The organism is Enterococcus diestrammenae, from assembly GCF_049384045.1.
GTDB lineage: Bacteria > Bacillota > Bacilli > Lactobacillales > Enterococcaceae > Enterococcus_C > Enterococcus_C diestrammenae.
The window spans coordinates 1-41187 of record NZ_JBMRGR010000018.1; the positions used below are offsets into that span (position 1 = coordinate 1).

The 41187-nt window shown below is 43.7% G+C and carries 31 protein-coding genes and 1 other annotated feature; of the genes, 19 read left to right on the top strand and 12 right to left on the bottom strand.

The features are described from left to right. Positions 1 to 121 precede the first annotated feature (121 nt). The 6 genes from gyrA to dnaA form a co-directional block, all read right to left on the bottom strand. A complete protein-coding gene (gene gyrA / locus ACO03U_RS11340; protein ID WP_204687608.1) occupies positions 122 to 2641 on the bottom strand; it encodes a DNA gyrase subunit A in 2520 nt (839 codons plus the stop codon). A gap of 16 nt (positions 2642 to 2657) precedes the next feature. Beyond that, the gene (gene gyrB, locus ACO03U_RS11345; RefSeq protein ID WP_204687606.1) at positions 2658 to 4607 is read right to left on the bottom strand and encodes a DNA topoisomerase (ATP-hydrolyzing) subunit B; all 1950 of its coding nucleotides are present in this window, start codon (positions 4605 to 4607) and stop codon (positions 2658 to 2660) included. Positions 4608 to 4737: 130 nt separating this feature from the next. Further along, positions 4738 to 5892 carry a DNA replication/repair protein RecF gene (gene recF, locus ACO03U_RS11350; protein ID WP_204687604.1) on the bottom strand — a complete coding sequence of 385 codons (1155 nt, stop codon included), beginning with the start codon at positions 5890 to 5892 and terminating at the stop codon, positions 4738 to 4740. After that, the gene (yaaA, locus tag ACO03U_RS11355) at positions 5879 to 6124 is read right to left on the bottom strand and encodes a S4 domain-containing protein YaaA (protein ID WP_161869420.1); all 246 of its coding nucleotides are present in this window, start codon (positions 6122 to 6124) and stop codon (positions 5879 to 5881) included. Before yaaA ends, recF begins: the two co-directional genes overlap by 14 nt. Before the next feature lie 615 nt (positions 6125 to 6739). Then, complete coding sequence (dnaN, locus tag ACO03U_RS11360) at positions 6740 to 7870, bottom strand: DNA polymerase III subunit beta (protein WP_204687602.1); 1131 nt, start codon at positions 7868 to 7870, stop codon at positions 6740 to 6742. A 376-nt stretch (positions 7871 to 8246) separates the two neighbouring features. Beyond that, positions 8247 to 9584, bottom strand: a complete 1338-nt coding sequence (gene dnaA / locus ACO03U_RS11365; protein ID WP_161869422.1) for a chromosomal replication initiator protein DnaA — start codon at positions 9582 to 9584, stop codon at positions 8247 to 8249. Between the two features lie 951 nt (positions 9585 to 10535). On the opposite strand from dnaA, the gene rpmH reads away from it, so the two are divergent. From rpmH to jag, 4 genes are all read left to right on the top strand, one after another. After that, positions 10536 to 10670 (top strand): 50S ribosomal protein L34, encoded by a 135-nt coding sequence (gene rpmH, locus ACO03U_RS11370; RefSeq protein WP_010766794.1) that lies wholly within the window; start codon positions 10536 to 10538, stop codon positions 10668 to 10670. A gap of 301 nt (positions 10671 to 10971) precedes the next feature. Beyond that, on the top strand, positions 10972 to 11310 hold the full coding sequence (gene rnpA / locus ACO03U_RS11375) for a ribonuclease P protein component (RefSeq protein WP_204687600.1): 339 nt from the start codon (positions 10972 to 10974) through the stop codon (positions 11308 to 11310). 28 nt (positions 11311 to 11338) lie between these two features. Then, positions 11339 to 12166, top strand: a complete 828-nt coding sequence (locus ACO03U_RS11380; protein WP_204687598.1) for a YidC/Oxa1 family membrane protein insertase — start codon at positions 11339 to 11341, stop codon at positions 12164 to 12166. A 201-nt stretch (positions 12167 to 12367) separates the two neighbouring features. Further along, a complete protein-coding gene (gene jag / locus ACO03U_RS11385; RefSeq protein WP_161869425.1) occupies positions 12368 to 13162 on the top strand; it encodes an RNA-binding cell elongation regulator Jag/EloR in 795 nt (264 codons plus the stop codon). Positions 13163 to 13748: 586 nt separating this feature from the next. Here the strand turns inward: jag and ACO03U_RS11390 are convergent. Further along, positions 13749 to 14093 (bottom strand): heavy metal-binding domain-containing protein, encoded by a 345-nt coding sequence (locus ACO03U_RS11390; protein WP_204687596.1) that lies wholly within the window; start codon positions 14091 to 14093, stop codon positions 13749 to 13751. 438 nt (positions 14094 to 14531) lie between these two features. Here ACO03U_RS11390 and mnmE point away from each other — a divergent pair, with 438 nt between their 5' ends. Then, the gene (gene mnmE, locus ACO03U_RS11395; protein WP_161869427.1) at positions 14532 to 15929 is read left to right on the top strand and encodes a tRNA uridine-5-carboxymethylaminomethyl(34) synthesis GTPase MnmE; all 1398 of its coding nucleotides are present in this window, start codon (positions 14532 to 14534) and stop codon (positions 15927 to 15929) included. Positions 15930 to 16061: 132 nt separating this feature from the next. Further along, on the top strand, positions 16062 to 17954 hold the full coding sequence (gene mnmG / locus ACO03U_RS11400; RefSeq protein ID WP_204687593.1) for a tRNA uridine-5-carboxymethylaminomethyl(34) synthesis enzyme MnmG: 1893 nt from the start codon (positions 16062 to 16064) through the stop codon (positions 17952 to 17954). A gap of 170 nt (positions 17955 to 18124) precedes the next feature. Here mnmG and ACO03U_RS11405 read toward each other — a convergent pair whose 3' ends face one another. Continuing rightward, positions 18125 to 19276: an MFS transporter gene (locus ACO03U_RS11405; protein WP_204687591.1), complete on the bottom strand. Its 1152-nt coding sequence runs from the start codon at positions 19274 to 19276 to the stop codon at positions 18125 to 18127. Between the two features lie 828 nt (positions 19277 to 20104). On the opposite strand from ACO03U_RS11405, the gene ACO03U_RS11410 reads away from it, so the two are divergent. The 13 genes from ACO03U_RS11410 to guaB all read left to right on the top strand — a co-directional run bounded on the left by ACO03U_RS11410 (position 20105) and on the right by guaB (position 34693). Continuing rightward, a complete protein-coding gene (locus ACO03U_RS11410) occupies positions 20105 to 21517 on the top strand; it encodes a CHAP domain-containing protein (protein WP_204687589.1) in 1413 nt (470 codons plus the stop codon). Between the two features lie 233 nt (positions 21518 to 21750). After that, positions 21751 to 22734, top strand: a complete 984-nt coding sequence (locus ACO03U_RS11415; RefSeq protein WP_204687587.1) for a DUF4003 family protein — start codon at positions 21751 to 21753, stop codon at positions 22732 to 22734. Between the two features lie 20 nt (positions 22735 to 22754). Next, positions 22755 to 23390: a GyrI-like domain-containing protein gene (locus ACO03U_RS11420; RefSeq protein WP_161869432.1), complete on the top strand. Its 636-nt coding sequence runs from the start codon at positions 22755 to 22757 to the stop codon at positions 23388 to 23390. A gap of 33 nt (positions 23391 to 23423) precedes the next feature. Continuing rightward, the gene (locus ACO03U_RS11425) at positions 23424 to 23888 is read left to right on the top strand and encodes a hypothetical protein (protein ID WP_204687585.1); all 465 of its coding nucleotides are present in this window, start codon (positions 23424 to 23426) and stop codon (positions 23886 to 23888) included. 506 nt (positions 23889 to 24394) lie between these two features. Beyond that, the gene (locus ACO03U_RS11430; RefSeq protein ID WP_204687583.1) at positions 24395 to 25915 is read left to right on the top strand and encodes a glycoside hydrolase family 43 protein; all 1521 of its coding nucleotides are present in this window, start codon (positions 24395 to 24397) and stop codon (positions 25913 to 25915) included. 43 nt (positions 25916 to 25958) lie between these two features. Next, on the top strand, positions 25959 to 27431 hold the full coding sequence (locus ACO03U_RS11435; protein ID WP_423104805.1) for a glycoside hydrolase family 1 protein: 1473 nt from the start codon (positions 25959 to 25961) through the stop codon (positions 27429 to 27431). A 244-nt stretch (positions 27432 to 27675) separates the two neighbouring features. Further along, complete coding sequence (gene rsmG, locus ACO03U_RS11440; RefSeq protein WP_204687579.1) at positions 27676 to 28392, top strand: 16S rRNA (guanine(527)-N(7))-methyltransferase RsmG; 717 nt, start codon at positions 27676 to 27678, stop codon at positions 28390 to 28392. Between the two features lie 292 nt (positions 28393 to 28684). Then, positions 28685 to 29449 carry a ParA family protein gene (locus tag ACO03U_RS11445; RefSeq protein WP_204687577.1) on the top strand — a complete coding sequence of 255 codons (765 nt, stop codon included), beginning with the start codon at positions 28685 to 28687 and terminating at the stop codon, positions 29447 to 29449. Continuing rightward, the gene (locus tag ACO03U_RS11450; protein WP_204687575.1) at positions 29439 to 30326 is read left to right on the top strand and encodes a ParB/RepB/Spo0J family partition protein; all 888 of its coding nucleotides are present in this window, start codon (positions 29439 to 29441) and stop codon (positions 30324 to 30326) included. Before ACO03U_RS11445 ends, ACO03U_RS11450 begins: the two co-directional genes overlap by 11 nt. A gap of 18 nt (positions 30327 to 30344) precedes the next feature. After that, the gene (locus ACO03U_RS11455; RefSeq protein WP_204687573.1) at positions 30345 to 30536 is read left to right on the top strand and encodes a DUF951 domain-containing protein; all 192 of its coding nucleotides are present in this window, start codon (positions 30345 to 30347) and stop codon (positions 30534 to 30536) included. Positions 30537 to 30598: 62 nt separating this feature from the next. Then, entirely contained in the window at positions 30599 to 31699 is a 1101-nt protein-coding gene (ychF, locus tag ACO03U_RS11460; RefSeq protein WP_161869440.1) for a redox-regulated ATPase YchF, read from the top strand. A 312-nt stretch (positions 31700 to 32011) separates the two neighbouring features. Further along, positions 32012 to 32719: a DUF1129 domain-containing protein gene (locus ACO03U_RS11465; RefSeq protein WP_161869441.1), complete on the top strand. Its 708-nt coding sequence runs from the start codon at positions 32012 to 32014 to the stop codon at positions 32717 to 32719. Positions 32720 to 33208: 489 nt separating this feature from the next. After that, positions 33209 to 34693, top strand: a complete 1485-nt coding sequence (gene guaB, locus ACO03U_RS11470) for an IMP dehydrogenase (RefSeq protein ID WP_204687571.1) — start codon at positions 33209 to 33211, stop codon at positions 34691 to 34693. 246 nt (positions 34694 to 34939) lie between these two features. Here guaB and ACO03U_RS11475 read toward each other — a convergent pair whose 3' ends face one another. From ACO03U_RS11475 to croR, 4 genes are all read right to left on the bottom strand, one after another. Beyond that, positions 34940 to 36817, bottom strand: coding sequence for a polysaccharide deacetylase family protein (locus ACO03U_RS11475; protein ID WP_423104810.1), 1878 nt, complete (start codon positions 36815 to 36817; stop codon positions 34940 to 34942). Positions 36818 to 36934: 117 nt separating this feature from the next. Beyond that, positions 36935 to 38212, bottom strand: a complete 1278-nt coding sequence (gene serS / locus ACO03U_RS11480; RefSeq protein ID WP_204687569.1) for a serine--tRNA ligase — start codon at positions 38210 to 38212, stop codon at positions 36935 to 36937. A gap of 102 nt (positions 38213 to 38314) precedes the next feature. Then, positions 38315 to 38521, bottom strand: a binding site (T-box leader). An 18-nt stretch (positions 38522 to 38539) separates the two neighbouring features. Next, positions 38540 to 39760, bottom strand: coding sequence for a sensor histidine kinase (locus ACO03U_RS11485; protein ID WP_204687567.1), 1221 nt, complete (start codon positions 39758 to 39760; stop codon positions 38540 to 38542). After that, positions 39750 to 40439 carry a response regulator transcription factor CroR gene (gene croR / locus ACO03U_RS11490; protein ID WP_161869445.1) on the bottom strand — a complete coding sequence of 230 codons (690 nt, stop codon included), beginning with the start codon at positions 40437 to 40439 and terminating at the stop codon, positions 39750 to 39752. Before croR ends, ACO03U_RS11485 begins: the two co-directional genes overlap by 11 nt. Between the last annotated feature and the right edge of the window lie 748 nt (positions 40440 to 41187).

Genomic DNA, 41187 nt, shown 5'->3' on the forward strand with positions numbered 1-41187 from the left:
AGCTATACGTTTTCCGTTACTGGGACACGTTAGGGACTTTAACCCTTAAGAGTTTGCCCATGCTGGGCAAACAAAAAGCCTGCACTAGTTTCCCAGTGCAGGTGAGTGAGCTTGCTTTCAATTATTCTTCAGTTGTTTCTGGTGCTTCAGTCGCATCTGTTGGTTCCAGAGTACTAGTCGCTTCCGTTATTTCAGTCGCTTCCGCTTCTTCAGTTTCTGGTTCAATGACTGCCATGGTCACGACTTTGGCCTCGTCTTCCATTCGCATCAAGCGAACCCCAAGAGTTGCTCGACCCGTCTGAGATACACCATCCACGTTGAAGCGGATGATAACCCCTTTATCAGTGATGACCATGATATCTTCTGTCCCATCCACGGTGGTCAAGCCAGCCAATGGACCATTTTTCGGTGTGATATTGGCGGTCTTAATCCCTTTACCGCCACGACCTTTGATTGGATATTCTGTACCTGCAGTGCGTTTCCCATAGCCGTTTTCGGTGATGACCAAGACTTCTTTATCATCAGTCAGTGGTGCCACCCCGACGACATAATCTTCGTCACGTAAGCGAATCCCGCGGACCCCTGCGGCAGTACGCCCCATGTCCCGCACAGCTGCTTCTTTAAAGGTGACGGAATAACCACCATGAGTCCCGATGATAATCGTAGAATCACCAGCTGTTTCAAGAACACTGACCAATTCATCCCCGTCCTTCAAACCGATTGCAATCAAACCGTTGCTACGGATGTTAGAGAAGGCCTCCACTGAAGTCCGTTTGACGATTCCTAAGCGAGTGGTGAAGAAGAGGTAACGACCAGATTCTGGACCCCCATTAACGGCGATAATCGTTTGGATACTTTCAGCTGAATCAATCCCTAACAAGTTAATGACAGGAATTCCCTTAGCAGCCCGACCGTATTCCGGAATTTCGTAGCCTTTCGCTTTGTATACTTTCCCCATATTGGTAAAGAAGAGGAGCGTATCGTGGGTAGAACAAGACACTAGCGTCTTCACGAAGTCTTCATCGTGAACCCCCATTCCTTGGACCCCACGACCACCACGGCGTTGAGCTCGGAACTCAGAGTTTGAGACCCGTTTGATGTAGCCATTGTTGGTCAATGTGATGACGACTTCATCTTCTTCAATCAAGTCTTCATCTTCCAAACTCAAGACTTCACCGACCAACAGCTCTGTCCGACGATCGTCGCCAAATCGATTGGCTACGTCTTTTAGTTCCGTAATGATGATTTCTCGTACTCGTTCTGGACGAGCCAGGATATCTTTCAAGTCTTCAATCAGTTTCAAGAGTTCTTGGTATTCATTTTCGATCTTATCCCGTTCCAAACCGGTTAGACGACGCAAACGCATGTCCAAAATAGCTTGAGCTTGGCGATCAGAAAGCTTGAAACGCTCCATCATGGTGTTCTTGGCTTCATCGTCCGTCTTAGAACCTCGAATGATGGCGATGATTTCGTCAATATGATCTAAAGCAATCCGTAAGCCTTCCAAAATATGAGCCCGTGCTTCGGCTTTATCTTTATCAAATTGAGTACGACGGGTGACGACTTCTTCTTGGTGTTCCACATAGTTAACCAAGATTTCCTTCAAGCTGAGAATCTTCGGCACACCTTTTTCGATGGCCAACATATTAAAGCCAAAAGAGGATTGCAAAGCAGTCATTTTATATAAGTTATTTAAAATAACAGAGGCGCTAACATCGCGGCGCACATCGATGACAATCCGCATACCTTCCCGGCTAGATTCATCTCGTAAATCGGTGATACCTTCGATTCGTTTGTCCCGGTGAAGCTCCGAAATCCGTTCAATCAGTTTGGCTTTGTTCACCATATAAGGCAATTCCGTAACCAAAATCCGTTCTTTACCGTTAGGCATTTCCGTGATTTCCACTTTTGCCCGAACTGTAATCGAACCTTTCCCAGTTTCATAAGCACGACGGATACCAGATTTCCCCATCACCAAACCACCAGTAGGGAAGTCAGGACCAGGCAAAACTTCCATCAATTCATTGGTAGTGACATCAGGATTTTCCATCAACAATTCGATGGCAGCAGTAACTTCTCGCAAGTTATGAGGAGGGATATTGGTAGCCATCCCCACGGCAATCCCAGTCGTCCCATTCACTAGGAGGTTGGGAAAGCGGGCTGGTAAAACTTCTGGTTCTTTTTCGGTATCGTCATAGTTACTGATAAAATCAACGGTATTTTTATTGATATCCCGTAGCATTTCCATCGCCAGCTTGCTCATCCGGGCTTCGGTATACCGCATCGCTGCGGCCCCGTCACCATCCACAGAACCAAAGTTTCCGTGGCCGTCGACTAGCATGTAACGATAGCTAAAGGTTTGCGCCATCCGAACCATTGATTCGTAAATAGCACTGTCACCATGGGGGTGGTATTTCCCCATGACATCCCCGACGATTCTGGCAGATTTTTTATGGGGTTTATCCGGGGTTACCCCCAATTCGTTCATCCCGTATAAAATACGGCGATGTACAGGTTTCAACCCATCTCGGACATCCGGCAAAGCCCGTGCCACGATAACACTCATGGCATAGTCGATGAAGGAGGTCTTCATTTCACTGGTTAGGTTGACATTTTGGATATTCTCTTGATGATCTTCCACAGTTTATTCTTCCTCCTTAAATGTCCAAATTCTTAACGTAGTGGGCGTTTTCTTCGATAAAGTTACGGCGTGGTTCCACCCGATCCCCCATCAGCATCTCAAAGATTTGATCGGCTTCGATGGCATCATCCACAGAAACCCGCAACATTAGGCGATTTTCCGGATCCATGGTGGTTTCCCATAGTTGATGATCATCCATTTCCCCGAGCCCTTTGTAGCGCTGAATCGTCGCTTTAGGGGTTGCTGGCAAACTAGCAATTGTCGCTGCAAGGCGTTCTTCCGCATCTTTTCCAGGTTGCACATAGGTAATATTTTTCCCTTGTTTGACCCCATACAACGGCGGCTGTGCAATATAAACATAGCCAGCTTCCACGATTGGACGCATGTAACGATAAAACAAGGTCAACAACAAGGTCCGAATATGGGCGCCATCGACATCGGCATCTGTCATGATAACCAATTTGTGATAACGAGCTTTGGACACATCAAAATCAGAACCAAAACCAGTCCCCATAGCGGTAAACAAGGAACGAATTTCTTCGTTAGCCAAAATTTTATCCATGCTGGCTTTTTCTACGTTTAAAATCTTCCCACGGATTGGCAAGATTGCCTGGAATTCTCGGTTTCGGCCTTGTTTAGCTGAACCACCGGCGGAATCTCCTTCGACGATAAAGAGTTCACATTTCTCGGGAACGTTAGAAGAGCAGTCTGCCAATTTCCCTGGCAAGTTACTGATTTCCAGCGCACCTTTACGTCGTGTCATTTCCCGCGCACGTTTAGCAGCCATCCGTGCTTTTGAAGCCACGATACCTTTTTCAATAATTTGACGACCAACTGTCGGATTTTCCATCAAGAACTTCATGAAATGCTCGGAAAACAGGCGATCAACAACCGTCCGGACCTCAGAATTTCCCAGTTTGGTTTTCGTTTGTCCTTCAAACTGCGGATCTGGGTGTTTGATGGAAATGACGGCGGTCAAACCTTCACGAGCATCTTCACCAGAGAGGTTTTCATCGTTTTCTTTCATCAATTTTTGACGGCGGGCATAGTCGTTAATCACCCGTGTCAAAGCCGTTTTAAAGCCTGATTCGTGGGTCCCACCTTCATAAGTATGGATATTATTCGCAAAACTCATAATGTTCGTATGGTAGCTATTGGTGTACTGCATGGAAACTTCTACGGCGATATCTTGCTGTTCATCTTCCAGATAAATCGGTTCCGGAAAAAGAACTTCTTTGCCCTTGTTTAAGTGTTCCACATAGCTCTTAATCCCACCTTCAAAGTGAAATTCTTTGACTACAGGCGTTTCTGGCCGTTTGTCTTCAATGGATATCCGTAAGCCACGATTTAAGAAAGCCAATTCCCGTACCCGCGTAGCCAATTTGTTAAAGTCAAATTCCACCGTCTCCGTAAAGATTTCCGGATCGGGAACAAAGTGAACCGTCGTCCCGTGTTTTTCGGTTTCACCAATGACTTTCAAGTCATCTACGACAGCACCACGACGATATTCTTGATAATAGATTTTTCCTTCTTTGTAAACTTTAACATCTAGACTGGTCGAAAGGGCGTTGACTACCGAAGAACCTACCCCGTGGAGACCACCGGAGACCTTGTATCCGCCACCGCCAAATTTTCCCCCGGCATGGAGCACCGTAAAGACGGTTTCTACTGCAGGCCGGCCAGTTTTGGCTTGAATCCCTATTGGAATCCCTCGACCATCATCCACGACGGTAATACTATTGTCTTTTTCTACAATCACTTCGATCTTCGTCGCAAAACCAGCCAACGCTTCATCGATGGAATTATCCACGATTTCCCAGACTAAGTGATGGAGTCCTTCGCCACTGGTGGAACCGATATACATCCCAGGACGCTTCCGCACCGCTTCCAAGCCTTCTAGCACTTGGATTTGACTGGCATCATATTCTCTGGCTAGCTCCTGTTTATTCCTTTGTTCTTCTGTCATTTAACGAAAAACTCCTTTCAATCCAAGGTTTAATAGTCAACGTCTCTCGCGACTCTAAACCATCTATACATTGCAAACGAGTAGTGGCCCTAAGCGTTGACCACCCTCCTATTTCACGTTTTTATCCGACTCACTGTAAAGGTTCCTTGCCGTCGGGATTGGTAGTCACGGGCTCTCTGCTAATCCTTCCTTGTGAGACATAATAAATCGCCGGTTCAACGGTCATTTTATTTTTGACATGTTCCAAGGTGGTAGTCGTGAGAAAAGTCTGGACCTTATCTTCAATGGTCTCCAACAGGTGTAGTTGTCGTGAATCATCCAGTTCACTCATCACATCATCCAGCAGCAAAATCGGATATTCGCCGGTCTCAGCTTTCATCAGATCGATTTCCGCTAGCTTCACACTAAGGGCCGTGGTTCGCTGTTGTCCTTGAGAGCCATAAGTTTGAACTTCTTTGCCATTGATAGCAAAACTCAAGTCATCACGATGGGGTCCCACCTGGGTACTCATACGGAAGCGCTCCTTATCTCGGGATTGCTTCAACTTTTCCAAAAAGGCCGCTTGAATCGTCGCTACCTCAGCGGTTTCCTCAAAAGGCACCGACGAAACATAGTGTAACGTCAAAGTTTCTTTGTTTTGGCTGATTTTTTGATGGAGGGCATTAGCCCAGTGTTCCAGACGATTGACAAAGCGTTGGCGAGCAAACAAGACTTTCGCCCCAAAGCTCACCAGCTGTTCATCAAGAATCTCTAAGTACACCGGATCGACTTTTTTTTCACCAGCTGTCTGTTTGAGATACTGGTTACGCTGCTTCAACACCCCTTGGTACTGCACCAAATCATAAAGATATATCGGGTCAATCTGGCCAATTTCCATATCCAGAAACTTCCGCCGCACTTGGGGACTACCTTTCACCAAAGATAAATCCTCTGGTGCAAATAAAATCACATTCATCTGCCCCACGTAGCTAGAAAGTTTCTTTTGTTCGATATGATTGACCTTGGTTTTGCGCCCTTTTTTGGTCAAGGTAATCTCCAAAGGTACTTGGTTATTACGCTTTTGCAGGGTGCCTTTTAGATAGGCTTGGTCACTATCAAAGGCGATCAGCTCTTGTTCGTTATTGGTACGATGACTACGAGTCATGGCTAATACGTAGATACTTTCCAAAACATTGGTTTTCCCTTGAGCGTTTTCACCGAGAAAGATGGTGATATTTTTGTCAAAGGTTAAAGACAAATCTTGGTAATTGCGAAAATTTCGCAATTGCAGATCATTCAGCTGCATGATCGCCATCCTTTTTCGCCATAAAAAAAGTACCTTCGTCAGGTAACTCGATCATCATCCCGGGATAGAGCTTACGACCTCGGCGATTTTCCGGTTCGCCATCCACTAACACCGTATTTTCTGCCAAATACCACTTGGCTTGGCCACCACTGGAAATCACACTGACCTCTTTTAGGACTTGCCCGAGAGTCATGTATTCACTGGCATCATCCAAATAAATTTTTTCTTTCATTTTCAGGCCTCGTTTCCAAATATGCTGAAGGAACATAAATGCCTCGGCAAGCAAGAAAGGCTGAACGAACTCATCTTAGTTCGTGAAGCCAAGCAAAGTTAGACTTGATATTACAAAGTTTTATCATATCTTCGTCTATCAAAGAAATAGCCAAGGCGACGCAGGTTTGTCTCCTTGGTTATATAAGCGTATTTCTACCATTGCTAGTCACCAAAGTCCTGCTTTCACCATAAAACAGATACTATGATTATACCTTTTTTTGCAGGGAAAAACAAATTTATCAAGGTATTTTTCCCTCTCAGCAGACTTATGCCATTTCGATAAAATATATCCTTCAAGAAAAAAAGCGCTGAAAAACGATTTTAGGGGCATTTTCGTTAATATTTCTGATTTTCTGCTACTTTCGCTAGTCATTTTCATCTTTCATGAAAATTGTCAGGACAAGAAAAAGAACAACAGTTTTAGTGACTGTGCTAATTACGCCAAAAACAGCCGAAAAACCTGCTGTTTTTCTGATAAATACAAAAACACCAACAGCCAGCTCACCTTCTTCTCCAACCGAAGCTGAGAAGTTTGGGAAAAAAGACTGTTGGTGTTTTTTGCGTTACCTGTTTTTTAGTTGGTCCGGACGGGAGTAATCAACTGAATGAACTCTCCTTGGCCTTCTGTTGGTTCCAAAGTAAATGGCCGGATTGGCGCGATAAACTTGATGGTGATGCTCATATCGCCAAATGCATGCAAAGCGGCCTTCATGTAGTCAGGGTTGAAGGAAATTTCGATGGGTTCACCCGCGACTTTTTCGTAATTCAAGGCTTCTTCAACTTTCCCGATTTCTGGTGAATTCCCATAGAGCATTACTTGTTCTTCTGAAATTGAAAGTCGGACGATATTGTTGCGGCCTTCGTGGCTCAACAAGGAAGCCCGTTCGATAGCTGCCAAAAAGGCTGGAACGCTAAATTCGATTTCGGTATTGAAAGAATTTGGAATCAAGCGATTGGTGTCTGGGTAATTCCCTTCCAACAAGCGAGAATAAAATAGCATATTCCGGGTTTTGAAAAGGACCTGATTTTCCATAATGCTAATTTCAACTTCTTCTTCGTCATCTACCAAAGAACGTGACAACTCAGTCAAACTCTTCCCGGGAATCACGATATTAAAATCACTGGTTTCTCCTTCAATGGGGATAATCCGTTGACTTAATCGATGAGAATCAGTCGCCACCGCCAAAAGTTTTTGATTTTCCAGGACAAAATGCACCCCGGTCAAAATTGGACGGCTTTCATGGGCAGAAACAGCAAACACTGTTTCTGTTACCAATTGTTTCAGCATTTGCACGGAAAGTTGTAGTTGGTTACGGCGTTCGACGATTGGCAGATGCGGATAGTTTTCTGCATCTAAGCCATTGACGATGAAATTCGCTTTCCCGGAAGTAATCGCTACTTGATTGTTTTCCAATACTTCCATGGTAAAGGTTGTTTCTGGTAATTTACGGACAATTTCTGAGAAAAAGCGGGCCTGTAAAACGATCGCTCCGGTGGATTCAATCTGCATTTCGGCTTTTTCATTGTCGCTTTCTAAAAAGGTTTCGATAGAGATGTCGGCATTGGAACCAGTCATGGTTAACCCTTTTTCTTTTAGATCAATCTTGACCCCAGTTAAGATTGGGATGGTTGTTTTTGACGAGATTGCCCGTTGCACAGTGGCTAATTCTTGGATAAAGATTGCCCGATTTAGGGTCACTTTCATGGGGAAAACACTCCTTTTAATGGTAGCCAGCAGTTTATCTAGAAATTACATAAAAACTGACAGGTTACTGATGAATTTGTAACTGTTTATTTTAGCGAGCTTTCACTAAAAAGAACAGTGCTAGGTTTTTGAATTTTGTGATGAGAAGGCAGGTGTCACCCACCTGCTTATTTATTGTTTTTATTTATAGAAAAAAGTAATAGAGATAGTAGGGCCTGTTTATATAGTGGATAACTCAAGCAAAGTAGGATGACAGCAAGGTTTTCCACTGTGGATAAGTTGTGGATAAAAATGCGAGTTTTCTAAAATTTATCCACATCGTATTTTTTACTAGTTTGCTTAGCTGCTGGAACATGTCCAGTGTCTACTGCTAATGCTAGTTAAACAGGATGCTTTTAATCTCAGCTATTTCGTTTTGGATAGTAGCGTCGGTTTCCATCAGCTGATGAATTTTTTCGTGGGCGTGAATGACGGTTGTATGATCTTTCCCGCCAAATTCGGCACCGATTTTGGGTAATGAACTATCGGTCATCTCTCGGGAAAGATACATGGCAATTTGACGAGGGACTACAATGTTTTTCACGCGTTTTTTACCTTTTAAATCTTTGACGGAGATATGGTAGTACTTGGCTACTTCATCTTGAATCTGTTGGATGGAAAGCTGTGCTGAGCCATTATTACTTTTCAGAGCCTTCAGAGATTCGGCGGCTAGACTGGTGGTAATATCCGCATTGTTCATGGTAGCAAACGCCTGTACTCGCACCAAAGCGCCCTCTAGTTCTCGAATGTTAGAATCGATTTGGCCGGCGATGTAGCTTAACGTATCATCAGGAATTTCTAAATGTTCAGCCTCGGCTTTTTTCCGTAAAATCGCAATTCGGGTTTCTAAGTCCGGGGGTGTGATATCCACGGATAAGCCCCAAGCAAAGCGGGAAACCAGACGTTCCGGCAGTGTAGGAATTTCGGCAGGCAAACGATCACTAGTTAAAACGATTTGCTTGTTGTTTTTGTAAAGTTCCTCAAAGGTATAGAAAAATTCATTTTGAGTTTCGACTTTGTTTTCCAAAAACTGGATATCATCGACTAATAATAAGTCCACACTACGATATTCTTTGCGGAAACGATCCATTTCGTTGTTCTTAATAGAAGTAATGAAATCGTTGGTGAAGTTTTCGCTACTGACGTATTTGATTTTGGCTTTAGGATTGTTCACTAATAGTTGGTGACCGATGGCATGCATTAAGTGGGTCTTCCCCAGACCGACACCCCCGTAGAAAAACAGCGGATTGTAAATCGAACCAGGTTCTTCGGCAACCACTAAGGCAGCGGCGTGGGCCATTTGATTGCCTTTACCTATGACAAAGGTGTCAAAAGTGTATTTGGGATTTAAAACAGAGCCGGCAATCTCTTCTTCCACTTGATTAGTATGAGCTTGGTTAGGTTTTGTAGCACTTAAAGGGTCTGCTTCACCTTCTAAAACCAAAATGGGTATGATTTCTCGTTCAAAAAGGCGGTAGCTGTTTTCTAAGAATTTAGTAGCAATGTTGCGTTCCCAGTATTGTTTGTGAATGGCACTGGGTACCCGGATGGTCAGTTCGTCCTTTTCTAAAGCTAAAGGAATGGCTGGCTGCACCCATGTCGTATAACTGGTTTCGCTCAAATCTTGCTGCAAACCTTCCAGCAATTTGGGCCAAACTGTTTCCAGAGTCGACATAGCTGTCCTCCTCATAAGGGTTATTGGCAAAAAAATAATCGATAAAGGCTGACGGTATTGGTTGGCGTTGGGGCTATTTAGGACCTTCTTTATGGAGGATTCCAAGAAAAGGTAAAGCCTACTACCTGTCAAGTTTCGTAGCAAGCACTAAAAGGCAAGGCTCGTTTTCCAAGGGTCAGTCTCTTAATTCTTTTTTAAGCGTACCCCTAATTTATCATGTTCCCGGAAAGTTTTCCACAGATTACTGCTAAAAAAGCAAATAAGAAAAATGGAAGGGTGAGTTTTGCACAGGATAGATAATCTGTTGAAAAGTCAATTCACAGCAGGAAAAAAAGTTATCAACAAGCAAAATAAAATTGTGGAAAATAAATTATTATTTATCAATCATCCACAGACTAGTGGGAAAAAATGATCTTGTTAGAACAAGGATTCTAGCGGTTATACACAAAAATAAAAACGCTTGTGGAAAAGTTTTTCACCCTGTGGGTATTTGTGGAAAAAAGCGCAAAAAACTTGTGAATTTCCAAAAATATACCATAAACTAATTCCCACGAAATCCACAGGAGCTAGCCGGAAAAATGTGGATAACTTTTTTTAAAAAAAGAAAGGTGCCTTTGATGTGATTTCTAAAAATCTGTGGAAAACTAAACATGATCTCAAAAGATAGGAAGCTTTTTTTTAACATAATTTTTAAAACTTCATCAGTAAATAGGCCCTCATACCAAGGCTAGCTAGGTCTGGATTTACGAACGAATTCAACAATCCTAGATAGTTGAACGAAGGAAAGAGTTTGAAGTCCAACTAGCATGTTTGACTTCATATCCGAGGGCTTGAGGAGTTCCTTTGGCTTTTCTTAATAAAAATTGATTGACAAAAGCCTAGCATAGTCGGTATACTATCAAAGTATGTCTGTAGTGATATAGAAGAATGACTCTTTGGAGGTGGACCATAATGAAAAGAACTTATCAACCAAACAAACGTAAACGTCAAAAAGTTCACGGTTTCCGTAAACGCATGAGCACTAAAAACGGACGTCGCGTGTTAGCATCACGTCGTCTGAAAGGACGTAAAGTCTTATCTGCCTAAGCCACTGGACCTCAGTGGTTTTTTTTATGCCAAAAATAGCGATCAATTACAAAATGGGGCCTTTTCCTTCATGGATTTTCTAGGAGGCAGGCTGCTTTCCTGGGACAATGTAGTGGGATAACTAGGTATCATTTTTTTTTTGCGGAAATAGTGTTGGCAGTCCCTTTAGTAAATCTTGAGTTCATCTTTTGTTACCTAAGCTAGCTTAGGAGTTTTTTACATTTTACAGATGAAGTTTGGTAGAGGAATATGGTATGATGGGAAAGTGAGTAAACGATTTTAGAAGAAATGAAGGATCACCATGAGAAAGGCGTATCGCGTTAAAACAGAACAGGATTTTCAAAAGGTTTTCAAACAAGGGGAATCTTGTGCCAATCGGAAGTTTGTGGTCTACCGTTTGGCTAAACCTGGGCAAACTCATTTTCGAGTGGGCTTGTCTGTAGGTAAAAAGGTAGGCAATGCCGTCGAACGCAACCGCGTGAAGCGTCTTTTGCGAGCCAACCTTTTTGATATGAGAGCTGGCATCGATCCGGAAATTGACTTTATTGTGATTGCCCGCCCATCTTTAAGCGGCTGTGAGCACGCTGAAGTCAAAAAAAATCTGGAACACGTCTTGAAACTCGCAAAAATAATCAACTAATTTCATATGTAGAAGGGATTTTGGTCCAGTGAAAAACAAAAAACGCATTCTTTTGCTGGCGGGGATGTTGGCTATGGTCTTCGTTTTATCCGCCTGTGGCAGAGGAGAAGTGACGGCTAATAGCGAGGGCTTTTTCGATCGCTACATCGTCTACAACTTCGCACAAGCCATTAAAGCCCTCTCCTTTGGGAATCCAGGGATTGGGATTATCTTATTCACGTTGATTATCCGGATTGTCTTGTTGCCATTGATGCATTTTCAAACGAAAAGCATGCGCAAGACCCAAGAGATTCAACCGCAATTAAAAGCTTTGCAACAAAAATATTCCTCTCGTGATGCGGAAACAATGCAACGCCTGCGAGACGAACAACAACGGCTTTACGCTGAACATGGTGTGAACCCTTATGCAGGCTGTTTACCAATGTTGGTCCAAATGCCAATCTTGATGGCTTTGTGGCAATCAATCCAACGAACACCGGCATTGACAGAAGGTAAATTCCTTTGGTTGGAACTTGGGAAGCCGGATCCAATCTTTATTTTGCCAGTCCTCGCTGCGTTGTTCACTTTTGCAAGTACCTATCTTTCTAGCATGAGTCAATTGGAATCAAACGCTAGTATGAAGATTATGAACTTCGCCATGCCTTTGATGATTCTTTTAATGGGTATTAATCTGGCCAGTGGGTTATCCTTATACTGGGTGGTTTCCAACGCCTTCCAAGTGGTGCAAACCTTGCTGATCAATAACCCATTCAAAATTCGGGCAGAACGGGAAGAAGCGGCTCGTCTGGAACGAGAAAAACAAAAAGCCTTAGAGAGAGCCTTGAATCCTAAGAAAAAGCGCAACAAAAAACGTTAATCAAACCAATGATCCGCTATCTGCGAGGATGGCGGATCTTTTTGGCTTAAAAGGAGAATGTTGGGAATAGAAAAATCGAGGTGGTTGTCTAAAGATAAGGCAGAATCCTGTGCAAAATGGTATCATAGTATCATACGAAAAATGAGGCAATTGATCTTTGGTAACGAGGATCATGAACTATAAATGTAGGAGGTAGGAAGGATGCCAATTTATGAAGGCCAAACAGTTGCAGAAGCCGTCAATAAAGGTTTATCTGCACTGAGTATTACCAAAGAGGAAGCTGTAGTGGAAGTCATTGAGGAGGCCAAAAAAGGCTTTCTAGGGATGGGAAAGAAAAATGCCCGCGTCTCTGTCGAACCCAGTGTCGCTGAAGAAATCAGCGAAGCAGTGACAGAAACCGTCGCTGAAGTTACTGAAACTGCTCCAGAGCTGGAGCTTGTTGAAGAGGAAGTCATCCCCGCGGAAGAGGTCCAAGTCGAAACAGTTTCTACTGATTTTGTGAAAGTCGCAAGTGCCCAACCCTTAGTCGATTTGGAAGATGAAGAGGCTTTGAAAGAGTTGGCCTTGTATTTGACTAATATCACCAATGAATTGAATGCTCCGGCGCTGGTCAAGATGAAACGGGAAGATGGTTTAATCTTGTTCCAGTTAGATACTCAAAAACAAGGAATTTTGATTGGTAAGCATGGTAAAATGCTCAACGCTTTGCAGTATTTAGCCCAAGTATTCATTCACCGAGTGGCTAAAAATAAGCTATCTGTTGTGGTGAATGTGGGAGATTATCGTCAGAAACGGCAAGCGATTTTGGAACGCCTTGCCGATCGGACAGCAGAAAAAGTCAAACGCACTGGTCGTCCCGTCTTTTTGGAACCAATGCCTGCTTTTGAACGGAAACAAATCCATTTTTCTTTAAGTAAAGATCCTGCAGTTCAAACGCATTCTGAAGGAGACGAACCTTACCGTTATTTAGTAGTGGAACCTGCCAAACGCTATTAAGCAAACTGGGACAAGCCTCGCCAGCTTCTGTTCAATAAAAACGCTAAAAATATGAATAGATCAAGGTTTCCATTGCTTTCGCTGCGTTATTTTCTACAAAAATACATTGACATCCTATAGGAATCCAAGTATATTCTAGTAGAAATCATTCTTATCGAAGAGACGCTAGAGTAGTCGTGACTTTGATAGAAAAGACCCCTGTTGCCAGCCATACAACAGGGGTTTTTATTTATCCAAAAATATAAAAAGCCAACAGTCCTCCTAGTGTGACTTGAGTCAAAGAGACTAGGAGAACTGTTGGCTTTATTGCTAGCTAAAACGACGTCCTATTGGCATACAAAGCTAGTGGGTGTTCGCTTCAGTCAGCATTCATGGTTGAAGCTATTTTTAGAAAAGTATGTGACAAACCAAGTTTTTTGAGAGATTTGGCTTCACGAACTGGCACAGCTTGCGTAGCTAGTTGGCCTAGGCAAAGAGCCTAAAGCTAGCGAGCCTCTTAATTCTTAAGAGCTGAAGAAGTTTGTTCTGCTTTTCTAGGCGAGACACAAGCACTTTTTTCAAAAAGTGCTTGCAGTGGTGAAAATTCTTAGCCGCCGATAGTTGATTGGATGTATTGGACGACGGTGCCGTAAGCAAAAATTTGTAGGTAAGTTTTGCCATCTTGTAAGACATGATCGTGGTCAAAGTGGCAATTGATGACAGCATTGGCGCCATATGCGTAGGCTTTTTGTTGCAGTTCAAGTTTGATGCCTGCTAAGGATTCATTAGGGTCAACACTAGGATCAAAAAGATCGGCTTCGATTTTGGTCGTAGCAAAGACGACATCCCGTACTACGTAACTACGGTTGATATTGCCGGTAGAGATGATGATTTCCTTGATGCGTTTCAAGTCTTCTTTGTCGGTATCATTTTTATCACTAAAAATTCCCATGAGACTACTCCTTTCCCAGCCTTTGAAATCATTGCCGGTTTGTGTGATTGCAGGCTACTGAAGTGTGTCAATGGCTACCTCTAGGCAAACTTGTTCCTTTTAAGGGGCGTTCTTCCAGAGTGTTTTTCGGCCAAAGCCAGTCTCCTTGTGCCTTTTGATTACTCTAATTTTACCGTTAGTGGGATTATTAAGTAAAGGTAAAAACCCTCGCTAGGGAAGAAAGGTGCTCTTGCAGGGTTTTTGAAATTGTGCTAAATTAGGGAAGAATTTAATAGACGACAAGCAGTGAAAGTGCAAAGTCGAACCGTTTAAGGGAAAGTTTTCGAGAAATTGTCGAACTTTTCTTAGAAGCTGTTCGAAAGGGCGCTTTTTTTATTTGAGAAAAAAGCGAGCACAGACCCGTCCATCTGTATCGTTTAAAGAAAAGGGAGTTTGATTATGGCTGAAATTACACAGGAATTTGATACCATTGCAGCGATCTCAACGCCGCCAGGAGAAGGGGCGATTTCGATCGTGCGACTTAGTGGTGACGAGGCGCTAGCAATTGCTGATCGGATGTATCACAGTGGTAGTAAGTGTCTGCTAGAGGTGCCTAGTCATACGATTCATTATGGGCATATTCTGGATCCGGCAACAAACCAGCTGATCGATGAAGTGATGGTAACAGTCCTTAAGGCACCGAAGACGTTTACCCGTGAAGATATCGTGGAAATTAACTGCCACGGTGGGATGGTGGTTACCAATCAAATCTTACAGCTAGCGTTGCGTCAAGGGGCTCGATTAGCTGAACCTGGAGAGTTTACCAAGCGGGCCTTCTTAAATGGTCGTGTGGACTTGTCTCAGGCAGAAGCAGTGATGGATTTGATTCGAGCAAAGACGGACAAGGCGATGAATCTGGCTTTGAACCAATTGGATGGCAATCTTTCCCACTTGATTCGCTCGTTGCGACAAGAAATCTTGGAAACTCTGGCCCAAGTGGAGGTCAATATCGATTATCCAGAGTACGATGATGTCGAAGAACTAACCACGCGTCTCTTACTGGAAAAAGCCCATCAAGTGCAAGGGCAAATCGACCAATTGCTCCTGACAGCCCAACAAGGAAAAATCTTACGTGAAGGGTTAAGCACGGCGATTATTGGTCGACCAAATGTCGGTAAATCCAGTTTATTGAACTATTTGTTGGATGAAGAAAAAGCCATCGTTACTGAAATTGCCGGGACTACTCGCGACGTCATCGAAGAATATGTCAATGTTCGGGGAGTACCGTTGAAATTAATTGATACGGCAGGGATTCGGGATACTGAAGATGTCGTGGAAAAAATCGGAGTCGAGCGGAGTAAGAAAGCCTTAGCTGAGGCGGATTTGATCTTGCTTGTTTTGAATCAAAGTGAGGCTTTGACAGCGGCGGATCGGGAGTTGCTCCGCTTAACTGCTGATGACAAACGTATCATTTTATTGAATAAAACAGACTTGCCAGCCCAACTAAATTTGGATTCAGAGGCTGAACTTTTGGGAGATAGTCCGCTTTTTGCGATCTCTGTTTTGGAAAAAGCTGGCTTAGATCAGTTAGAAAAAGCCATTGCAGACTTGTTCTTTGCTGGTGGAACGGGAGATAAGGATGCCTCCTATGTCTCCAATACCCGGCATATTGCTTTGTTGGAAAAGGCGGGCCAAGCATTAGGCGAAGTAATTGTGGGTATTGAAGCAGGGATGCCGGTGGATCTGGTGCAAATCGATATGACTCGTTGTTGGGATTTCCTCGGAGAAATCGTCGGTGATAGTGTCCAAGACGAATTAATCACCCAACTTTTTAGCCAATTTTGTCTAGGAAAATAAAATAACAAAAAGTGATCTGTTTATTTGTTATTTTATCGAAAAGATTGATGTACCGGGCTTGATACTGGCTTTTCCGGTAGAAAGATGACCAAGTAAGCTGTAAGTAGAAATGATTTGAGGAGCGAAGAAGAGATGGAATTTCAAGGAGATTCATATGATATTGTCGTAGTTGGTGCTGGACATGCAGGTTCTGAAGCGGCATTGGCTAATGCTCGCATGGGGAATAAAACCCTGCTTTTGACCATTAACCTCGATATGGTAGCTTTTATGCCGTGCAACCCGTCTGTCGGGGGACCAGCCAAGGGAGTGGTAGTTCGTGAAATTGATGCCCTCGGTGGTGAGATGGGCAAAAACATCGATAAGACTTATATTCAAATGCGGATGTTAAACACTGGTAAAGGACCAGCAGTACGGGCTTTACGGGCACAAGCGGATAAGAAAGCCTATGCCAATGAAATGAAACGAACAATCGAAAAAGAACCAAATCTGACCTTACGCCAAGGCTTGGTGTCCAAATTAATCGTTGAAGATGGTGTCTGCAAAGGGGTTGTGACCAATACAGGCGCTCGTTATAGTGCCAAGGCGGTCATCATTACAGCTGGAACTGCCTTGCGAGGGGAAATCATCATCGGCGAGTTGAAGTACTCTTCTGGACCTAACAATTCGCAACCTTCTGTCGCTTTGGCAGACAATTTGAAAGAAAATGGTTTGGAGATCGCCCGTTTCAAAACGGGGACGCCACCACGGGTCAAATCTTCCACGATTGACTACAGTGTAACGGAGATTCAACCTGGGGATGAGACCCCTAACCACTTCAGTTACAGCACCCCAGATAGTGCCTACAAAACTGATCAAGAACCTTGTTGGCTGACTTATACGAACTTAGGAACACATCAAATTATCCAAGACAACCTTCATCGAGCGCCGATGTTTACGGGTATCGTGGAAGGTGTCGGGGCGCGGTATTGCCCTTCGATTGAAGATAAAATCGTCCGTTTTGCTGATAAAGAACGCCACCAACTATTTTTGGAACCAGAAGGCTTAAATACCGAAGAAGTTTACGTTCAAGGGTTGTCCACCTCTTTACCAGAAGATGTCCAAGTGGATGTTTTGCGTTCTATTGCTGGCCTTGAAAATGTCGAAATGATGCGAACCGGCTATGCCATCGAGTACGACGTGGTTGTACCTCACCAATTGCGCCCAACCTTGGAAACTAAAAAAATTGCCAACCTCTATACCGCGGGTCAAACCAATGGTACGAGCGGTTATGAAGAAGCTGCTGGGCAAGGATTATTGGCTGGGATCAATGCCGGACTGAAAATTCAAGGCAAAGAACCACTGATTTTGAAACGTAGCGATGGTTATATCGGTGTGATGATTGATGATTTGGTGACAAAAGGCACGCAAGAACCTTATCGTTTGTTGACTAGTCGTGCCGAGTATCGATTGATCTTGCGCCATGACAATGCAGATCTACGGTTGACAGAAATGGGTCATCAAGTTGGCCTAGTGAAAGAAGCTCAATACCAGGCATACCTTGCTAAAAAAGCGGCAGTGGAAGGGGAAATTGCTCGTCTTCATAATATTCGTATTAAACCAACAGCTGAAGTACAAGCTTTCTTAGCTGGAAAAAATGCGGCTCCTTTGAAAGACGGTGTCTTGGCAGCGGATTTCTTGCGGCGTCCTGAAATCAGCTATGAAGAACTGATGCAATTCGTTGAACCAGATGAAACCCTAACTGCTAAAGAAATCGAACAGGTCAGTATCCAAATCAAATATGAAGGGTATATCAAAAAAGCCTTAGAAAAAGTTGAAAAACTTAAACGGATGGAAGCAAAACGAATCCCAGAAAACATCGACTATGAAGCAATAAATGGCCTAGCAACCGAAGCCCGGCAAAAACTAATCAAGATTCAACCGGAAACCATTGCTCAAGCCAGTCGTATCAGTGGGGTTAATCCAGCTGATATCAGCATTTTGATGGTCTATTTGGAACAAGGCCGTATTGCCAAAGTCTCGCAATAAACCAATTAGTAGAAAAAGCTCTCCACTAAGTCGCTCAACCATTTTGATGGGTTGAGCGCTAGCGGGGAGCTTTTTTGGCTTAAGTGAAACAAATCTAAAATGTTTCACATGAAACTTTTTGGATTGTTGAAACTGTTAAGGCTAAGACAAGAGCGGAATTTCATTGGCGTTTAGAGCGTTTTCTTTAGTTTTGGATAGATAAAATAACCACCAAGGGCGAGGGCCAGACTGACAATAAGAAAGGTTTGACGATAGCTAGTCAGTTGGATTAACCACCCACAAATAGGGAAAAAGGGAATCATCATTAAAGAAAAGCAGAGACTGTCAATGCTATTAATGGTAGCCCGTTGTTCTGATGGAATCAGTTGGTTAATAAAATTGGAACGAATGGGTGTCACCAAAGCCGGTAGACAGTTGGCTAAGATAAAGCAGGGAATTACTCCTGCAACAGGTAGAAAACCAGAGGCTGCCGTCGCACCAATTAATAAGGTGATAACAATGATGAAAAGTTGAGACAAAGGAATTTTTTCGCCGATGAAAGCCGATAAGCGCACAGCTGACAATTGGAACAAGGTACTGATTAAAATCACCAGACTAATTCCGATGCCATTAATGCCTAGATCTTGGAAAAAATTCTGAAAGTAAAAATAATAAGTCGCATTCAGGCTATCGATAAAGGCAAAAGCTAGCATTACGAACAATAGACTAGGAACTTGTAAAGTAAAACGAAACGCACTGGCTATCAGTTGAAAATAAGGTTGCTTTTTCTGATGGAGGCGAGGGGGTTCCTTAAACCCAAGGGCGACTAAAATGGCAAGGAGGTTTATCCCAATTTGGAGCCAATAAACGCCATCAAAAAACCAATGACTAAACAAGCCGGCGACCACAATGCCCAACGAGCTACTGATTTCTAGAATCATATTGATATTGGCATTGATTTTTAGATACTCTGTTTCTTTCTTTTCGGCTAAGAGGGATTCAAAGACCAGTGCTTCATTGGTACCAGAAGCGAGGTTATAACTGAGAGCACTGAGGATAAAACCGATTGTTACGATCCAAAAATTCCCACTGAGGACAGTCAACAGACAGCTGAAGCTATTGACAAGACGACTGGCAATTAGGGTTTTTTTGTAACCAAATCGATCTGCCAAACTTCCAGAAGGGACTTCAAATAAGAGGCTTGTACCGTGAAAGACGGCCTCCATAATGCCGACTTCTAACGGACTAAAACCTTTGGAAGTCAGATAGAGCATCCAAAGACCGGTGACAATAAACCATTGTAAAAACGTATAGGGGTAGTTGCGTTTGATATTTTGATCCATGATTTCTCCTTTGGGGTCAGGTGAATCACTTGTTTCGTGCTTCACTGGCAAGCGTGCCCAACAGCATCTGTCGCTGGCATTTAAAACACACAAAAAAACAGCGGGGAAGAGGCTCTGCTGTTGAATGAATGTTATTTTTAAATCTTTAACAACAGAGATTGCCGGTGTGACCGATTGAATTTTGGTAGATAAAAGCTGTTTTTGGGCAGACTGCACCCTTAAGTAGATAATCATGGGTCATTTGTTGACATTGTGTAAGAAAGGCCAATTGGAATCTGTTATTATTTGTTCCTTGAGCTGTCATGGTCATCACCGCCTTTTGTGAAAGATAATTTCAGTATATCATGACGGCAACCTCGTGGGGATCTGTTTCATGACAAAGGGGGAATAAAAAAACAAATCCTGCCTTTTTTGAAAATAAATGAAGATAAATTACCGAGGCTCGTGAATTGAATTTGCTAATAAATAAGTGCTGGTATTTCTTCATGAAATATTCGTTTTTTAGGAATAATTCTCATTTAAATGCAAATTGTAATAAAAGTGCAATATTTCCTTAAAGAATTCGTTTCATTATTTCGTATTTTTTATCGAAAAAATGCTGAATAAAAGGGCTAAATTTAAGTTTTTATAAAGAAAAAAATAGGCGGTTGCTTGCCAAAATTTTCAGATTTTAGCAAAAAAGATAACAGTGAAAATGAAATGAACCTGTAACATTCCTAATATCTGATTGATACATCAGAATGTTACACTTTTATTCGTAGCGATACTGCGCTTACGAACAGAGAAAATGACTACATTTAAGATAAATTCAGTCGGAGGAGCAATCATTTGAAAAAGAGATCACTTGCAGCATTATTGGTATGTACATTGACCTTGGCTACTGCACCAGTCACTGTTTTCGCTGATACATTCGACCAACAGATTCAAGAAAAGAATGAAAAAATTGCTGATTTACAAAATCAACAAGACAGTGCTCAATCAAAAATCGAAGCAGCGGAAGCAGAAATTGCGACCGTGAACGGTAAGATTACTGATTTGGAAGCGAAAGAAACCAAATTAACAAATGAAACTTTAAAATTACAAGACGAAATCGCACAATTGAAAGTGCGGATTGCTAAACGTCAAGAAAAAATTAACAAACAAGCTCGTGATACCCAAGTCAATGGCTCAGCAACAACTTATTTGGATGCAGTGTTGGGCTCAGACTCCATTACTGATATGGTCAATCGAGTACAAGCAATGTCGACTTTGGTTAATGCCAACAATGACTTGCTGAAACAACAACAAGAAGACCAAAAAGCAGTGGAAGAAAATGTGAAGGTCAACGAAGCTAAAATCAAAGAGTTGACTGAAAGCCAAGATCAATTGGCCGCTCAAAAGAAAGATATCGCTAATAAACAAGCGGAACTGGAAGTCTTGAAGGCGACCTTGGCTGCTGAAGAAGCGACTACTAAAAAAGATAAAAAAGCGTTAGAAAAGAAAAAAGCCGAAGCGGAAGCGGAAGCAAAACGCATTCGTGAAGCCCAAGAAAAAGCTGAAAAAGCTCGTAAAGCTGAAGAAGCTCGTCAAGCAAAATTAGCCAAAGCTGCTGCTGAAGCCGCAGCTAAACGTCAAGCCGAAGCAGAAGCCAAAGCACAGCAAGAAGCCGATGCCCAAGCGAAAGCTGAAGCTGAAGCGGCCGCTGCTGCTGCTAAAGCTGAAGCTCAAGCTGCCAAAGAAGCAGCTGACGCGGCTGCAGCCGAAGAAGCTGCTAAGAAAACGACTGAAGATTCAGTAGCAGAGGTTGAAGAACCGGAAGCTGAAGTCACTGAACCTGAAGCGACCGAACCAGAAGTCACTGAACCAGAAGTTGAAACACCAGACTCAGGTTCTGGTGGCGGCGGTGGTGGAATCGACCATTCCGGCTCGGGCAATATGTACTCTTGGGGTCAATGTACTTGGTACGTGAAGAGTGTTGCTCCTTGGGTAGGGACTTACTGGGGCAATGGGAACCAATGGGGCTACTCAGCAGCGGCTGACGGCTACCGGGTAGATAGCTCTCCAGAAGTTGGCTCTGTGGCAGTCTTTGCCGCTGGTTTTGCCGGTGCCAATGCAGTGTACGGTCACGTGGCTTATGTGGAATCGGTCAATGGTGATGGTACAATCACAATCTCCCAAGGTGGGATGGGCTTTGCAACACCAGCAGGTCCTAACTACCGTACTATGAGTGCATCTGGTTTGCAGTTCATTCACCGTTATTAAAATTGAACCTTAATAAATCCTCTTACGAATGAATCGTAGGAGGATTTTTTTGGTTTTCACAGGAACCTTTTGCTACAACCTAAAAAATGCAAATATGGAGATATCGCTAAAAAATGACTGATAAATTCTATGAAACGGTTTTATCTTGATGACATTCAGCTATACTTGAAGAAAAGCTTCAAATTGAAAACCGATCTGTTGATTTCATCATTAGTAGCTAAGGGGGAAGCAGGATGTCACGAAAACAGCTAGAAGAACTAGAAGTTCACTTTGCGGAAATTCGGAAAAATCGGTGGCTAGATAAACGATTGGCCTATGTGTTAGCTTGTAGTTTTGTAGGAAATGAGGAGGCCTTCGACTACGATGTCTTTCAGGCAATGAAGCAGGGGTTAAAAAGAAAACTAGGAACTTTTCACCTTCTACAAGGACCAATCATGGATACTTTGATTGGTTTATTAATGGCAAATGATAAAACCACGGATAATGATTTAGAAAACTTATTAGTGGGTTATGATCTTTTGGTAGAGGCAGGGTTTAAACGTTCCAGTGGTACTTATTATGCCGCCTTAATGTTGAGTTTATCGGGTCTCGATCCGGTCATGGTGGCGACTCGGGGTCAAGCAATTTTTCAGGCTATTCGCGAGGACCATCCTTGGATTACTAGTACAGATGATGCTTCTGGAGCGGTGATGTTAGCGCTCCAGTCCGATTTTGCTCGATGGCCTGTTGAGGAGATAGCTGCTATGGTTGAAGACTATTACCAAGGATTGCGGGAGAGTTCTTTTTCTAAGTTTGCTGATTTGCAGTATGCTGCTGCCAGTTGTGCCAATTATTTCAATAGGTATGATCCGCAGTGCGTGGCTGCGATCAACAGTGTTGTAGTGGGCTTGAAGGCAGTGGATTTTCATATCGATCACTTACTGTATACACCGATTGTGACGTTGGCTTATTTGAGTGAGAAGCACCCTGTTGCTTACCGCCAAATCGCAGAGAATGACCAAATGTTGAAAACACGGGGGCATCTTCGGTTTGATCGAAGTATGCGACAACTGCTGGCGGTGAGTCTCTATACGATGCAGGAATTACGGGAAGCGCAAAAAGGAACAGCGCAACAATTAGACGCTTTGACGGTAAGTTTGATGATTATGCAAGAACAGATGGCTGTCGCTGCTGCTACCACGGCTGTGATTGTGAGTAGTACAGCAGGAAACAATTAGTAGTGGAAAGGGGAAAAACGATGAAACAGGAATGGCGTAAGCAGGAGAAAGTCTTCTATCTTCCGAAAAATGTTCCAGAGGTAGTGACGTTACCTAAACAACAATTTATTATGATCAAAGGTGCAGGTGACCCCAATCAGGAAGATTTTTCTCAGCGGGTGGGAGTTTTGTATTCCTTGGCGTATCCTTTGAAGATGAGATTTAAGAAACGCTGTCAGGAACAGCCTGAGCTAGCCAAACAATTCGAGTTTGATGATTATACTGTTTATCCGTTAGAAGGGGTGTGGAGCTCCTCGAATCCGGCTGACCCCCACAACAAGGATTTCTTCACTTATACGATTATGATTCGCCAACCGGAGATGATTACTGAAGCAGATTTTGCGGAAGCCCTAGCTGCAACTCAGATTAAGAAGCCACATCCTTTGCTGGAGGAAGTGACCTTTGGCGAAATCACAGAAGGCCTGTGTGTGCAGATGCTACATGTGGGGCGCTTTGATGATGAACCGGCAAGTTTTGCTAAGATGCAGGCTTTTGCTGATGAAGCAGGTTTGATTCGTCAAGGGTGGCATCATCGAGAAATTTATCTGAGTGATCCTCGCAAGACTGCACCGGAGAAAAGTCGGACGGTCTTGCGCTTTGAAGTCGCAACAAAATGAATCGGGTCGTGTGAATAGTGAAAGGAGAAATTGATGACCGAAAATATCCTTGAGTTGCTGGCGACCTTAACAGGCAGTGACAATAGACAAGCCTATGCAGCTTTACAAGATTTGGAAGCTATTTCTCGGAAGTCTGACCAGTTATTGGCAAAGATACCTGTCTTTGCGGAGATGGTAACAAGCAAACGGTCCTTTGTACGGGTACGCGGCTTTCGCTTATTGTGTCAGCAGGCGAAGTGGGATCAGGAAGGAGAGCTGGATTGCCTTTTACCGGTGGCTTTAGCGATTTTGGCGGATTCGAAGCCCACTGTCCTACGGCAAGCGTTAGCCGCCCTTCATGAGGTGGTGAAGGCCAAACCACAGCTCCGACAGTTGATAGTTCAACAGACAGCCGCTATCGACTGTAGCAAGTTTAACCAAGAGACGATGGCGCCTTTGATCGAAAAAGATATTGCTGAACTGCAACAGCTGATAATTGCGTTGGAGGAAAGCAGATAAGTAAACATGAGCGGTCATCGAAATAAAAAAAGAGCGTCTTTTCTTCCGAGGAATGACGTTCTTTTTTGACACCTTAACCGATAAAGGCCTTATAAAAATTTAAGCTCCATAAAGGCTAGTGTATCAGGATTTAAATGACGTATCAGGCCGTCATTGTGATGTTACGAAAAAGATGAAATTTAGCAACCTAGAAATTGGATTGATGGTAGCTAGACCGAAAAGTGCCAAATCCAAAGCAACTTGTCATTGCAAGTTCATCTTAGCAGTTTCTGTATAGATATAACTGTATGCGCAAACGTACCTTTAGCTTTTCCTCTGAGCTTCAAACTTAGAGTAAGTCTCACAAGTGCCACTAACTCTAGGTACATCCTCTGGTAGCTTCATTTGGCTTAAGACGATTAAGTCCCATGATGAAATGTCTAGTTTGACCAGTAGAGATGTCTGATTTGTTCGGCTGTTTTCATAAAGGGTTGTGCTATTCTTAAGAAAAATAAGGAGGCGCTTACATGAACTATCAAAATCCGATTTTAACTGGTTTTCACCCAGATCCGAGTTTTTGCCGCGGCGAGGATCGTTACTATATGGTGACTAGTTCTTTTGAATACTTTCCGGGATTGCCACTATTTGAGAGTGTCGATTTAGTCAATTGGCAACCGATTGGCCATTGTATTACTCGTGAAAGGCAGATGACCTTTACGGATGCGCTGCCCAATGCGTTAGGAATTTACGCACCGACGATTCGCCGGATTAAGGGGCGCTATTATGTGGTTTGCACCAATGTCGGAACCTCAGATCATGGACCGGGAAATTTTTTCCTGTGGGCAGACGATCCTCATGGGGAGTGGTCGGATCCTATTTGGCTAGACCTACCTGGGATTGATCCGAGTTTGCTAGAAGACGATCAGGGGCAGATTTGGTATTGTGGGGCCCATCAAGGCATTTATCTTTGTCAGTTGGATTTAACTGATGGTAGTCATGGTCCCCGGATTGATATTTGGCAAGGAACTGGTGGAGCAGATCCAGAGGGGCCGCATATTTATCAGAAAGATGGCTGGTATTATTTGCTGATTGCTGAAGGCGGGACTGGCTATGCTCATATGGTGACGATGGCTCGTAGTCGGGAAATTACCGGTCCTTATGAAGCCTGTCCAGCTAATCCGCTACTTACCAATCGCAGTCTCCCTTTGCCGATTCAAGGGACGGGGCACGCGGACTTGATGGAAGATGAAAATGGCAACTGGTGGGCAGTTTGTCTGGGGATTCGACCGCTAGAAGAATTTCCGAAGCGTCATATCTTAGGCCGGGAAACCTTTTTAGTGCCAGTGACTTGGCAACAAGAGTGGCCTGATTTTGGTGTCAATGGTTCTGTTTTACCAGAGATGGCAGGACCCTTGCCGGGTAATCCTAGTGCGGTCGATTTACAGCAAAAGGCCTATGACTTTTTCGATGATTTTTCTAAAGCAAGCTTGGCAACAGCGTGGAATACGTTGTGTCGGCCACGGGATAACCAGTTAATGCCGACAGCAAAAGGTTTGGCCATGGTGGTTAGTAGGGAAGAAAAATTAAGTGGACAAACTTGGCTCGGTCATCGCTTGCAACATTTACCTTTTGAAATCACGGCGACTTTTGACCTAAGTGAAGCCAGTGCTGGGTTAAACTGTGGTTTAAACCTCTTTTTGAATCCCACCCATCGTTATGATTTAGTAGTTGAAAAAACAGCGACAGGTAACTTGGTAAAAGCGACATTTACAATGGGTCCTTTTGGTCGAGAGGAAGAATTTTTTACCTTCAAGGAAACCATGGCCTCTTTACGAATTAAAGGCGACACGAAAACCGTAATTTTTGAAGCATTAAATCCAGCAGGCGAATGGCAAAAATTAACAGAGGTTCCCCTTCATTATTTGACTACTGAAACCGGGGGCATCTTTACGGGACCCTATGTTGGTTTGTTTGCTCGAGGCGAAAAGGAGACAGCGGGTAAAGTCTACTGCCGTTCCTTCCATTATCATGGGCGCTTTGATTTTTAAGAAATACGAAAATTAACTAAAGAAAAGAATGGAGAAGGATACTGTGTTTCATACTAAACTTGATGATTTTCCAGAAGATTTTATGTGGGGCGCGGCCTCTGCAGCTTACCAAATCGAAGGAGCCTTTGCAGAAGATGGCAAAGGTCTGACCATTTGGGACGAGTACGCCATGACTCCAGGCAATACCTTTGAAGAAACTGATGGCAAAGTTGCGGTGGATCATTACCATCGTTACCAAGAAGATGTGCAGTGGATGAAAAAAATGGGGCTAAAAGCCTATCGTTTCTCAGTTTCTTGGGGGCGGATCTTACCAGATGGCGAAGGGGAGGTCAATGAAGCAGGGCTGGCTTTTTATGAAAACTTGGTGGATGAACTACTGGCCAATGGAATCGAACCGTTAGTGACGTTGTATCACTGGGATTTGCCTCTTGCGTTACAACAAAAATACCAAGGGTGGGAAGGTCGAGAAACCATTGCAGCATTCAAAAAATATTGTGAAGCGCTTTTTACTCGTCTCGGTTCCAAGGTGAAGTACTGGATTACGATGAATGAGCAGAATGTTTTTATTCCTTTAGGCTATCGTTGGGCAGCCCATCCGCCTAAAGTGACGGATTTAAAACGGATGTATCAAGCCAATCACCATGTTAATTTGGCTAATGCAGAAGCCATCAAATCTTTTCGTGAACTCGTTCCTACTGGTAAAATTGGTCCAAGCTTTGGTTATGGGCCCACTTATCCTTTAAGTGCTAAGCCGCAAGATGTGTTAGCGGCGGAAAATGCTGATGACTTTAACAATCGTTTCTGGTTGGATGTCTATTGCAAAGGAAAATATCCAAAATTTATGCTGAAACAGCTGAAAAACCTAGGCTTGGCTCCAGAAATTTTGCCAGAAGATGACAAGCTATTAGCCTCTGTGGCGCCAGATTTTCTGGGAGTCAATTATTACCATGGCGGTACGGTGAAGGAAAATAGCTATGAGGCTGGTGACTTTACGGATGCTTCTGAAAAGGACTTTTCAAAAGTTGACCCTTATCAAATGGCTGCCAAAGAGGGGGAACACGCACCGGAAAAAGCTATGTTCCAAGCGGTAGACAATCCTTATTTAGAGAAGACGGATTGGGGTTGGGAAATCGATCCGGCTGGTTTCCGAGTCGCCTTGCGAAAATTGGCTAGTGACTATGACTTGCCGATTATCGTCACGGAAAACGGCTTAGGGGCTTTCGATGAGTTGACGGCTGAAGGAGCAATTCATGACGACTATCGCATTGACTATTTGCAAAGTCATTTGCAGGAACTCCAAAAAGCGATCACTGATGGCGTGGAAGTGCTGGGCTATTGCGCTTGGTCCTTTACCGATTTGTTGAGCTGGTTGAATGGGTATAAAAAACGTTATGGCTTCGTCTATATCGATCGGGACAATCAGGATGAAAAATCACTCGCGCGGATTCCCAAAGATAGTTATTTTTGGTACCAAGAGGTGATTGCCACTAATGGCCAAAACCTAACTTCAAAATAACCCAATGTATAAGGACTACTTGCGATTTTACTAAACATGGCAGAGATAAAAATGAATAAAAGAAAGGACCTATCAAATTTATGACAGGTCCTTTTTTAGTGGGAAACTTTTCTAACCTTCCTTAAAACCCAAGACAAACCATTGCACAAACTGGCTTTTTGCGTTAAAGTAGTGGTTGTGAAACATTTTTGTGAAACAATGGAAAGTAAGCGGTATGAACCGCTTTTTATGGAAAGGAACGCTTATGCTGCCTGAAGAATTTAGACAGCGCCTTGAAGCTGACGGCATCGTATTGGATGACGGACAGATGGCGCAATTTGCGGAGTATTTCCGCTTATTGGTGGAATGGAATGAGAAGATGAATCTCACCGCCATCACGGAAGAAAAAGAAGTTTACTTGAAGCATTTTTATGATTCGGTGATGTTGGCTCTGGCGGTGAAACTTGATCCGGCGGCCGCTATTTGTGACGTGGGATCGGGAGCTGGCTTTCCTAGCATTCCGCTGAAAATCGTCTTCCCGGAACTTACGGTAACCATCGTGGATTCCTTAAACAAACGGATTACTTTCTTGACCCAGTTGACAGAAGCATTGGGCTTAAAAAATGTCCATTTGTATCATGATCGGGCGGAAACTTTTGGACAAAACAAAGCCTTTCGCGAAAGTTTCGACTATGTGACAGCCCGAGCGGTGGCACGTTTGAACGTCTTGGCGGAATTGTGTCTGCCGTTAGTTAAAAAAGAGGGCTTTTTCTTAGCTTTGAAAGCAGCCAAAAGTGATGAAGAATTAGCCGAGGCAAAACCGGCTATTGCTACTCTGGGTGGTAAATTTATTGAGGAAAAGGTCATGTCTTTGCCAGTAGCTGGCGACCAGCGGCATTTTCTCGTGATCCAAAAGAAAAAAGAAACACCCAAAAAATACCCTCGTAAACCAGGACTGCCCAATAAGAAGCCGCTTAAGTAGGGGATGGTAGGATTTGGCATTGTTTATTAGAAAGGCTTTGAGGCGGAGAAAGCTCGGCAATAAGCCCGTGAATCTGTGGTGACCTAAACCGTCACCGCAGCTTCCCGTTCTTATTGCTCGCTTTCAGAGCACCGTCTCACAGCACACTTTATTAGACTGGCTTCGAGGGCTTGAAAGTTCGGTGATAAGCCATGAGTCAGTTCGTGATCAAAAGCATCACGCTCTGCCTCCTGTCTTATCACTCACTTTCAGAGCGAGCCCTCTTTAGCACACTTTATTAGGAGGATCCTTTATGGCACGAATTATTTCTGTGGCAAACCAGAAGGGTGGCGTGGGGAAAACCACGACCACTGTCAATCTTGGGGCTTGCCTTGCATTTGAAGGAAAAAAAGTATTATTGGTAGACATTGATGCACAGGGCAATGCCACCAGTGGTGTGGGCGTTCGTAAGCCGGATGTCAAAAAAGATATTTATGATGTGTTAGTCAATGAGGAACCGATTACTGAGGCGATTTTACCTAGTAGTCGGGAAGGGTTAGATATCGTTCCAGCGACGATTCAGTTGGCTGGGGCGGAAATTGAATTGACTTCCATGATGGCGCGGGAATCTCGCTTAAAATCGGCGTTGGAAGAGATTCGTGACCGGTACGATTATATTTTGATCGACTGTCCCCCATCTTTGGGTCACATGACTATCAATGCTTTTACTGCTAGTGATTCTTTGTTGATTCCCGTGCAGTGTGAGTATTATGCCCTGGAAGGATTGAGCCAGCTGTTGAATACGGTTCGCCTAGTGCAAAAGCATTTCAACCCTGGTTTGAAAATTGAAGGGGTCTTATTGACGATGTTTGACGCTCGTACCAATTTGGGAGCGGAAGTCGTGGAAGAAGTAAAACGTTATTTCCAAGAAAAAGTTTACGATACCATCATTCCTCGAAACGTGAGTTTGTCAGAAGCGCCGAGCCATGGCTTGTCGATTATTGACTATGATCCGTTGTCCAAGGGGGCTAAGATGTATATTTCCTTGGCAAAGGAGGTTTTGAGTCGTGAAAAATAAAGGAAAAGGTTTAGGTCGGGGGATCGATGCTTTGTTTCAAGATTTTAAAGATCTGGAAGAAGTCGATGTGAAAACGGAAGTGATCGTGGATATTCAGCTGAGTGAGTTGCGTCCTAATCCTTATCAACCGCGAAAAACCTTTGATGAAGCTTCTTTGCAAGAATTAGCAACATCGATTTCCCACTCCGGTGTCTTTCAACCAATCATCGTGCGGCAATCAGCAGTCAAAGGTTACGAAATCATCGCTGGGGAGCGACGTTTCCGGGCTTCAAAATTAGCTGGCAAAGAAACGATTCCGGCGATTATTCGCGAGTTTGACGAAGAATCCATGATGCAAGTGGCTGTGCTGGAAAACTTGCAGCGGGAAGATTTGACGCCGTTGGAAGAAGCGGAAGCCTACGAAATGTTGATGAAAAACTTAGAATTAACCCAAGCCCAAGTGGCAGAACGTCTAGGTAAGAGTCGGCCCTACATTGCTAACTATTTGCGTTTGCTGACTTTGCCAAAATTGGTGAAGGAAATGGTGCAAGATGAGCGCCTATCCATGGGGCAAGCCCGGACCTTACTAGGCTTAAAAGATAAAAATCAAATCCTGAAACTAGCCAATCGTTGTGTCAAAGAAAGTTTGACTGTGCGGCAGTTGGAACAGATTGTTTCTGCAATGAATGACAAAAAAGAAGTCAAAAAAACGCCACGCATTGTGAAGGAAAAACCTTATTATTTGCGTGAAGGGGAAGAACGTTTGATGGATAAGTTTGGCACCAATGTGGAAATTTCTGAAAAAGACGGCAAAGGGAAAATCGAAATCGAGTACCTTTCCCAAAGTGATTTGACCCGGATTTTGGATATTCTAAACATTCAATTTGATGAAGCATAAGAAAAAGGAGCGACCTGTATGTATGATCTAGGAGACATCGTGGAAATGAAAAAGCCTCATGCCTGCAAAGCCAATCGTTGGCAAATCATCCGCATGGGCGCTGATATCAAAATCAAATGCACCAACTGTGGTCATATCGTGATGTTGACCCGCCGTGAGTTTGAGAAAAAAATGAAAAAAGTTTTGGAAAAAGCCCCGGCTCAGGACTAACTCAGCTGGTACCATCTTTCAAAACCATCATAATGACTATATAGAGAAAGAGTGAAGTTACTATGGCATTAACTGCCGGAATCGTGGGCTTGCCCAACGTTGGGAAGTCTACCTTATTCAACGCCATCACTAAAGCCGGAGCAGAAGCGGCCAATTATCCTTTTGCGACTATCGATCCTAACGTGGGGATGGTGGAGGTGCCAGATTGGCGCTTGCAACGTTTGACAGAATTGGTTCAACCGAAAAAAACAGTCCCTACCACGTTTGAATTTACCGATATTGCTGGTATCGTCAAAGGGGCCAGCAAAGGGGAAGGCTTGGGTAACCAGTTTTTGAGTCATATTCGTCAAGTGGATGCGATTTGTCACGTCGTTCGTTGTTTTGATGATGACAATATCACCCACGTAGAAGGTCGGGTAGATCCACTAGAAGACATCGACACCATCAACTTGGAATTGGTGCTGGCCGACTTGGAATCTATCAATAAACGTTATACCCGAGTGGCTAAAGTTGCCAAAACGAAAGACAAAGATGCGATGGCTGAGTTGGCGGTATTGGATAAGATCAAACCAGTTCTTGAAGAAGGCAAATCCGCCCGCAGCGTAGCGTTTACCGAAGAGGAACAAAAAATCGTCAAAGGCTTGTTCCTGTTGACTACAAAACCAGTTTTATACGTAGCCAATGTCTCTGAAGATGAAGTGGCAGATGCAGAAAATAACCATTACGTGCAAGACGTACGAAATTTTGCTGCTTCTGAAAATGCGGAAGTCATCGTTGTTTGTGCCCGAGCTGAAGAAGAAATCGCCGAGTTAGAAGAGGAAGATAAGGCGGAATTTTTGGAAGCAATGGGTATTGAAGAGTCTGGTTTGGATCAATTGATTCGGGCAGCTTATGATCTCTTAGGGTTAGCGACTTACTTTACTGCTGGGGTGCAAGAAGTGCGCGCTTGGACCTTCCGTAAGGGCATCAAAGCCCCTCAAGCAGCTGGGATCATCCATTCTGACTTCGAGCGAGGTTTTATCCGTGCCGAAACGGTATCCTTTGAAGACTTGGACAAGTACGGTACGATGCATGCAGCGAAAGAAGCTGGCCGCGTCCGCTTGGAAGGCAAGGACTATGTCGTGCAAGATGGCGATGTTATGTTGTTTAGATTCAATGTATAAGTGATTGCAGTCACTAATCCGCCTCCCTTGGCGACTTACTATACCAAGGAGGTAGGGTTAGTGTTTTTTTAGAAATAGGAAACTCTTAGTATCGGTAATTTAACCAGCAGAAAGAGTCGGCTTTCTATTTCCCAATTTCCCGTCAGATAGTTTTCTGAGAGGAAAGAAGAGAGGACCAGAACTTTTGTAAGCGATCAAAAAAGCTGTTTATTAAGTTGCCAATATGGTAAAATGTTCATTGGACGAAATTTTATCTTAGTGCCAAGTGACGGTTTTTGTGACGAAGGCAAGACATAATGAGGAGGAGAATACATGGAGCCAGAAGTGTTGCGGCAATATGTTTCCGAAAATCGTGAGCTGGAACCACAGCTGACTAAGCGAAATCAACAATATATCTTTGACTTGAAAAAGTCTTTGCAAGCGGCCAATCTTTCTGAAGAAGAAATGGTCATCGCGATGCACGACATCTTACCGACTTTAGTCGAAGAACAAAAAACAGGGAAAACCGCGCGCCAGTTATTCGGGACAGTTTCTGAACGGACTGAAGCGATCATCAATAAACCACAACCGCTGCCGGAAACCAAACCCGTCTTGATGTGGTTGGATAACTCCTTATTTATCTTAGGTGTCTTTGGTTTGATGGTGGGTGTGATGGGCTTGTTCACCAATGGTAAGGCACAGATGTATGGGCTCTTTAGCCTGATTATTGGTGCAGCTATCGGGGGCTTTGTCTTCTATCTCTTCTACAAATTCTTCTACCAATACGAACAACCTGGTGCCGATAAGAGTAAACGACCTAAGATGTGGAAAGCGTTATTGATGATGATTCCAATCTTCTTCTTGTGGATGTTGGTTTGGGGAGCTTCCAGCTTGCCAATCTTTGATATTTTAAATCCGGTGATGCCACCAATCGTGACGATGATCATTGGGGCAGCAGCATTGGGCTTACGTTGGTTCTTGAAAAAACAATTCAATATTCAAGGTAGCTTTTCCATGCCGCCAAGACAAGAACAAAAATAATGACTTGCATCCGTCGCACTCTCGATTCTATTTCGAGAGTGCGACGGATTTTTGCTGTGAAACACAGCGATTGGCTACTGAAAGTAGACAGAGCTGATGTTGAACAGTAGTAGGCGACCGCCGGGAGCGTAGTCACCTTCGTCCGAAACACAGCGATTGGCTACTGAAAGTAGACAGAGCTGATGTTGAACAGTAGTAGGCGACCACCGGGAGCGTAGTCACCTTCGTCCGAAACACAGCGATTGACTACTGAAAGTAGACATGCTAGTCCAATTGATACAGCATGCTGTATCATATTGTGGCGCTAGCCGCATATTGGACTGTATGCGAGCGAAGCGGAGCAGAGCTGATAGGCGACCATCGGGAGCGTAGTCACTTCTGTTTTGCTTTTTTCTATCACTTTCCTAAGAAAACCTGCCATCTGGTTGACTTGTCTTGATATTTCTGTTAAATTCATCAATAAAAATAAACTGAGGAGTGGTAACGAAAATGTCCAACTGGGAAACGAAATTCGCGAAAAAAGGCTTGACCTTCGATGACGTGCTGCTAATTCCAGCAGAAAGCCATGTCTTGCCAAACGATGTGGATATGAGTGTGCAACTTGCTAAAAACATCAAATTAAATATCCCGATTTTATCAGCAAGTATGGATACGGTCACTGATAGCAAAATGGCCATCGCTATGAGTCGGCAAGGTGGCTTGGGGGTCATTCACAAAAATATGACCATTGCCCAACAAGCGGATGAAGTTCGTAAAGTGAAACGTTCTGAAAGTGGCGTCATCATCGATCCTTTCTTTTTGACGCCGACACATTTGGTGGCAGATGCCGAACATCTGATGGCCAAATATCGGATCAGTGGGGTGCCAATTGTTGAAACGATGGAAAACCGCAAACTTGTAGGCATCATCACTAACCGGGACATGCGCTTTGTGACAGACTACAGTATCCCAATCGATGACGTAATGACCAAGTCAGCCCTTGTCACTGCTCCTGTGGGTACCAAATTACAGGATGCTGAAAAAATCCTCCAAAAACACAAAATCGAAAAACTCCCAATTGTAGATGAAGAAGGTCGTTTAAGCGGCTTAATCACCATCAAGGACATTGAAAAAGTTATCGAATTCCCTAATGCCGCCAAAGATAAACATGGCCGTTTGTTAGTAGCTGCGGCTGTCGGTGTCACTAGTGATACCTTTGAACGGGCCGGAGCGTTATTAGATGCTGGTGCCGATGCAATCGTCATTGACACCGCCCACGGTCATAGCGCGGGTGTTATTCGTAAAATCAAAGAAATTCGCGAAACGTTCCCAGAAGCAACCTTGATTGCCGGTAATGTTGCCACAGCTGAAGCGACCAAAGCCCTTTATGATGTCGGCGTGGATGTCGTAAAAGTTGGGATTGGCCCAGGTTCTATCTGTACAACACGGGTGGTAGCCGGTGTCGGTGTACCACAATTGACTGCCATTTACGATGCGGCATCGGTTGCTCGCCAATACGGTAAAGCAATCATCGCAGACGGTGGGATCAAGTACTCCGGTGATATCGTGAAAGCTTTAGCCGCTGGTGGCCATGCGGTAATGTTAGGTTCGATGTTAGCCGGGACTGATGAATCTCCAGGTGAATTTGAAATCTTCCAAGGTCGTCGCTTTAAAACCTATCGTGGGATGGGCTCTCTTGGGGCGATGGAAAAAGGTTCTAGCGATCGTTACTTCCAAGGTGGCGTCAATGAAGCCAATAAATTGGTTCCAGAGGGTATCGAAGGACGAGTTGCCTACAAAGGTAGCGTTTCAGATATCATCTTCCAAATGATCGGTGGCTTGCGAGCTGGAATGGGCTATGTCGGCGCGGATAACTTAAAGAAACTGCGCGACGATGCCCAATTTGTACAAATGAGTGGCAATGGGTTGAAAGAATCCCACCCTCACGATGTCCAAATTACCAAAGAAGCACCAAACTACTCTGTAGAACAATAACTAAAAAAACTATCCGAACAAGTTGTCATAAGGACTCTTGTTCGGGTAGTTTTTTATTTGAGAAACAGCAAAAGTAGCTTGATATAAACTGCGTTATCAAAGGATTTTCTTGTATTTTCTTTTTTGAAAATGTTTCACGTGAAAACTTTCATAGCTTATTTAGAGCGTGCAAAACTACTTCGCAAAGTTTTTTTCATTAAAAAAGATTGAGCCCCGTCAACTAGCTGACGAAGCTCAATCTTTTTATTATTCAATAATTCGGAAATCATTTTCCCCAAAGTAAGTGTACAGCGGTTTTTGGGTTTGTTGTAGCAAAGTATCTACTGAAACAAATTCGTAACCTTCTTGGCGCATGTTATCGATGATTTGTGGCAAGGCCTCCACGGTGGTTTGGTGGATATCGTGCATCAAGACGATAGAGCCTTCATACAGCGTATCTTTTACTCGTGCTACAGTGGCGGTGACGTTTTTCAATTCCCAGTCTTGTGAATCGACGCTCCAGTGAATCAGCGGTTTGCCAATGACTCTGGCGGCTTGCTGACCAGCAGCTCCATAGGGTGCTCGGAAGTTGGTGGCAAGTTTTCCGCAGGCTTCAAAGATGGCTTTATCGGTTTTGCGGACTTGTTCTTGGATTTGTTCGTCTGACAGATTTGGCAAGTAAGGGTGGTCATAGGAGTGAGAGCCTACGTCCATGCCTTCGTCTACCATGCGTTTGACCAAGGCTTCGTTGCCGGCAATATTTTGTCCTAGTAAGAAGAAGGTAGCTGTGGCTTTTTTCTCCTTCAAAATATCCAATACTTTCCCAGTGGTAGCGTAGTTGGGACCATCATCAAAAGTTAAAGCCACGTATTTCTTATTCGGATCTAAAGTCACTTTATCTGGATCTTGCAAGGCCTCGGCGTCTACCAGTGAGGTATTGATAAAGGCGGCGATATCTTTGTAAGCTAAAGTAATTTTCTTAGTACCAGTATCATTTTTAGGTAAGGTAATGGTCAGTTTTTCTGGCGAATACTCGATCTTATTTTCCATACTGATGCGAGGCATATCCAAGACTTTATCAAAAATCGCAGCTGGATCTTTCGCGTCATCCAAAATTTTTTGTTGGATGACTTGTTGGATGCCTAGAAGATCCGCTTCTTCAGGAATCAATTCTTTAATACTTACCGGTTTCCCTGTCTTATGGTAGATATAGGAAGCTTCTCCCGTAATGGCTTTTTCAGTGATGAAACTTTCCTTTTTCCCATCCCAACGATAGCGCTGAGCTACCAGCTGGTAAATGTCCAACTGATCAGAAACGGTATCCACATCCAATTTACCGACAATCACCGCTTTTTCGTCATCTTTGACGGTTTTCTTTGCCTTTTCAACTAAGGCATTGAGGCTGGCTTCGGGATCTTTCATGGGCAGGTGACCGTCTGTATTTTTAGGAGTGTAAACCACCGTTTTTAAGTTGGTATCATCCTTTTTCGTCAAGGTATCCACCACACCGCTTTGGTTGCGTTCTTCTTGAATTTCCGCCAACAAATTGGTAGCGCCGTTTTCGTATTGTTCCTGACGAACTGCGGCTTGATGTTCTTGATCAAAGAAGTAATAGGCACCACCGGCAACAGCAGCCACCACTAAAATGCTAATTAGGGTAAAGATATTCTTACCCCAACTACGTTTCTTCTTAGGTGTTTGCTGGTGCTGACGACTTTGGCGAGTCTCGTGAATTTCTTCAAAGTCCTCAGGTTGAGAAGCGGCTGGGGCAAGCTCTGGAGTCTCTTCTTCAACGGTTGTAACTTCTGGAGCTGTCTTCTGATCTTCATCAGATTGGGCGGTTTCTGAGCTATCTTCAGGGAGGGCTTCATCAGCAGCTGTTGCCACCACCTCGGGAAGATCAGCTGTTTCTGCTACCGTTGTCCCATCTTCGGCAGGCTCTTCCACAAGCTCCTGAGTGGTTTTTTCCATCTCAGTCGTGGCTGATTCTTCTATTGTAGTCTCAGTTTCCGGAATTTCCGGTACTGTTTGGTCCACCGTTGCGGTTAGTTCCTCGTCAGTGGCTTGATTTATTTGTTTGTCTGACTGCGAATCCCGACCTTTTTGATGACGGCTGGATCGAGTCAATTCTTGATTGTCATCCATGTGAACACCTATCCCCCGTAGTGAGTCATTTTTTCAGATAATGCAAGTTCAATGTACCATCATTGGTAGTTGCTTTCAAGACAAAGCGACCGCATGCCGACTATCATTTTTGTCAGGTTAGCCTTTGGTAATTTTAGTGAGGCCGCCCATGTAAGGTACCAACACTTCTGGAATCGTGACACTGCCATCCGCATTTTGGTAGTTTTCCAAAACGGCGGCAACTGTCCGACCAACAGCCAAACCAGACCCGTTCAAGGTATGGGCGTAATGAAGTTTGCCTTCCCCGTCACGGTAACGAATCATTGCCCGGCGTGCTTGGAAATCTTCACAGTTGGAACAAGAGCTGATTTCTCGATACATATCTTGCGCAGGAATCCAGACTTCCAAATCATAAGTTTTCGCAGCAGAAAAGCCCATATCCCCAGTTGATAAAGCGACGACACGGTAAGGTAAACCGAGTTTTTGTAGCAAGTCTTCCGCATTATTGGTCATTTTTTCGAGTTCTTCATAAGAGTGTTCTGCATCAGAGAATTTCACCATTTCCACTTTGTTAAATTGATGGAGGCGAATCAACCCTCGAGTATCTCGTCCAGCACTACCAGCTTCAGAACGGAAAGATGGGCTCAAGGCAGTAAAGTAGATCGGCAGTTGGGCGCCGTCAAGAATTTCACCGTTGTAGTAGTTGGTCAAAGGGACTTCGGCAGTAGGGATCAACGTCAAATCGGAATCTGCCAACTGGAAGACGTCTTCTTTAAATTTTGGAAATTGTCCGGTACCAAACATGGCTTTGCTGTTGACGATATAAGGTGTCATCATTTCAGTGTAGCCGTGTTCGTAGACATGTTGATCCAAGAAAAAGTTGTATAAGGCCCGTTCCAAACGAGCACCCAAGCCTTTGTAGTAAACAAAGCGAGCACCGGAAACTTTGGCACCACGTTCAAAGTCCAAAATATCCAAGTCTTCGGCGATATCCCAGTGGGCTTTTGGTTCGAAAGCAAATTGCGGGATTTCTTTCCAACGGCGGACTTCTACATTATCATCTTCGTCTTTCCCCACTGGTACGCTGTCGTTTGGCAAGTTTGGTAAGGTGGTAGCAATGGTGGTTAGTTTTTCATCGATTTCCGCAATTTCACCGTCGTAAACTTTGATTTTTTCGCCGACTTCTTTCATTTCGGCGATTTTGTCGGCGGCATCGGCTTTTTCCCGTTTGAGTTTGGCAATTTCGCCGGAGACATCGTTACGGTATTTTTTCAGTTCTTCAGTTTTTACCAAAAGTCCCCGACGTTGTTCGTCTAAGGTCATGAAGTCGTCGATAATTTTTCCTGGGACGCCTCGAGTGGCTAGTTTGGTTTTGACGGTTTCCGCATTTTGGCGGATCATTTTGATGTCTAACATGTTTCTTCCTCCTATAGATGTGTTGGTAGTAAGATGTCTGGATCTAGTGTGGGTCACCAGTGAAGCAGGCAAAATAAAAAAACTGTCTCCTCCTAAGCAGATGCTTGGGACGAAACAGTTTGATTCGCGGTACCACCCAAGTTCGACGCAAGCGTCGCCCTTGTCGATCCTTATCGCCGATCAAGCGACCTTCCATTACGAAGGTGACGAGTTTAAGACTGGATTTCCAAATAGTTCCTGCTGATTCTCACCGGCCATCAGCTCTCTGAAAGGGTACTGGTTTGTACTTGGGTCTTGCGTCTTTGTTATTAAGTTAGGGTAAGCATACTAAATTTTGCCATTTTCGTCAACTTTTGCCAGTTCGGCAGGCTTTGGATTGCGAGTCAAAGGCAAGTGGATGATAAATGAGGTCCACTTTGGATTTGATTTGGCATAAATGTAGCCCCCGTGAAGGGCCACGATACTTTGGGTAATGGCTAACCCCAGTCCAGTACCGCCAGTCGTTTGGTTACGGGATTCTTCAACGCGATAAAAGCGATCGAACAAGGAATCTAAGGCATGTTTAGGAATCTCAGCGCCATTGTTTTTGACGACAATCACGGCTTCTGTCCCGACTTTTTTTAGTTCGATAACTAGTTGAGTGGCGCCTTTTCCGTATTTGAAGGCGTTGGTGAAGAGATTATTGAAGACCCGGACGATTTTTTCTGTATCACCGTCCATAAGTAGTTGTTTTTCCTCGGTGACCACTTGAATCTCCAATCCTTTTCTGGAAGCTTCTAGTTCAAAATCCGCCGCCAGTTGTTCCACCAGTTGTACCATGTCGAAAGAAACCATATTGACTGGGACAGTAGGCTGTCGCACTTTAGTATATTCGAAGAGATCTTCTACCAGCGACTTCATTTGCTTGGCTTTGACATAGGCAGTGTGAGTGTATTTCAGCAAATCCTCTTGACTGTGGTACTGACCATCTTCAATCAAGCCAAGATAGCCGATGATGGAGGTCAGAGGGGTGCGGATATCATGACTGACATTGGTAATCAATTCATCTTTGGACTGTTCAATCTTGCGCTCATCCTCAATCGCCGCCACCGTACTGTCCACGAGTCCGTTGATACTGGTGACTACGGGGCTGAGATCTCCTCGTAGTTCAAAGGGAATGCGATGGTCATAGTTTCCATTAGCGATATAATGCAATTCGCTGATGATGTGGCGCAACTGCATTTGGCGATAGCGTCGGATGAGTCGCCAGTATAAAACGGCAATATCCAAAATCAAGAACAAAGGGATGATTAAGTTGCGCCCACTGCGGAAGAAATTCGTCCCTAGATTTAAGCGTAAGGTCTCCTTGGTATCCCAGATGGCATTATTCAAAGAAGTGGAGTTTTCAATCACTGCTGACAAGACGACCACGATTGCGACATTTAATAGTAGTAATAAGATCACCGTCACGATGCCTTCCGCCAAAAGCTCACTGATTTCTTTGGAGGTGAGGGTGATACGTTTGCGCTTTTCTTGGGCGTGTTGCGGGGGGACGGAGTTATTTGGCATCAATCTTGTAACCTACACCCCAAACGGTTTGAATAATCTTTTCACCGCCAGTGGCTTCCTCGATTTTATCCCGCAGATGGCTGACGTGCACCATTACGGTCTTGGCGGAGACCACACTTTCTTGTTTCCATACCCGTTCGAAGATCTCGTCTGCCGAGAAAACCCGGTTCGGATGAGAGGCAAGTAGGTATAAAATGCCAAATTCCAAAGCAGTTAGTTGGATTTCCTTGCCTTCAACGGTTTTAACTTCGTGGGAGTCTTTATTAATGATCAAAGAGCTGACTTCGAGGACATCCGGTTGATCTGGTTGGACTGCCATTTTGACCCGCCGCAGTAAAGACTTCACACGAGCCATAACTTCTAGTGGATTGAAGGGTTTTGTGACATAGTCATCTGCGCCAGCCACCAAACCCCGAATTTTATCCATATCGGTAGTTTTTGCTGTCAATAGAATGATAGGAATTTGTGATTCTTTGCGAAGTTCCTTCACTACCTGCATCCCATCTTTTTCTGGCATCATAATATCCAGAATCATCAATTCGATATCAGGATTGGTACGAACTTTAGAGAGAGCTTCTTTCCCATCGTAGGCTTTGACCGGTTCATAGCCTTCATTGTGGAGATAGATACTTAGCAATTCGACGATTTCTTTGTCATCATCGGCAACTAAAATTTTCATAGTTAATATCCTCCTATAACAATAATAGTAAAGCGAGTAGATCAAGATCAGGTTTTGCTGTAGCCTATTTTTGCCACAGAAACTGTTTTCTACTATATAATACACGATTTTACAAACAGACTGTATTATTTCGCTGTATTTGCTTAGTAGTGTACCAAAAATAGGGTTTATTTTAGTTAATAGTATCAAAATTTAGGAATTTCTACTATTTTTTAAGTTGAGAGATGAGTTTAGTACAGGCTCGGATTGGAAAATGAAGGATGAAAACCGGTTGAAAGCACTTTGATTTCGTAGGCTAAGAAGTAAAACCCGAACGTTTGTAGATGTGTAATATTATAACGTTAAGAAACAAAGAAAACCTTGATAAATCAGGGTTTATCGTTGACTTTTTGCTGAGATGTTGATATATTATATCTTGTCCTTGAGGGGACGAACCACTGAGATGAGGCTTGAAAATAAACTTTAAAAAAGTTGTTGACAACAAGTTCGATTCTTGGTAAACTGTTAAAGTCGCCGTTGGGTGATTCTGGTTTTGTCAAGTAGCTATTGAAAAAGTTGATAAAAAATTAAAAGTTTTTGTTGACAAACAGTTGAGCTTCCGATAAGATATAAGAGTTGCTGAAGCAGTTAGCGACAACGACATTTAGACCTTTGAAAACTGAACAAAAAGCAAAACGAACCAATGTGTAGGGCATCTCAATTTCGATTGAGATAACAAAACATTGCAAGCAAAAGCTAGCAAACAATT

What these genes read in the sequence shown, in the direction of transcription:
- gyrB (WP_204687606.1), bottom strand. Translation starts at nt 4,607, where the DNA reads ATGACAGAAGAACAAAGGAATAAACAGGAGCTAGCCAGAGAATATGAT.
- recF (WP_204687604.1), bottom strand. Translation starts at nt 5,892, where the DNA reads ATGCAGCTGAATGATCTGCAATTGCGAAATTTTCGCAATTACCAAGAT.
- yaaA (WP_161869420.1), bottom strand. Translation starts at nt 6,124, where the DNA reads ATGAAAGAAAAAATTTATTTGGATGATGCCAGTGAATACATGACTCTC.
- dnaN (WP_204687602.1), bottom strand. Translation starts at nt 7,870, where the DNA reads ATGAAAGTGACCCTAAATCGGGCAATCTTTATCCAAGAATTAGCCACT.
- dnaA (WP_161869422.1), bottom strand. Translation starts at nt 9,584, where the DNA reads ATGTCGACTCTGGAAACAGTTTGGCCCAAATTGCTGGAAGGTTTGCAG.
- rpmH (WP_010766794.1), top strand. Translation starts at nt 10,536, where the DNA reads ATGAAAAGAACTTATCAACCAAACAAACGTAAACGTCAAAAAGTTCAC.
- rnpA (WP_204687600.1), top strand. Translation starts at nt 10,972, where the DNA reads ATGAGAAAGGCGTATCGCGTTAAAACAGAACAGGATTTTCAAAAGGTT.
- jag (WP_161869425.1), top strand. Translation starts at nt 12,368, where the DNA reads ATGCCAATTTATGAAGGCCAAACAGTTGCAGAAGCCGTCAATAAAGGT.
- ACO03U_RS11390 (WP_204687596.1), bottom strand. Translation starts at nt 14,093, where the DNA reads ATGGGAATTTTTAGTGATAAAAATGATACCGACAAAGAAGACTTGAAA.
- mnmE (WP_161869427.1), top strand. Translation starts at nt 14,532, where the DNA reads ATGGCTGAAATTACACAGGAATTTGATACCATTGCAGCGATCTCAACG.
- mnmG (WP_204687593.1), top strand. Translation starts at nt 16,062, where the DNA reads ATGGAATTTCAAGGAGATTCATATGATATTGTCGTAGTTGGTGCTGGA.
- ACO03U_RS11405 (WP_204687591.1), bottom strand. Translation starts at nt 19,276, where the DNA reads ATGGATCAAAATATCAAACGCAACTACCCCTATACGTTTTTACAATGG.
- ACO03U_RS11415 (WP_204687587.1), top strand. Translation starts at nt 21,751, where the DNA reads ATGTCACGAAAACAGCTAGAAGAACTAGAAGTTCACTTTGCGGAAATT.
- ACO03U_RS11420 (WP_161869432.1), top strand. Translation starts at nt 22,755, where the DNA reads ATGAAACAGGAATGGCGTAAGCAGGAGAAAGTCTTCTATCTTCCGAAA.
- ACO03U_RS11425 (WP_204687585.1), top strand. Translation starts at nt 23,424, where the DNA reads ATGACCGAAAATATCCTTGAGTTGCTGGCGACCTTAACAGGCAGTGAC.
- ACO03U_RS11430 (WP_204687583.1), top strand. Translation starts at nt 24,395, where the DNA reads ATGAACTATCAAAATCCGATTTTAACTGGTTTTCACCCAGATCCGAGT.
- rsmG (WP_204687579.1), top strand. Translation starts at nt 27,676, where the DNA reads ATGCTGCCTGAAGAATTTAGACAGCGCCTTGAAGCTGACGGCATCGTA.
- ACO03U_RS11445 (WP_204687577.1), top strand. Translation starts at nt 28,685, where the DNA reads ATGGCACGAATTATTTCTGTGGCAAACCAGAAGGGTGGCGTGGGGAAA.
- ACO03U_RS11455 (WP_204687573.1), top strand. Translation starts at nt 30,345, where the DNA reads ATGTATGATCTAGGAGACATCGTGGAAATGAAAAAGCCTCATGCCTGC.
- ychF (WP_161869440.1), top strand. Translation starts at nt 30,599, where the DNA reads ATGGCATTAACTGCCGGAATCGTGGGCTTGCCCAACGTTGGGAAGTCT.
- ACO03U_RS11465 (WP_161869441.1), top strand. Translation starts at nt 32,012, where the DNA reads ATGGAGCCAGAAGTGTTGCGGCAATATGTTTCCGAAAATCGTGAGCTG.
- guaB (WP_204687571.1), top strand. Translation starts at nt 33,209, where the DNA reads ATGTCCAACTGGGAAACGAAATTCGCGAAAAAAGGCTTGACCTTCGAT.
- ACO03U_RS11475 (WP_423104810.1), bottom strand. Translation starts at nt 36,817, where the DNA reads ATGGATGACAATCAAGAATTGACTCGATCCAGCCGTCATCAAAAAGGT.
- serS (WP_204687569.1), bottom strand. Translation starts at nt 38,212, where the DNA reads ATGTTAGACATCAAAATGATCCGCCAAAATGCGGAAACCGTCAAAACC.
- ACO03U_RS11485 (WP_204687567.1), bottom strand. Translation starts at nt 39,760, where the DNA reads ATGCCAAATAACTCCGTCCCCCCGCAACACGCCCAAGAAAAGCGCAAA.
- croR (WP_161869445.1), bottom strand. Translation starts at nt 40,439, where the DNA reads ATGAAAATTTTAGTTGCCGATGATGACAAAGAAATCGTCGAATTGCTA.